The 57,671-nt window shown below is 49.3% G+C and carries 58 protein-coding genes and 1 riboswitch (1 of these 59 running past the window's edge); of the genes, 51 read left to right on the top strand and 7 right to left on the bottom strand.

From position 1 onward, the window contains the following. The 25 genes from GQS10_RS13420 to GQS10_RS13300 all read left to right on the top strand — a co-directional run. Nucleotides 1–722, top strand: the 3' portion of a protein-coding gene (locus GQS10_RS13420; protein WP_166242989.1) for a DUF4184 family protein. Its footprint begins 34 nt before the window's first position; only the last 722 of its 756 coding nucleotides appear in the window; its start codon lies beyond the left edge, outside the window; its stop codon occupies nucleotides 720–722. A gap of 40 nt (nucleotides 723–762) precedes the next feature. Continuing rightward, the gene (locus GQS10_RS13415) at nucleotides 763–1,353 is read left to right on the top strand and encodes an AAA family ATPase (RefSeq protein WP_166242987.1); all 591 of its coding nucleotides are present in this window, start codon (nucleotides 763–765) and stop codon (nucleotides 1,351–1,353) included. Between the two features lie 72 nt (nucleotides 1,354–1,425). Next, nucleotides 1,426–2,172, top strand: coding sequence for a metallophosphoesterase family protein (locus GQS10_RS13410; RefSeq protein WP_166242985.1), 747 nt, complete (start codon nucleotides 1,426–1,428; stop codon nucleotides 2,170–2,172). A gap of 48 nt (nucleotides 2,173–2,220) precedes the next feature. Next, complete coding sequence (locus tag GQS10_RS13405) at nucleotides 2,221–2,556, top strand: GNAT family N-acetyltransferase (protein WP_166242983.1); 336 nt, start codon at nucleotides 2,221–2,223, stop codon at nucleotides 2,554–2,556. 10 nt (nucleotides 2,557–2,566) lie between these two features. Next, nucleotides 2,567–3,181, top strand: coding sequence for a hypothetical protein (locus GQS10_RS13400; protein WP_166242981.1), 615 nt, complete (start codon nucleotides 2,567–2,569; stop codon nucleotides 3,179–3,181). Next, nucleotides 3,178–3,480 carry a hypothetical protein gene (locus tag GQS10_RS13395; RefSeq protein WP_166242979.1) on the top strand — a complete coding sequence of 101 codons (303 nt, stop codon included), beginning with the start codon at nucleotides 3,178–3,180 and terminating at the stop codon, nucleotides 3,478–3,480. The genes GQS10_RS13400 and GQS10_RS13395 overlap by 4 nt, the downstream gene beginning before the upstream one ends. A gap of 41 nt (nucleotides 3,481–3,521) precedes the next feature. Further along, a complete protein-coding gene (locus GQS10_RS13390; protein ID WP_166242977.1) occupies nucleotides 3,522–3,953 on the top strand; it encodes a GNAT family N-acetyltransferase in 432 nt (143 codons plus the stop codon). Between the two features lie 20 nt (nucleotides 3,954–3,973). Beyond that, nucleotides 3,974–4,435: a GNAT family N-acetyltransferase gene (locus GQS10_RS13385; protein ID WP_341805064.1), complete on the top strand. Its 462-nt coding sequence runs from the start codon at nucleotides 3,974–3,976 to the stop codon at nucleotides 4,433–4,435. An 82-nt stretch (nucleotides 4,436–4,517) separates the two neighbouring features. Further along, nucleotides 4,518–5,204, top strand: a complete 687-nt coding sequence (locus tag GQS10_RS13380; RefSeq protein WP_166242975.1) for an HAD family hydrolase — start codon at nucleotides 4,518–4,520, stop codon at nucleotides 5,202–5,204. Further along, the gene (locus tag GQS10_RS13375; protein WP_207952263.1) at nucleotides 5,201–6,097 is read left to right on the top strand and encodes a glycoside hydrolase family 43 protein; all 897 of its coding nucleotides are present in this window, start codon (nucleotides 5,201–5,203) and stop codon (nucleotides 6,095–6,097) included. Before GQS10_RS13380 ends, GQS10_RS13375 begins: the two co-directional genes overlap by 4 nt. Before the next feature lie 34 nt (nucleotides 6,098–6,131). Next, a complete protein-coding gene (locus GQS10_RS13370) occupies nucleotides 6,132–6,590 on the top strand; it encodes a hypothetical protein (protein WP_166242973.1) in 459 nt (152 codons plus the stop codon). 96 nt (nucleotides 6,591–6,686) lie between these two features. After that, on the top strand, nucleotides 6,687–7,199 hold the full coding sequence (locus GQS10_RS13365; RefSeq protein WP_166242971.1) for a GNAT family N-acetyltransferase: 513 nt from the start codon (nucleotides 6,687–6,689) through the stop codon (nucleotides 7,197–7,199). Nucleotides 7,200–7,215: 16 nt separating this feature from the next. After that, a complete protein-coding gene (locus GQS10_RS13360) occupies nucleotides 7,216–7,659 on the top strand; it encodes an acetyltransferase (RefSeq protein WP_166242969.1) in 444 nt (147 codons plus the stop codon). A 104-nt stretch (nucleotides 7,660–7,763) separates the two neighbouring features. After that, a complete protein-coding gene (locus tag GQS10_RS13355; protein WP_166242967.1) occupies nucleotides 7,764–8,315 on the top strand; it encodes a GrpB family protein in 552 nt (183 codons plus the stop codon). A 251-nt stretch (nucleotides 8,316–8,566) separates the two neighbouring features. After that, the gene (locus GQS10_RS13350) at nucleotides 8,567–9,526 is read left to right on the top strand and encodes a putative periplasmic lipoprotein (RefSeq protein WP_166242966.1); all 960 of its coding nucleotides are present in this window, start codon (nucleotides 8,567–8,569) and stop codon (nucleotides 9,524–9,526) included. Nucleotides 9,527–9,634: 108 nt separating this feature from the next. Continuing rightward, nucleotides 9,635–10,414: an alpha/beta fold hydrolase gene (locus GQS10_RS13345; protein WP_166242964.1), complete on the top strand. Its 780-nt coding sequence runs from the start codon at nucleotides 9,635–9,637 to the stop codon at nucleotides 10,412–10,414. A gap of 220 nt (nucleotides 10,415–10,634) precedes the next feature. Next, entirely contained in the window at nucleotides 10,635–12,575 is a 1,941-nt protein-coding gene (locus tag GQS10_RS13340) for a heavy metal translocating P-type ATPase (RefSeq protein WP_166242962.1), read from the top strand. 623 nt (nucleotides 12,576–13,198) lie between these two features. Beyond that, nucleotides 13,199–13,774, top strand: coding sequence for a TetR family transcriptional regulator (locus GQS10_RS13335; RefSeq protein ID WP_166242960.1), 576 nt, complete (start codon nucleotides 13,199–13,201; stop codon nucleotides 13,772–13,774). 18 nt (nucleotides 13,775–13,792) lie between these two features. Next, nucleotides 13,793–14,494 carry a CPBP family intramembrane glutamic endopeptidase gene (locus GQS10_RS13330; protein WP_166242958.1) on the top strand — a complete coding sequence of 234 codons (702 nt, stop codon included), beginning with the start codon at nucleotides 13,793–13,795 and terminating at the stop codon, nucleotides 14,492–14,494. A 26-nt stretch (nucleotides 14,495–14,520) separates the two neighbouring features. Further along, nucleotides 14,521–14,865, top strand: coding sequence for an MmcQ/YjbR family DNA-binding protein (locus GQS10_RS13325; RefSeq protein ID WP_166242955.1), 345 nt, complete (start codon nucleotides 14,521–14,523; stop codon nucleotides 14,863–14,865). A 263-nt stretch (nucleotides 14,866–15,128) separates the two neighbouring features. Beyond that, nucleotides 15,129–17,303, top strand: coding sequence for a DNA topoisomerase III (locus tag GQS10_RS13320; protein ID WP_166242953.1), 2,175 nt, complete (start codon nucleotides 15,129–15,131; stop codon nucleotides 17,301–17,303). 154 nt (nucleotides 17,304–17,457) lie between these two features. Then, entirely contained in the window at nucleotides 17,458–18,078 is a 621-nt protein-coding gene (locus GQS10_RS13315; RefSeq protein WP_166242951.1) for a TetR/AcrR family transcriptional regulator, read from the top strand. 113 nt (nucleotides 18,079–18,191) lie between these two features. Next, the gene (locus tag GQS10_RS13310) at nucleotides 18,192–18,821 is read left to right on the top strand and encodes an HXXEE domain-containing protein (protein ID WP_166242949.1); all 630 of its coding nucleotides are present in this window, start codon (nucleotides 18,192–18,194) and stop codon (nucleotides 18,819–18,821) included. Nucleotides 18,822–18,937: 116 nt separating this feature from the next. Further along, entirely contained in the window at nucleotides 18,938–20,125 is a 1,188-nt protein-coding gene (locus GQS10_RS13305; protein ID WP_166242947.1) for an MFS transporter, read from the top strand. A 568-nt stretch (nucleotides 20,126–20,693) separates the two neighbouring features. Beyond that, nucleotides 20,694–21,158 carry a hypothetical protein gene (locus GQS10_RS13300; protein WP_243735148.1) on the top strand — a complete coding sequence of 155 codons (465 nt, stop codon included), beginning with the start codon at nucleotides 20,694–20,696 and terminating at the stop codon, nucleotides 21,156–21,158. A gap of 199 nt (nucleotides 21,159–21,357) precedes the next feature. Here GQS10_RS13300 and GQS10_RS13295 read toward each other — a convergent pair whose 3' ends face one another. Further along, nucleotides 21,358–22,188 carry a helix-turn-helix transcriptional regulator gene (locus tag GQS10_RS13295; protein WP_166242945.1) on the bottom strand — a complete coding sequence of 277 codons (831 nt, stop codon included), beginning with the start codon at nucleotides 22,186–22,188 and terminating at the stop codon, nucleotides 21,358–21,360. Nucleotides 22,189–22,303: 115 nt separating this feature from the next. Here GQS10_RS13295 and fabF point away from each other — a divergent pair, with 115 nt between their 5' ends. Further along, a complete protein-coding gene (fabF, locus tag GQS10_RS13290) occupies nucleotides 22,304–23,542 on the top strand; it encodes a beta-ketoacyl-ACP synthase II (protein WP_166242943.1) in 1,239 nt (412 codons plus the stop codon). A gap of 243 nt (nucleotides 23,543–23,785) precedes the next feature. Here the strand turns inward: fabF and GQS10_RS13285 are convergent, their stop codons facing one another. Continuing rightward, the gene (locus GQS10_RS13285) at nucleotides 23,786–25,057 is read right to left on the bottom strand and encodes a copper amine oxidase N-terminal domain-containing protein (protein ID WP_166242941.1); all 1,272 of its coding nucleotides are present in this window, start codon (nucleotides 25,055–25,057) and stop codon (nucleotides 23,786–23,788) included. A 245-nt stretch (nucleotides 25,058–25,302) separates the two neighbouring features. Between GQS10_RS13285 and GQS10_RS13280 the strand changes: the two genes are divergently transcribed. The 4 genes from GQS10_RS13280 to GQS10_RS13265 all read left to right on the top strand — a co-directional run bounded on the left by GQS10_RS13280 (nucleotide 25,303) and on the right by GQS10_RS13265 (nucleotide 29,157). Next, nucleotides 25,303–26,250, top strand: coding sequence for a helix-turn-helix transcriptional regulator (locus tag GQS10_RS13280; protein WP_166242939.1), 948 nt, complete (start codon nucleotides 25,303–25,305; stop codon nucleotides 26,248–26,250). Between the two features lie 67 nt (nucleotides 26,251–26,317). Continuing rightward, nucleotides 26,318–26,857 (top strand): DinB family protein, encoded by a 540-nt coding sequence (locus GQS10_RS13275; protein ID WP_166242937.1) that lies wholly within the window; start codon nucleotides 26,318–26,320, stop codon nucleotides 26,855–26,857. Nucleotides 26,858–27,012: 155 nt separating this feature from the next. After that, nucleotides 27,013–27,348: a VOC family protein gene (locus tag GQS10_RS13270; protein ID WP_166242935.1), complete on the top strand. Its 336-nt coding sequence runs from the start codon at nucleotides 27,013–27,015 to the stop codon at nucleotides 27,346–27,348. Nucleotides 27,349–27,594: 246 nt separating this feature from the next. Continuing rightward, entirely contained in the window at nucleotides 27,595–29,157 is a 1,563-nt protein-coding gene (locus GQS10_RS13265; RefSeq protein WP_166242933.1) for a methyl-accepting chemotaxis protein, read from the top strand. 122 nt (nucleotides 29,158–29,279) lie between these two features. On the opposite strand, the gene GQS10_RS13260 is transcribed toward GQS10_RS13265, so the two are convergent. After that, the gene (locus tag GQS10_RS13260) at nucleotides 29,280–29,705 is read right to left on the bottom strand and encodes a PH domain-containing protein (RefSeq protein WP_166242931.1); all 426 of its coding nucleotides are present in this window, start codon (nucleotides 29,703–29,705) and stop codon (nucleotides 29,280–29,282) included. 233 nt (nucleotides 29,706–29,938) lie between these two features. Here GQS10_RS13260 and GQS10_RS13255 point away from each other — a divergent pair, with 233 nt between their 5' ends. The 9 genes from GQS10_RS13255 to GQS10_RS13215 all read left to right on the top strand — a co-directional run bounded on the left by GQS10_RS13255 (nucleotide 29,939) and on the right by GQS10_RS13215 (nucleotide 39,555). After that, on the top strand, nucleotides 29,939–30,640 hold the full coding sequence (locus GQS10_RS13255; RefSeq protein ID WP_166242929.1) for an HAD family hydrolase: 702 nt from the start codon (nucleotides 29,939–29,941) through the stop codon (nucleotides 30,638–30,640). Beyond that, nucleotides 30,633–31,499, top strand: a complete 867-nt coding sequence (locus GQS10_RS13250; RefSeq protein WP_166242927.1) for a MurR/RpiR family transcriptional regulator — start codon at nucleotides 30,633–30,635, stop codon at nucleotides 31,497–31,499. The genes GQS10_RS13255 and GQS10_RS13250 overlap by 8 nt, the downstream gene beginning before the upstream one ends. Nucleotides 31,500–31,567: 68 nt before the next feature. Further along, the gene (locus tag GQS10_RS13245) at nucleotides 31,568–33,148 is read left to right on the top strand and encodes an ABC transporter substrate-binding protein (RefSeq protein WP_166242925.1); all 1,581 of its coding nucleotides are present in this window, start codon (nucleotides 31,568–31,570) and stop codon (nucleotides 33,146–33,148) included. Between the two features lie 10 nt (nucleotides 33,149–33,158). Next, complete coding sequence (locus tag GQS10_RS13240) at nucleotides 33,159–34,106, top strand: ABC transporter permease (protein ID WP_279538002.1); 948 nt, start codon at nucleotides 33,159–33,161, stop codon at nucleotides 34,104–34,106. Between the two features lie 21 nt (nucleotides 34,107–34,127). Further along, nucleotides 34,128–34,928 carry an ABC transporter permease gene (locus GQS10_RS13235; RefSeq protein WP_166242921.1) on the top strand — a complete coding sequence of 267 codons (801 nt, stop codon included), beginning with the start codon at nucleotides 34,128–34,130 and terminating at the stop codon, nucleotides 34,926–34,928. Beyond that, nucleotides 34,921–35,937, top strand: coding sequence for an ABC transporter ATP-binding protein (locus tag GQS10_RS13230; RefSeq protein ID WP_166242919.1), 1,017 nt, complete (start codon nucleotides 34,921–34,923; stop codon nucleotides 35,935–35,937). The genes GQS10_RS13235 and GQS10_RS13230 overlap by 8 nt, the downstream gene beginning before the upstream one ends. Before the next feature lie 41 nt (nucleotides 35,938–35,978). Continuing rightward, nucleotides 35,979–36,758 (top strand): ABC transporter ATP-binding protein, encoded by a 780-nt coding sequence (locus GQS10_RS13225; RefSeq protein WP_166242917.1) that lies wholly within the window; start codon nucleotides 35,979–35,981, stop codon nucleotides 36,756–36,758. Between the two features lie 18 nt (nucleotides 36,759–36,776). Continuing rightward, on the top strand, nucleotides 36,777–37,508 hold the full coding sequence (locus tag GQS10_RS13220) for an MBL fold metallo-hydrolase (protein WP_166242915.1): 732 nt from the start codon (nucleotides 36,777–36,779) through the stop codon (nucleotides 37,506–37,508). 34 nt (nucleotides 37,509–37,542) lie between these two features. Next, a complete protein-coding gene (locus GQS10_RS13215) occupies nucleotides 37,543–39,555 on the top strand; it encodes a 5'-nucleotidase C-terminal domain-containing protein (RefSeq protein WP_166242913.1) in 2,013 nt (670 codons plus the stop codon). Nucleotides 39,556–39,618: 63 nt separating this feature from the next. On the opposite strand, the gene GQS10_RS13210 is transcribed toward GQS10_RS13215, so the two are convergent. Further along, complete coding sequence (locus tag GQS10_RS13210) at nucleotides 39,619–40,008, bottom strand: hypothetical protein (protein ID WP_166242911.1); 390 nt, start codon at nucleotides 40,006–40,008, stop codon at nucleotides 39,619–39,621. 230 nt (nucleotides 40,009–40,238) lie between these two features. Between GQS10_RS13210 and GQS10_RS13205 the strand changes: the two genes are divergently transcribed. Further along, nucleotides 40,239–42,113 carry an ATP-binding protein gene (locus tag GQS10_RS13205; RefSeq protein ID WP_166242909.1) on the top strand — a complete coding sequence of 625 codons (1,875 nt, stop codon included), beginning with the start codon at nucleotides 40,239–40,241 and terminating at the stop codon, nucleotides 42,111–42,113. Between the two features lie 39 nt (nucleotides 42,114–42,152). Here the strand turns inward: GQS10_RS13205 and GQS10_RS13200 are convergent, their stop codons facing one another. Next, entirely contained in the window at nucleotides 42,153–42,797 is a 645-nt protein-coding gene (locus tag GQS10_RS13200) for a response regulator (protein WP_166242907.1), read from the bottom strand. A gap of 208 nt (nucleotides 42,798–43,005) precedes the next feature. Between GQS10_RS13200 and GQS10_RS13195 the strand changes: the two genes are divergently transcribed. The 4 genes from GQS10_RS13195 (at nucleotide 43,006) to htpG (ending at nucleotide 48,026) form a co-directional block, all read left to right on the top strand. Next, entirely contained in the window at nucleotides 43,006–44,145 is a 1,140-nt protein-coding gene (locus GQS10_RS13195) for an acyltransferase family protein (RefSeq protein WP_166242905.1), read from the top strand. A 312-nt stretch (nucleotides 44,146–44,457) separates the two neighbouring features. Beyond that, a complete protein-coding gene (locus tag GQS10_RS13190; protein WP_166242903.1) occupies nucleotides 44,458–44,898 on the top strand; it encodes a hypothetical protein in 441 nt (146 codons plus the stop codon). 2 nt (nucleotides 44,899–44,900) lie between these two features. Further along, nucleotides 44,901–45,698, top strand: a complete 798-nt coding sequence (locus tag GQS10_RS13185; protein WP_166242902.1) for a DUF817 domain-containing protein — start codon at nucleotides 44,901–44,903, stop codon at nucleotides 45,696–45,698. A 450-nt stretch (nucleotides 45,699–46,148) separates the two neighbouring features. Next, entirely contained in the window at nucleotides 46,149–48,026 is a 1,878-nt protein-coding gene (gene htpG, locus GQS10_RS13180) for a molecular chaperone HtpG (protein WP_166242900.1), read from the top strand. A 161-nt stretch (nucleotides 48,027–48,187) separates the two neighbouring features. On the opposite strand, the gene GQS10_RS13175 is transcribed toward htpG, so the two are convergent. Further along, on the bottom strand, nucleotides 48,188–48,793 hold the full coding sequence (locus GQS10_RS13175; protein ID WP_166242898.1) for a pentapeptide repeat-containing protein: 606 nt from the start codon (nucleotides 48,791–48,793) through the stop codon (nucleotides 48,188–48,190). 30 nt (nucleotides 48,794–48,823) lie between these two features. Beyond that, nucleotides 48,824–49,018, bottom strand: a complete 195-nt coding sequence (gene hfq, locus GQS10_RS23500) for an RNA chaperone Hfq (RefSeq protein ID WP_166242896.1) — start codon at nucleotides 49,016–49,018, stop codon at nucleotides 48,824–48,826. A 270-nt stretch (nucleotides 49,019–49,288) separates the two neighbouring features. After that, nucleotides 49,289–49,487, top strand: a riboswitch (cobalamin riboswitch). A gap of 206 nt (nucleotides 49,488–49,693) precedes the next feature. Between hfq and nrdI the strand changes: the two genes are divergently transcribed. From nrdI to GQS10_RS22935, 7 genes are all read left to right on the top strand, one after another. Further along, nucleotides 49,694–50,053, top strand: a complete 360-nt coding sequence (nrdI, locus tag GQS10_RS13165) for a class Ib ribonucleoside-diphosphate reductase assembly flavoprotein NrdI (protein WP_166242894.1) — start codon at nucleotides 49,694–49,696, stop codon at nucleotides 50,051–50,053. Further along, nucleotides 50,040–52,124, top strand: a complete 2,085-nt coding sequence (gene nrdE, locus GQS10_RS13160; protein ID WP_166242892.1) for a class 1b ribonucleoside-diphosphate reductase subunit alpha — start codon at nucleotides 50,040–50,042, stop codon at nucleotides 52,122–52,124. The genes nrdI and nrdE overlap by 14 nt, the downstream gene beginning before the upstream one ends. 98 nt (nucleotides 52,125–52,222) lie before the next feature. After that, a complete protein-coding gene (gene nrdF / locus GQS10_RS13155) occupies nucleotides 52,223–53,185 on the top strand; it encodes a class 1b ribonucleoside-diphosphate reductase subunit beta (RefSeq protein ID WP_166242890.1) in 963 nt (320 codons plus the stop codon). A 124-nt stretch (nucleotides 53,186–53,309) separates the two neighbouring features. Further along, nucleotides 53,310–53,882 carry a nitroreductase family protein gene (locus GQS10_RS13150; protein ID WP_166242888.1) on the top strand — a complete coding sequence of 191 codons (573 nt, stop codon included), beginning with the start codon at nucleotides 53,310–53,312 and terminating at the stop codon, nucleotides 53,880–53,882. Nucleotides 53,883–54,242: 360 nt separating this feature from the next. Next, nucleotides 54,243–54,572 carry a DUF2500 family protein gene (locus GQS10_RS13145; protein WP_166242886.1) on the top strand — a complete coding sequence of 110 codons (330 nt, stop codon included), beginning with the start codon at nucleotides 54,243–54,245 and terminating at the stop codon, nucleotides 54,570–54,572. A gap of 548 nt (nucleotides 54,573–55,120) precedes the next feature. Further along, nucleotides 55,121–56,860 carry an S-layer homology domain-containing protein gene (locus tag GQS10_RS23155; RefSeq protein WP_243735147.1) on the top strand — a complete coding sequence of 580 codons (1,740 nt, stop codon included), beginning with the start codon at nucleotides 55,121–55,123 and terminating at the stop codon, nucleotides 56,858–56,860. Nucleotides 56,861–56,903: 43 nt separating this feature from the next. Continuing rightward, nucleotides 56,904–57,671 (top strand): phosphatase PAP2 family protein (locus tag GQS10_RS22935; RefSeq protein ID WP_341805063.1); only part of this gene is annotated, 768 nt, incomplete at its 3' end.

The following is a 57,671-nucleotide window of genomic DNA, read 5'->3' as shown; positions in this document are numbered from 1 at the left end:
CACCGGTGAAAAGGCTGTTTCCCCGCTGGATCAGCTTAACAGGAATTATTCTCGGCAGTATGTCGCCGGATTTTGAATATTTCATTGCCTTGGAGCCATACCAAAGCATTGGGCATACGACGAAGGGGCTTTTCCTGCAGGCAATTCCACTTAGTATATTATTTGCTTTTTTATTTCACTACTTTATCAAACGGCCGCTTGCCCGAAACTTGCCCTCCGTGTTTGGTCTTGATCGAAGGGCGTACGCCCTTATCTTACCTTGGAAAATCGGCGGACTCCGTGAAGCACTGGTATTTCTCACCTCGGTAACGCTTGGCTTTTATAGCCATATTGGGATTGACGCGTTTACCCATCAATCGGGCGGCTTTGTAACCCAATTCCCAATCCTGCAGCAAAGAGTGCTTCCCGATCTCCCCGGATATAAACTATTACAATACTCCCTATCCATTGTGGGACTTGCAGCAGAAGCACTGATTCTACTCGTATTTTTATTTAAATCGAAGCAGCCGAACGAACACCTCCATTCACATAGCAGCACGCGGAAATCTTTGTACTGGGCGGTCGTTTTTGCCGTCACTTTTGTAACGGTTTCTATCAAATTTGCGTTCTTTTCGAGCGGAAATCAATTGGGTATGCTCGTGGTGTCTTCCATAAGCGGATGTAGTTTAGGTCTTATAATTGCTGGTCTGATCGACTGCGTACAAGAAAAGAAATCTAGCTAAAAGTAAAAAGGTAGAAACAATCGATTGCGAAGGTGAGACCATGATCATTTGGATTAACGGCGCATTTGGGGCCGGCAAAACGCAAACCGCCTACGAGCTGCACCGGCGGCTGTCCGGTTCCTTCGTCTATGACCCGGAGAATGCGGGATATTTTATCCGCAGCAACCTCCCGCGCAGCATCGTAAAAAAGGATTTTCAGGATTTTCCCATGTGGCGGGAGTGTAATTATTCGATGCTGAGTGCGATCGCCACACAGTTTGAGGGTACCTGTATCGTTCCGATGACGATCGTCAACAAGCAGTACTTCGACGAAATCGTCGGCAGACTGCGAAATGATGGTGTAAACATCTGCCACTTTTCGTTATTGGCAACGAAGGAAGTGCTCCTAAAACGCCTTCGAAGCAGATGGGAGGGACCCCAATCCTGGGCGGCCAAGCAAATCGACCGCTGCCTGGACGGGCTTTCCGATCCTTGCTTTGCGTTTCATCTTGATACGAGTCACCTAACGATCGACGAGGTTGTTGCCCAAATTGCGGAAATGGCAGGAGTAGAGCTGCAGCCGGATTCCAGAGGCGCGCTAAAGAAGAAGGCGGACCGTGTGTTCACTCAGCTCAAGCAGCTGCGAATTTGATTTTGCGTGATGGTAGAGATTGCCGGATCAGGCGCTCCATACGATCTTAAAGATAAGGGAGGGAAAGAGCCGATGCCGCAAAAAATCGCTGTGATTTCTGATATCCATAGCAACCGCTTTGCTTTAGAGGCGGTGCTGAAGAATATTTCCGATCGGGGCATCCAAACCATAGTCAATTTAGGCGACAGTTTATTTGGTCCTATTGACCCTCTAGGAACGGCAAAGCTTTTGATGGAAAATGAAAACATGATCCATATCATGGGAAATTGTGACCAGCTTTTGTTAGAGCGGGAAAACGCTTCGCCTACATATCAGTTCGTAAAGCCGCGGATCCATCGCGAAGTGGAGGATTGGCTCCGTTCATTTCGTAAGAAATGCTCCATAGACAACATCTTGTTCTGCCACGGCACTCCGCATTCCAATGAACAGTACATGCTGGAGGAAGTCGGCGAGAAGGGTGCCCGGTATAAAGAGGCAGATCAATTAACCGAGGAGACAGCGCTTTTATCCGAATCGTATGTGGTCTGCGGACACAGCCATGTGTTTCGAAGCGTTTATTTGCCCAATGGGAAAATGATTGTAAACGCCGGGAGCGTCGGTCTCCCCGCATATTATGATGAATGCCCGTATCCTCATGTGATGGAGTCCGGTTCACCTTACGCTGTTTATCTCATTGCAACAGAAATCGGAGAGCGCTTATGGGGATTCGAGCATGTCATGCTTCCTTATGATTGGAAGCGAGCAAGCGCCGCTGCAAGGGCAAATGGCCGTGAGGATTACGCCTATGCGATTGAAACCGGCAGGGCTATGTTAATCTAGCCATTCCTAGATAAACGGGCTTCTATGCAGATTGGTGGCAGATTACGCTTGAGGAGGAAAGACCACGCGGGCAATATCAGCATTCACGAAATTGATTGGGATGCTAGGCTTAGCTCGATCGGCTATTGGCTGAGCAATAAATACCAGGGAAAAGGGATCGTGACTATATGCTGTAAGGAGCTTTTGCGGCATGCGTTCGATACTCTGGATTTAAACAAAATGGAAATTCGCGCACGCACGGATAACGAAAAAAGCAGGGCGATTCCGCTACGGCTCGGATTCCGGGAGGAAGGCATCCTTCGGAAAGTGGAAAAGAGAGGGAATCAATTTTTCGACCATGTCGTATACGGTCTGCTGAAGGACGAATGGAATCTAGTGGAATGAAGGAGAAGCTATGAAACAAAAAGGCTATATTCTTGCGATCGCTGCGGCATTGCTCATCATCTTTGGCAGCGGCTGCAGTAAGAGCGATGAGACGGGCGCAATTGCAATCCTGTCCAAGGATGAAGATTCGGAGTTGGTTACGTCCTTTACACAGATGTTTGTCGGGGAGCTTTTGCATTATCACCTAACACTACCACAAGCAAATCGCAGCTGGATGACGATTTGGGCTGAGGTATACCAGAAAGGCAGCAAAATAGATTTGGAGTCACCCGTTATGCTTTCTTACGGATTGAGCACGAAGGAGAAGGTGGAAGGCAGCATGGGGATCGCTTTATTCCAAGGCAATAACGACAAAATGTATTTCTCGCTGCATGCGCCGGGGGTTCGGTCAGCGCTTTCCGAGTTTCATCCCAATCCTTACTTCCCTGGTATCGGCCACTGGGAGAACTCGATTGGGGAACAGCCGCTTCAATTTGAGGCTGGGAAAGAGGAGATCATTGGAGGCTTTCGCGGAGATCAAGAGAGTTTGCGAACGTATTCGATGCAAAATCCCGAGCATGTGGCCAATATGATCAAAGAAGACGACCTTGTTATTCTTTTTAAAATGAAGGTGGAATTGAAATGAAAAAAAGCTTTAGATCGGTGGGCCATTGGATGAAGGCCATCATGTTTTCGCTCCTGCTGATGGTCGTTTATACGGCTATTCAAGTGGGGGCGGGGATGTTTCAAACGATAACATATCAGCCGGATATTGCTGCTGCGTACGAGTCTGTCGACTACATGCAGCATAAGGTAAGCTTCGGGGTGATTTATAAGCCGGAGGGGCCATGGATGTTTTTATCTCGGCTGGCTGGTGGTATGGTCCTGTATTGGGTCATTTACTGGCTGTGGACCCGATGGAGACAGAACCGTATGGAGCGTTGAGGAGTAAATCATCGATCGGATACAAAAAATCGGAGAGGGCAATGGCCATGCATACTGAGGATATTGTGATCAGTGACGATAAAAGCTTACTGCAGCTGGATGTGATCTGCGGGTTTTTGGCACGCAGCTATTGGGCCAATAAGCGATCGGAAAGCAAGATCCGCAAGTCCATCGAAAATTCATATTGCTATGGTGTTTATTATCAAGGGAGGCAAATCGGCTTCGCCCGCTTGGTGAGTGATGGAGCGACGATGTACTGGCTGTGCGATGTATTTATCGACGAGGATTTTCGTGGATTTGGGATCGGCAAACGTCTGGTGGAGACGATTACGACATCGGAGCCGTGGAATAATCTTATGGGCGTGTTAGGAACGCTCGATGCGCATGACTTGTACGAGCAGTATGGGTTTTCAAGAGATCCTGAGCGTTATATGCGGAGAATGCCGGACTTTTTGACAAAGAAGAATGAATAGAAGGAAGGAGCGCAGGAACGGTGATTTACCGAGAGATTATGGAGGCAGACAGGGAGCGGATTTTGAAGCTTCGGGGAAACCTCGTCGTATCCCGCGGGATCGGACATTCCCTTCAAGATTTGCCGGGCTATTTAGCGGAAATCGATGGAGAAATTGTTGGGCTTATTTTTTATCGGATTGCAGAGCGAGAATGTGAAATCGTATCCTTGGACAGCTATCGCGAAAACCAAGGCATCGGCAGTGCGATGATCCAGCTCGTAAAGCAGGCAGCCCATGGGGAGAACTGCGCAAGGGTCTGGCTCATTACAACGAACGAAAATATACATGCGATCCGTTTTTATCAGAAACGAGGCTTTGATATGAAGGCTCTGCATCGCTTCGCGGTGGATGAGGCTCGAATCATCAAGCCTTCCATTCCGCTGGTGAATGAGGAAGGGATTCCGATTCGGCACGAGATCGAGTTTGAAATGCTGATAAATTAGGTCCAACATTTATAAAAAATTGCTTGCAGCCATCTGATTGATTGTGCACATTTTCCATTAACATGGAAGAACGGGAGGCTTTATGAGCAACTCCATTCGAGGCATCATGTTTGATATGGACAACACGCTGCTAAAGTCGACGATTGATTTTGCGGCGATGAAGCAGGACACGTACGATTTCCTTAGGAGCAGAAGGCTGCTGCCTGAGGGAGTAGGGCTGGAGGGTCAGACGACGTCCACCCTTATTGAATCGGCTGTGGAAGTCAAGCGAATGAGTGAGGAGCAGCTAGAGCAGGTATGGAATATCGCTGTGGCTCATGAAAAGCGTGGAATGAAGGGTGCGCGGCTTGAGCCTGGGGTGACCTCTTTATTGGAGCAATTGAGAGGTCGATTTCTACTTACCATCGTTACGAATAATTCCGTAACAGCGGCGATGCAGGCGCTGGAGGAAAACCGCATCGCTGCTTATTTCGATTGTGTAGCGGGCCGAGAAACGATGGGACGGCTGAAGCCTTATCCGGACGGCTTTCTATCCATCTTGGGCCAATATCCGGACATACACCGGAACGAGTGGCTGGCAGTCGGCGATTCTTGGATCGACGGGAAAGCTGCGGCTGAAGCGGGAGTGCCTTTTATCGCTTACCGTGCAGACGAAGCCGGATTAAACAGGGCCAACGTGAAGCCGGCGGCGAGCATCAGGCATATGGGCGAGCTGCTGCCAATACTCGGTGTAGAGGTGCAGCCGAAAGAGGAGGACACGAGTTTATGAAGCTGTCAGCGAAGGACATCCAAATTCGCGATCCGTTTGTCGTGCCGATTGAAGCGGAAGGAAACTACTATTTATTCGGCAGCACAGATCGAAATGTGTGGGGCAAAGGCACCGGATTTGATGCCTATGTGAGCAAGGATTTAGAGTCTTGGGAGGGGCCTTTTCCAGTATTTCGTCCAGATGAAACGTTTTTTGCGGAAAATCATTTTTGGGCGCCGGAGGTATATGTCTTCGGGGACAAGTACTATATGTTCGCAACCTTTCGCAGAAAGACGAACAATCGGCTGGGGACAGCAGTGCTTGTATCGGATCATATCCTTGGGCCGTATACGCTTTACAGCGATGGTCCGGTAACACCGCAGGACTGGGACGCGCTGGATGGCACGCTGTATATGGATGAGGAAGGTCAGCCGTGGATGGTGTTTTGCCATGAGTGGCAGCAAATTATCGATGGTGAAATTTGTGCAGTTCGTTTGGCGCCGGATCTACGCTCAACGATGGAAGAGCCTATTACGTTGTTTCGCGCATCGGAAGCTCCTTGGACGACTCCGGTTCACCCGCAACAGGTTGAGGGGGACGTGTATGTTACGGACGGCCCTTTTCTCATGCGTACAGAAAGCGGTGAACTTTTTATGCTGTGGGCAAGCTTTCGGGAGGGCCGCTACGCTCTTGGGATCGCACGAAGTGAATCGGGCAGCGTCAAAGGACCTTGGGTGCACGAGGCGGAGCCGTTTTATCAGGACGACGGCGGGCACGGAATGATCTTCCGCACCTTCGACGGTCGTTTGATGGTTACGATTCATGCTCCGAACAAAACTCCTGAGGAACGTCCGTATTTCTTTGAGGTGACCCTGTCCGGAGGTGCTTTGAAGCGAGCATCATCTGAAGAGTAGTCCATTCATTTTAACCAGTAAAGGAAGTGAAAGGATGCAATTGCGGGAATGCCTGCTGCCTATAACGCGGGATGAAGAATTTAAAGCAAGAGTAAAAACAAATATTGAAGAAATTGAAGCTCTCCTTGACGAAGGAAAAACAGCGGAGAAAGAAATTGCTGCGTTTCAAGAGTTGACTGGAAAACAGTGGGATTCCCATATATTTGCGCATTATTGGAGATCGATCTCACTTGATGGGCTTATCGAAGAGGCCTGTAACCCAGACCCGCAGCGCGTTTCGGATATAACGAAAGAGGAGCTTGTGGAAATCGTGCGCCGTCTACAAGGCGACCTTCCTCATGGAGAAACGGCGTTTTATCTTCAGCTGCTGGAAGCAAATGTACCGATGCCGGGTGTGTCAGACCTTGTGTATTGGGATGAATTGGAGCCAGAGGAAATCGTCGAACGAGCTTTGGCGTATGAGCCGATCATTCTCCCAGAACGAATGGAGTGATGCAGTCAATCAGCAGATCGTTCATGTGCGGTTGATGACAACGATATTTATGGATTATGGATTAAACCGATTTGGCACAATTGAGGAGTGTTGTTCATGGATGAAAAGCGGATTCATTTACGTGCCTTTGAATCGGACGATGTGAAGGACCTGCATCGCTGGACCAATGATCCTGTTTCCCTTGCAACGGTAGGAAGACTTCCACAAACCTACGAGCAGATGGTGAAACAAGTAGAGAAGAAAAGGCAGAACGGTGATCTATTACTAGCTGCGGTGAATAATGAAAACGAGCTTATCGGCTGGGTGTTTCTCAAAGATATCGATTACGAGCACGGCAGAGCCGGCATCGGTATTTTATTGGCTCCGGAAGCAAGGGGAAAAGGGTACGGCGGGATCGTCATGCAGAAGATGCTTGAGATCGGCTTTAAGCGGCTTCGGCTGCATAAGATTTATTTGACGACGAGGGGCTTTAATGAGCAGGCCATCTCTTTATACAAAAAGCTGGGGTTTGTTGTTGAAGGCACGCTGAGACAGCATGCTTACGTAGACGGGCAATATTTTGATACTTATTTTATGGGACTGCTCGAATCGGAGTGGCGGCAGAATTAAGTCTGGAGGGTTATTCATGCACATCGTAATTGACCCTTTTCATGAAAGTAATCATGATAAACTGGTAGATATATGGTACCGGGCTGTTTGTCATACCCATACATTTTTATCGAAGGATGACATTCAGTTCTACCACCAAATTGTACAAAATGGAGCACTAAAAGAAGTTGAGATCTGGGTAGCAAATAACGAAAATAATGAACCGACGGGGTTTATCGGTCTTTACGGAACCAAAATCGAGATGCTTTTCATTGACCCGGCATTCCATAAGAACGGAATTGGCCGTCGTTTAATACAACATGCCGAGAAATTAAAAGGCAGCCACCTCCAAGTTGATGTCAATGAGCAAAACGATGGAGCATACGCGTTCTATATACAGCAAGGTTTTGTGATAGCGGGACGATCGGAACTAGACGGCTCAGGACGCCCGTTCCCTCTGCTTCATCTTATTAAAAAATGAATATGATACAGCAGCACAGAAAGCTTCTCGCCAAAAGAGTCGTTAACCTTATCACATGGGACAGTTTTGTTTACTGCAAATGATTATAACGAAAGGGGATAATCATGGCTGAGGAAATCAAGGTTGTTCAATATAATCCGCAATGGGCAATAGATTTTCTTCAAGAAAAGAACGCTATATCTTCTATCCTTGGTGATGAAGTTATTGTTATCGAACATGTGGGAAGTACATCGATCCCAGGGCAAGAAGCAAAGCCAATCATCGACATTTTTATCGGAGTGTCGCCTTTTCATGAGGCCGTATACTATAAATCTAAATTTAACTCAGAGTCCTATGTTTATGTTCAAACAGACATGAAAGATCGATACTTATTCAATAAATTCACACGTGGAGTCTGGACCCATAATCTGCACATTCTACCTTATGACGATGAGTTCTATTGTAGAAACGAATTGTTGTTCAGGGATTTTTTGAAGGAACACCCCGATTTAATTGAAAAATATGGAGAGCTTAAGAAAAATCTCGCTAACACATTCATAGGTAACCTGGAGGAATACACGCGATCCAAAACGGAGTTTATACAACACGTAATTGACTCAGCAAGAAGAGAAAAAGGACTGCCTTTACAAGATGTATGGACGAACGAGTTAAAGTAATGAAAAGGTATGCACTCGGTGGTCCTTTACAACATCCTGCATGACATTAGCAAATCGGGGGTTTAGCCGGAATAAATGACAGCGGTAGTTTGGACGTATCAACTTCGTCCAAGGCTGCCGCTGTTTCCATTCTTCTGTTCTTCTTTATCGGGTTTTTATGATTTCCAAATCGTGGGCAACCTAATTAGTGTCTGAGACTTGTTTTACCTAGTATTCCGTTAACCCAACATCTTTCATGAGGAGGCCGAACAATGACAATAATTCAACGTTCAATAATGTTCATTCTTGTTTTGCTGCTAGCCGGGTGCAGTTTTAGTAATCCGACGTCGGGAGAAACCGAAAACGGTACCGCGCCACACCATCAAGAAGGTTCCGCTTCCCCGAGCCGATCGGTTCCGCCATCCGAAGCACAGACCGGTTCTACACGTTCGGATCCGATTATCGGCAAACCGTTGAAGGAACAATCCTTCCAGGTCAATTTTGAAAACCTCGGGGATACGGAGTTCATTACCACAATTGAAACCATCAATGGCAAAGACCGGCCGCATTTTTATCTGAAAAAGGGTGATTCCGTTACCGAATTGAAGTATGAGCCGGAATCGCCGGAGTCGTTTTATACGGTCTCAGCTGTGTCGTTCAGGGAAATAAACGGAGTAAAAGACATTATCGTGATTCTGGATTATACAACAGGCTTTGGCCAAATGGGGGCAATTCCAGTATCGCAGCTTCTCATTTTTACCCAGAGCGACTCCGGTTTTGTTGAGCAGAAGGACCTTGAAAAGAGGGTGAGGGCCGGCGTTCCGTATCGAATCTTGACAATTGACGATGTGCTTACCGGCTTACAAACGGACCCGAAAGAGAGCATTTCGAAGGCATGGCAGCGCGTAAAGCCTGGTTTTTACCATTTGGAAGGCTCCAATGAACTAGCTGGATCTATCCTAACGATCGAGAAAACATCTGGAGAAAGTCTTATTTTTTCCATTGATGCTATTTATGCTTCGAGCAAAGAAGCGATGGAGAGCGGCGGGCCCAACATCGGTACGATCCATTCGGGGAAGGCGGTTGCCTCCAACGGGGATATGGTCTACCGCGATGGGGAATTTGAACTCACCATCTCTCTTCTTTCCAATAAGGAGCTTTATGTTCGGGATAACGGAAAGACATACTTTGGGTATAACGTAAACGTAACCGGAAGATATACATTGGAATGACTACCAATTGAATACCGCCGGCAGACCGGCCACTCTGTGATACTCACCTATCTCTCGGTAGGTGAGTATTTTATGGTTGAGGTCATGACATGAAGCGGAGGAATTGGAATGGGATACTACGTAAGTGTAGAGCAGGGTGTTAACCTTTATGTGGAGGAGCTTAACCCTGCCGGCAGGAAGACGATTGTATTTTTGCATGGCTGGCCCTTGAATCATAAGCAATTTGAATACCAGTATACGGCCCTAGCGAAAATGGGTTATCGGTGTATTGGGATTGACTGGAGAGGGTTCGGGAAGTCCGATAAACCAATCCACGGATACAGCTTTGACCGATTAGCGGATGATATTCGCAATATCATTGAGGCGTTTCAGCTTCACAATGCTACACTTGTAGGCCACTCCACTGGCGGAGCGATTGCCGTGCGGTATATGGCGCGCCATCACGGGTTTGGAGTTAACAAGCTCGTCCTTGTTGACGCGGCGGCTCCCCGTGGCTTTACGAAAGAAACGGCAGACCGGCTGTTGACGGAAGCATTACATGACCGTCCTCTAATGATGAAGAATGTGACGGACACCTTTTTCTTTCAATATATAAGCAGTTCGTTCTCCGATTGGTTTTTCCAGCTGGGGCTCGAGGCAGCAGGGTGGTCCACGGCCGCGATCATCGAAACGTTAAGAGATGAAACACTGGATGCTGACCTGCAAAAGATTCATGTACCGACGTTGCTCATACACGGGATTCACGATAAGGTCATTCCGTTTGCACAATCCCAAGAGCTCAGCCATAAGATAAAACACGCTGTGTTGATTCCGTTTCATTACAGTGGACATGGCCCTTTTTGGGAGGAGCGCGAGAGGTTTAACCATGTGTTGACACAATTTGTCTAAGAAATTGCCTCATTTGGAGGAAAGTTTTTACTTTACATTTCCAATGCTCTACATTAAAATTATTATTATAAAGTTGCTATCCACCAAAATAATTGAATACATCAAAAACGAGAATCATTCTCGTTACACATGCTGCTCCTGCTTAGGAGCAGCATGTGTCATTTTAAGGGGATTAAAAATGCAAATCATTCTCAAGTAAGGGTAAAGGAGTGGGGAGAACATGAGAACATCATCATCATTCGGAACTGCCGAGAAAGCAATACCAGAACGGCCGAAATCGAGGGCTAAGAAGCGTGACTATGCATGGCTTGAGCGGTATGGAGAGGGCCTAGCCGCTTTGGTAAGCGGGATTCTCATTGCAGTAGCGTGGAAGTTAGGGGATGTGTCCCATGAATGGTCTATTGGCATTTACCTGCTGGCATTCATTGTCGGTGGTTTTGTCAAAGCGAAAGAGGGGCTTCACACTTTAATGGTGGAGCGGGACCTAGATGTGAATTTGCTTATGCTGGTTGCCGCGATCGGTGCGGCAAGCATTGGTTACTGGGCGGAGGGCGCGATGCTGATCTTCATTTTCTCCGTAAGCGGCGCTTTAGAGAGCTATACGATGGAGCGCAGCCGCCGAGATATTTCCTCCCTAATGGAGCTAAAGCCGGAAACGGCGACGCGTTATCGTAATGGAGCAGAAACCATCGTAGCTGTTGAAGAGATTGAAGTCGGAGATCTTCTTCTCGTAAAGCCCGGCGAACGGATCCCTGCCGATGGCATCGTCACAGAAGGAGCTTCAGCAGTGAATCAGGCTGCGATTACAGGGGAATCCATCCCCGTTGACAAAAAAGTCGGAGACGAAGTGTTCGCCGGCACGCTTAACGGTCAAGGAGCGCTGTTTATCGAAGCTGCAAAAACAAGCGGATCGACGTTGTTTGCAAAGATCATACGTCTTGTTCAAGAGGCGCAGAGCGAAAAGCCTGCAGCCCAAATGTTTATTGAGCGGTTTGAACGGATCTATGCAAGAAGTATCATTTTGGCGACCGTGTTGCTGATCCTTGTTCCGCCGCTGCTCCTCGGCTGGTCATGGAACGATACGCTGTACAAAGCGATGGTTTTCCTGGTTGTCGCTTCCCCGTGCGCTGTCGTTGCGTCGATTATGCCGGCGATGCTTTCCGCCATTTCCAACAGTGCGAGTAAAGGGCTTCTATTTAAGGGAGGGGCGCATCTTCAAAACCTGGCACGCATCAAGGTCGTTGCCTTCGATAAAACAGGAACGCTTACCAACGGCCGGCCTGTCGTTACCGATCTTATTCCTTTACAAGGTTATACGGAAAATGAGCTGCTTCGCGCTGCCGCATCCATCGAAAGCTTGTCGGAGCACCCTCTAGCGCAAGCCATCGTGCAAAAAGCGAAGGAACAGGGGCTTACGCTCGAGCGGCCAACCCAATTTCAAGCGTTAACAGGCTGGGGGGTACAGGCGAAGTGGGGAGGAAAAACGTGGAGAATCGGGAAACCGACTCTATTGGAAGCTGAATTACGAACGGATGAGTTAAAAAGGGTCATTGACCGTCTCGAGCAGCAGGGCAAAACCGTGACCGTGATGCATGATTCCGACCAGGTGATTGGCGTGATTGCCCTTCAGGATACTATTCGGGAACAAGCGAGAAAAACGGTTGAGGATTTGAAAAATCTTGGCGTTCAAGTCGTAATGCTGACTGGGGATCAGACGAAAACAGCCCAAGCGATTGCCAAAGAGGCTGGAATCGATTCGGTGTTTGCCGAGCTGCTTCCAGAAGAAAAGGTTGAACATTTGAAGAGGTTAAAACAAAAGCACGGCCACATCGCAATGGTGGGCGATGGGGTGAATGACACGCCTGCGTTAGCATTGGCAACGGTTGGCATTGCGATGGGTGGAGCGGGAAGCGATGCTGCTCTCGAAACCGCAGATCTCGTTCTCATGAACGACGGGATAGAAAACATTCCAGCTGCCATCGCACTTGGGCGCCGCACGGAAAGGATTGTGAAGCAAAACCTGCTATTTGCTGCAGCGGTGATCGCTTGCTTGATAACGGCTAATTTCTCGACAGGGATCGCGCTTCCGCTGGGCGTGGTCGGTCATGAGGGCAGCACGATACTCGTCATTTTGAATGGATTGCGGCTGCTGCGCGGCTAATAGAACACAGGGAAGGTGCGGCGATGCACTCCTCAAGCTACAACAGGGAATGACCCCTGTTTGAGCTGAAGAGGGGTGCTTTTTGCTGTGAAAAGCTTGGTTCCGCTGTTGAAAATTATCCGATAGCTGGAAAACTATTGACCATCCTTTAACGCGAACGATATAATGAAAATAATTATCATTACCAATTCGGCTGTGTTAGGGGTATGCTCAATGAATGTGTTATTTCCGCTTATTATTTTTGTTTTGGTTGGCGTAAGCGCTCTTTGTATTTTTATAGCCATGGAAAACAACAAGCGAGCACGCCGATTTTTTGCTGAACGAAGATCTGCTGTTCATGGAACTGGGGAACTGGCCACAGGCTCAAGCTGCAAAGGAGCTCTCCAATAACGGTACACATTACATAGCTGCGCATCGACATGAAGGTCATGAAGAAAGTCGGTCTAGGACGAGGTTGGCGTCCAAGGCCGACTTTTTTGGCGTGTGATCGATCATTTACTCGCCATGCTTGATACTTGATAAAAGAGCTTGACGATGTTGGAAATATCTTGTAGCATGAACCTATGCTCAAAAGTGAACGAGTGTTTTCTTTTGGCGTAGGAGTTTGGAGGAGGAAGGGCAGCGTGCAGACGCAGAAACGAGCAGTGAAGCAGGCGATTGAAGCAGCTGCTTTGCAGGAGTTTTTGGAAAAAGGCTTTATGGCAGCTTCGATGAGAAGCATTGCGGCACAGGCGAAGGTGTCGACGGGTAACATATATAAGTATTATGTAAACAAGGAAGCTTTGTTTGAGGAGCTTGTCCTTCCGATGGACAAGGAGATGAAGCAGCTGTTTGCCGCTCCGGCCGAAGGGTTGACGCTGCCTGCTGCGCTTCAAATTCTAGGTGAACAGCTTCCTAAGCTGCTATCGACGTATCGGGAAGCGTTTCTCATTTTGTATGACCGAAGTGAAGGCTCGCCTTATGCACCGGTGAAATCAAGCTGGATGAAGGTTGTCGCAAACTTATTTACTTATTTTTTTGGGGTGTACAATACGAAGCATCCGGAAAAGCCCTTTGATCCGCGCATCGCAACGGCGGCTTCCGCCAGCTTTATGGAAGGGATTGTTCAGCTTGTGAGGGAATACAGAGAAGCGGAAACCATTCATTCTCTTACCTTAGAATACATCCGACACTATTTTTACTGGAGTTTACCGTCCTAACAGGAAGGAATGACATCGATGAATCGTTTGCTGACACGTGAACAAAAGGCGCTTGTACTGCTGGCTCCCATGCTTGTAGCGGTACAAATCATATGCTTTCAATTGTTTGTTCGTCTTTTGGGGGATTCGTGGGGATACCTGCTCGGGTATGTGGTTTATTGGGTCTGCTGGTGTGTCCCGATTATTGCTGTTTACCGAAATGTTCTACATAAGGGAAATGACCGGCGAGTATTTCGCGCGGATACAATAATGGGTGGCTGGAAGCGCAGCGACGGAGCGAGCTTTAGCAGAGCCCGATGGATTGCGCTGCTAGCGGTATTTTTACCGGCGATGGGAACCGGACTCACCGTATTTCCGCCTGCTGCGTATGCGGGCGGCTGGACGGTCGTTGCGCTGGCCGTGTTTTTTGCGCTTATCAACGCACCGCTGGAGGAGCTGCTGTGGCGCAAGGTGTTTCCTGCGGTTTTCCCAGGGAGGGTGCTGCTCGGTTATGTGCTGCCGACCGTATGCTTCGGGGCGTGGCATCTTGCTCCCGCACTCGCCAAGGATTCCGGGATGGACGGCGGAATTGCCGCTTTTGCTGGTGGAGCATTGGGAATGGGCATGCTGTGGGGATGGTATGCTTTTCGTTATCAAACGGTTGTTCCGACGATCATCGCCCATTTTTTAACAAATACATTTGCGTTCACGGCATTTTTATATGTAAACTGGTTTTCATAGAGCTTATTTGATAGGCGGTGGCCGTGATGAAATATGAAGAAATCGTATCGTATTGTATGAAAAAGGCGGGGGCGTGGGAGGATTATCCGTTTGGCCCGGAGCCGCTTGTGTTGAAGGTGTCGACTAAAATGTTTGCGCTGCTTGGTGGCACCGTGGATACACCGCATTTATCGCTGAAATGCAAGCCGGAGACCGCCGATCTGCTCAGGCAGCAGTTTGCATCGGTGAAGCCGGGGTATCATTTGAACAAAGCGCACTGGAATACCGTCGTGGTCGACGGGACTGTGCCTCGTGAGGATCTGGTTTGGATGATCGATCATTCATACGACCTTGTGGTGAAAAGCTTGCCGAAGGCGAAGCGTCCGGTTTGACGCCTTGTTTGTAACGAAATAGAAGGATAACGTTTCAATATTTCAAGAAAACCAACCTCTACACGCGGTCCTTATCATCAAAAAGGCCTCGATAGAGGTTTTCTTGTTTTTGCAGTCGTTTTGACATGCATGCGGCGAGCTAGGATAATGAACAGATGGATTGAAATGCTGCAATAAGCTTGGCATGAGGATGAAAACCGGATTATGGAAAAAAACAGCAGCGGAAAAGGTGAAGCTTCCGCTGTGGATGAGGAGTGTTGTCGTTGAAATCGCTCGTATTAGCCGAAAAACCAAGTGTGGCCAAAGAAATTGCCCGTGTGCTCGGCTGCGGACAAAAGCATAAAAGCTATATGGAAGGGCCGAACTATGTCGTCACTTGGGCGCTCGGTCATTTGGTGACGTTGGCGGAGCCGGAGGATTACGATACCAAATACCGGACATGGAATTTAGAGGAGCTGCCGATTCTGCCGGCGCGCATGAACCTGAAGGTGCTGAAGGAAACGTCGCATCAATTCCGCGCGGTCTCGCAGTTATGTAAACGCGACGATCTTTCCGAGCTTATTATCGCAACCGATGCCGGGCGCGAAGGGGAGCTGGTGGCGCGGTGGATCATGGAGCTGGTGAAATGGCGGAAGCCGTTTAAGCGGCTGTGGATTTCGTCGCAGACGGACAAGGCGATTCGCGAAGGGTTTGCGTCGCTGAAGCCGGGCAAAGCCTACGACAATTTGTATGCTTCGGCGGTATGCCGGGCGGAGGCGGATTGGCTGATCGGGCTGAACGTCACCCGCGCCCTGACGACGAAGTATAACGCGCAGCTGGCGGCCGGCCGGGTGCAGACGCCGACGCTTGCGATGCTGATGGAGCGCGAGCAGGAAATCGCGCAGTTTCAGCCGAAGCCGTACTGGAGCGTCAGCGCGGATTTTGCCGGCTTTCAAGCGCAGTGGCGCGAGAAGGATGGCCACGACGGGCGCGTCTGGGAGCGTGCGGCAGCGGAAGCGGTGGCCGCGCGCGTGAAGGGTCGCGGCGCCAAGGTAGAGAAGCTGCGCACGACGGAAAAGTCGGAGCCGCATCCGCAGGCGTACGACTTGACGGAGCTGCAGCGCGACGCGAACAAGCGGCTCGGCTTCTCGGCGAAGCAGACGTCGAATGTGCTGCAGCGGCTGTACGAGCAGCATAAGCTCGTGACGTACCCGCGCACGGATTCGCGGTATTTATCGTCGGACATGGTGCCGACGCTGAAAAGCAGGCTCGAAAGCATCGCGGTCGGCCCGTATGCGTCGATCGCACGTAAGCTGTTGAAAAGCCAGCTGCCGGTAACAAAGCGTATTGTCGATGACAGTAAGGTGACCGATCATCACGCGATCATTCCGACCGAGCAATTCGTCAATTTGTCGGCGTTATCTGCGGATGAGAGGAAGCTGTACGACTTGATCGTACGCCGCTTCATTGCGTTGTTTTATCCTCCGTATCGGTACGATGAAACGAGCGTGGTCATTACTGTTGGCGGCGACTCCTTCTACGCGAAGGGAAAAATTCGCAAGGATGAAGGCTGGAAAGCCGTCTACGAAGGAGCATTCGGAGGGGGCGGCGGTTCATCCTCCGATCTGGAGGATGACGAGGATGAAACCGGCCGTGACGCGGGTGATCGCGAGCCGGAGCAGCTGCTTCCGGCGCTGACGCAGGGTCAGACGCTGGAGCTGCGCGGCACTCGCGTTCGCGAGGGGAAAACCAAGCCGCCGGCCCGGTATACGGAAGCTTCGCTGCTCGCGAAGATGGAGAAGTACGGGCTTGGCACACCGGCAACCCGCGCCGACATCATTGAGAAGCTGCTTTCAACCGATACGATCGAGCGGGCGCAGAATCGGCTTCTTCCGACTGGCAAAGGCAAGCAGCTGATCGAGCTGGTGGTCGATGAGCTGCGGCGTCCCGAGCTGACGGCGGAGTGGGAGCAGCAGCTGGAAAGCATAGCGAAGGGGAAAGGTGATCCGACGCGCTTCATGGCCGGAATCCGTGAGAAGGCTGTGCACTGGGTTGCTGAAGTGAAGCGGGAGACGAAGGAGTACAAGCCGCACAATATCTCCCATTCGCGTTGTCCGGAATGCGGCAAGCCGATGCTGGATGTGAAGGGCAAACGCGGGAAATCGCTGGTTTGCTCGGACCGCGAATGCGGTTATCGCCGTTCGGCGGAGCCCCCGATGTCCAACCGGCGCTGTCCGCAATGTCATAAGCGAATGGAAATCCATGACGGCAAGGCAGGGAAGTACTTCCAATGCCGTCCGTGCCAATTCGTCGAAAAGCTGGAGGACAGCGGAGCCGGTGGCCGAATGGGACGCAAGCAGCAGCGTAAGCTGGTGGAGCAGTTCAGTGACGATACCTCGCTGTCAAATAGCCTCGGTGATGCGCTCAAGGCTGCGCTGAAGCAACAGGATAAAGAATAAGCAGCTTCGATGCTGGGACAGCTGCCCAAGCAGTGCAAAGGTTTGTACTTTTGCTGCTAGGGCGGCTGTTTTTTCTAGGATTGCGTTTTATAAAGTCTCAAGCTATAATTTGAGTAAATACTCAAGTTTTGCTGAAAGCGAGGATTCTATCGTTTTGTCCAGAAAAGAAGACAAAAATCTTAAGAAAGACCGGATCCTTCAAACAGCGCTGAAGCTGTTTTCCCGGCAGGGCTTTGGGTCGACGACAACGAAGGAAATCGCGGCCGAATGCGGCGTGGCGGAAGGGCTCATTTTTTACTATTTCGGAGATAAACGCAAGCTGCTGCTCGAAATCGTAAGAAAATTCACCTTCCTGCTGCATGTAGAGGATTCGCAGGCCCAGCTGAGTCACCTGTCTCTTGAGGACGCTCTCGTCCAATACGGGTTGAAGTATCTTACCTTTTTAAAAGAGAATTCGGATTACATCCTGCTCATTTGGTCGCCGGAAATGTTCCAGGATGAGATGGTATCTCAGGAGGTGCTGCAGCTGTTGCAGAAAATGGGGGCAGCCGGTGAGGCCTTGCTGAACCGCGGATCGTCAGAGGAACAAGCTAAAGATACCGATACCTACGTGATTGCGTTAACAACCTTTACTTCATCGCTGTTGGTCCATTATATGGTTACATCGCGTTTCGGAGCCCAATTGCAGACGATCGATGACGAAACCTATGTGCGTAAGCTTGTGGATTTGCTGGTGAACGGATTAACGCATTCGCAGGAACGCCGCTTGTCTTAAGGCTGGAATACCCGACCCAGTCTCTTTTTTTACCGCAATTTTGAGTAAATACTCAAATCCATTTTAGCTGGAGGTGCTTTTTCTATGTATTCTATTCAACAAACTTATGGTCCATGGGCCATCGTTACCGGGGCTTCTTCGGGAGTGGGAACACGGGCAGAGAAAGGCAGATCACCATGGATTTCATAAATAATGTGTTAGGGTTACCTCCGATAAGCCTGTATCCTTTGATTTGGCTGCTGCCGGTCGCTTTTGTTATTCATGATGGGGAAGAGATTCTATGTACGAAAAAGTGGTTGAGAAGCAAAGGAGCAGACCTTCGAATCCCTGCTGCACAGCGCAAGCTGCTATCTGAGGAGCACGTGACGTTTCAGCTCACCGTTGCCGTAACACTCATGGCATTGGCCATCCTGATTTTAACCTACAATGCAGCAGAACACTTTGCTGTAAGCGGCGAACTGCTGCCCTTGTACGCTGGTATTGTTGCAGTGATGCTGCTCGACGGGGTAAAGCATGTCGGATTATCGGTCCTTGTACGCAGCTATACTCCCGGGGTTATCACGGCGCTCCTCGTAGAAATTCCCTATGCAGCATTCGCGCTATCTCGCTTTTTTACAGAAGGACACCTTGAGGGTTATCGACTGCTGAGCGGGATGGCGTTAGGGCTGCCGCTTACGCTTCTTATGGTTTGGGGCGGGCTGGAGCTTGGGAAGCTTGTTAGGCAAAAGTATATTCATACGTAAATAATTTTACCAATATATTGCATTAACCCTTGGTTAATTTTATGATGGAGCAGGAGATGGATGAAAAAAGGTAATAGAAGTAGAATTGTACCTCAAGGAAAGAGGATCGTCACCCCATGAATTCTGCAAAACAAGATTTTGGAACGTTTGTATTTATTACACTTATTCTCGTTGTGATCGTGGCTGGGGCGAGCCAAGGGCTTCTGCTGCCGCTGCTGTCCATTTGGCTGGAGCAGCGGGGCGTATCGCCACAAATGAATGCGTTGAATTCTGCGGCACTGTATCTCGGCGTATTTGGAACGATGTTTTTTATTGAACGGCCGGTTAGGCGGTACGGTTTTCAGCCGGTGATCCTTGTTGGCATCGTCCTTGTTATCGCTGCAACGCTCTCATTTTCATTCACGCATACCCTGTGGATTTGGTTTCTGCTGAGACTCCTGGTCGGGATCGGCGATAGTGCTCTTCATTATGCTACTCAGCTTTGGATCGTGTCGAATTCCCCGCCGGAGCGCAGAGGCCGAAACATTTCCCTATACGGCATGGCGTACGGGGTCGGGTTTTCCATTGGACCTTTAGCAATTGGTTTGCAGCACTATGGTGCGGCTGTTCCGCTAGTCAGTATGAATGTGCTTTTTCTAATCGTGCTCTTTATGGTGCTTCGTTTGCGCAATGAAAGCCCGCCCGGAGCAAATGACGCAAAGAGCAGCCTGGTGCGGGAAAATCGTTTTCTCCAAGTGTACCGGCTGGCCTGGTTCCCTCTTATTCCGGCTTTTCTGTACGGGTATATGGAAGCTTCCATGAACGGGAATTTTCCTGTTTATGGACTGCGATTGGGGCTAACTTCCGGTGAAATTTCTTATCTTCTGCCGCTGATTGGGGCGGGTAGTCTCATTCTGCAGCTTCCGTTAGGGATTTGGAGCGATAAAGTGGGCAGAAAGCCGATTTTAATGCTGTCCGGCGTTGTTGGTGCGGCCGCTTTCCTGGCAGTACCGCTGGCTGGAATAAATACATGGATGATTGGTGCACTGTTTTTACTAGCGGGAGGAGCAATTGGATCGTTCTACTCTCTGGGCCTCGCTTACGCCGCAGACCTTTTACCGAAAACGATACTGCCTACAGCGAATGTGATTGCTTCGGTTCATTTTTCCGTTGCCAGCTTGATCGGACCGAATGCGGGGGGATGGCTGCTGCAGCATGTGTCTCTTGCGAGTTTTTTTACCATTATGGGGAGTGTGTATATTGTGTTTGCAGCGGCGGGCTTTCGTTACCGGCCGGCCCCACTGAGCAAGGAACTGCGAGGGTAGGGGATAAAAGCAAATACTTCAGTGATAGAACCTCCAAAACCGTTTCATTTACGGATGAAGAGGTTCTTTATGCATTGTAATGTTCTAAGGAGACGATGATCGGCGGCATTCCAAGTGGGGCAGTTTAGAAATAATTGAACTTTATAAGGAATGGCCCGTTACTGTTTCTTATAATTAGGGGGCAGAGGGCAAGTAACAGCTAATGGAAATACTCAAGTACTGAAAAGCGAGGACGAAAATTTATGACCCAGGAAGAGGTATTAACAGGCGGTAATGTTAATTACATAGTTCGTAGTGGAAACACGGTACTCCGTCCCACGGGGCATTGGAGTCCATGTGTTCATGAGCTTCTTTTACATCTAGAAAAAGAAGGATTTTTGGGTGCGCCAGAGTAGGGGAGAAAATGGATATTGTATTTGCCTTTCTCGGGTTTTTATTTATACTTTTCTTATTGAGCGCTATTCGAGCATTTATGTATAGGGAAGAAAAGAACGGTTCTACATTAACTATTCTAAGTTCAATGACCTTTGCAGCGTTGTGCTTTTTTTATTATTCACAATGAACCATTTTGATTGCAACGATTACAACAATGGAAGGTGTGGGAAATTTACCTAACAAAGGAGGAAATATCATGGGACTGGAAAGGGATGTACTTTTGAAACGCCTTTTAACAATTGTGCTTTCTATATCCATGATAGCGCTTGGTTTTATTGCGCTTCGATTTGGTGGTGCCTTATCGCAAGAGGGAAACCCGCTGCCGATACTTATCTCGATTTCCAAATTGGAATTTACCGGCAGTGATTATGAGCAGTTCTCGGAATCTGATCAAGAAATTAGATATGTTTCAGAAAATAATGGCGGCTCTCGGTACGATATAGTCAAGGGATTTATGAAGGATCGGGGTTGGAATTTTAAGGAGCAAATGGGTTCGGGACTTCTCTTTGAAAAAGATAAGCAGACGACGATTGTAGAAACCCGACAGTTTTCAAAATATTATTTTCTCTGGGACTTTCCAATCGAAGAAGTAAGCTAACGGAATGTTGAATTCAATCACTACGGAACTAGAACGAATGTGAACTGCACCCCGTCAAGTAGACAGTAGATTCTAAAGTCTCCCCAAAAGTACGGTTCATCGTATTTTATAAAATCGGTTTTTCGGGGGAATACGAGTTGTAAGATAAAACAATACCGCAAGAAAACCTTGCCGAAAGTAGGCAAGGTTTTCTTGCGAATTAATACAATGATTTCATCTTGGCTTCCGTATTCGTATCAGGCGCGGGGGTATAAATGCTGCATCGGAGGTCGGTTTCGCCGTGCACCTGAAGCGAAGTGAGATGGAATAACATCTTGCCGGCTTTTGCATGACGAAATTCGAGCAGCATTTCCGGCGCGAAGCTGACGTCACTTCGTTCCCAAATCGTTTGAAACTCGGGATACGTGTTCTTCATTTCGTTTAGAAACACTTCATACCAATCATCGTCAACGTACTGTCCGTAATAAGCGCGAAACATGGCTAGAAATCCGCTCGCGAATTGCTCCCAATTCACGGCGAGCCGTTTAAATTCCCTGCGGGCGAACACAAGCCGGATCATGTTCCGTTGTTCGGGCGGAATTTGCTCGAAATCGATGAACACTTGGGCAGCCGCTTCGTTCCATCCGACGATTTGGCAACGACGGTTCGAGATGATCGCCGGACAACTGCGAAGCTCCTGAATGATTTTGTGCAACGAAGGGCTGACCTGCAGCTCGTCTTCCTTCGGCAACCGGACGACAGGTCCCGACTCAAGCGCAAGAGAGAATACGTATTTCCGTTCGTCCTCCGTCAGCCGTAACGCGGTGGAGATACATTCGAGAACGAAGGCGGATACCTTGATATCCCGGCCTTGTTCAAGCCAAGTGTACCAGGTAGAACTGACGCCCGCGAGTTGCGCGACTTCCTCTCTTCGCAATCCCGGAGTACGCCGGCGCGTTCCTTCGGGCAATCCGACCGAGTCGGGAGCAATCCGTGACCGGGCTTGTTTTAAAAAATCGGATAGAGCTTGGAGTCTTATTTGGCGATTCATTCGCTCACCTCGTAACCTTAAACTGGTACTTATTATACTATGATAAAAAGCAACTTGTAATAGGATGTTGGGTGTGGCAGGATAATCCATATTAAGCAAGTATGGAGGGGATTTAATGGAACGCGTCGTCGTAACGGGAATGGGAGCGGTCACGCCACTTGGCAATACCGTAGATCGAATGTGGGAGCGTCTCGTACACGGGGATTCCGGCGTAACGAAAATCGATGCCTTCGAAACGGAAGGCCAGAAGGTGAAGATCGCGGCTTTGGTTCGCGATTTTGATGGGGCTGAGCTGCTTGGCACGAAAGAAGTGAGACGCATGGACCGATTCTGCCAATACGCCGCTGCCGCCGCGGATCAAGCCGTCCAAGACGCCGAACTTGAGCTGGACGCACTGGACCGTGAGCGCATTGGCGTCTATGTCGGCTCCGGCATAGGAGGTATTCAGACGCTCGTCGATCAGCAGTCGAATTTGCTTGCCCGTGGCCCCGGCAAAGTGAGCCCGACGCTAGTTCCTATGATGATCTCGAATATGGCTGCTGCGACGATCAGCATTCGTCTTGGCCTCTATGGTCCGACCTTATCGCCCGTCACTGCTTGCTCGATAGGGAATACGGCGATCGGGGAAGCGTTCCATCGCATCCAAGCCGGAAGAACGGACGTCATCCTCGCCGGCGGAGCGGAAGCGGCCTTGACTCCCATCTCTCTGGCCAGCTTCGCTAACGCAACGGCGCTGTCGACGCGGAACGATAACCCGGCGGCGGCAAGCCGGCCGTTCGACCGTGATCGCGACGGTTTCGTCATTGGAGAGGGAGCCGGCATTCTTGTCCTGGAGTCGTTGACGCATGCGAAGCGCCGCAAGGCGAGAGTATACGCCGAGATGATCGGTTATGGAGCAAGCTCGGACGCCTATCATGTGGTGGCGACTCATCCGGAAGGGACAGGGGCTTATCGCGCGATGAGAGAGGCTTTAAGGGAGGCTGGAGTTTCTCCGGAAGAAGTGGATATGATCAGCGCTCACGCAACGAGCACTGAACTGGGGGATCGTTCCGAAACGGCGGCGATTAAGCGGCTATTCGGAGAAGCCGCCTATCAAGTGCCGGTGACGGCGAATAAATCGATGCTCGGCCATCTGTTTGGCGCCGCCGGCGGCGTGGAAGCCATCGCGCTTGTGAAAAGCTTGCAGGAAGGTGTCATTCCACCAACGATCAACTTGTCGCACCCCGATCCGGAATGCGATTTGGATTACGTTCCGAACACGGCGCGTAAGGCGGACCTGCGGATTGGCATGTCGAATTCCTTTGGTTTCGGCGGGCACAACGCCGTTATCGTGATGAAGCGATACGGTGAATGACGCGACTTCTTTTGTGTCCGACGACAACAACATAACCCAATTGAAACCCGCCTTGAACGCGGGTTTTTCCTTTGATACGGACAAGTTCCTCTCATAGACGAACGACAAGAACTTGACCCAAGTCTTTTGTCGGCTATTGGTGAAAAATGCTCAAGAAAATTGAACGGCAGCCGGTGCATATCAATGCAATCCTTGGCTGCCGTGTTTTCATTATCTTTGGTTTATTCTCCAAAACGAATGGATTTACTTCGTCTCAATGATGACTGTCTGGGTATTGGCATCCCAGCTGACCTCAGCGCCTAACGCCTCACTCACAAAACGAACCGGCACCATGGTATGCGAATTCACGAGCTGGGCCGCAACGTTCAGAGGCTTCTCCACACCGTTAATCGTTGCATTCATGCTGCCCAGCTTCAAATAAATCGATGTGCTGCCCTTCGTCGCGGTAACGGATTGCTCCTGCGCATTCCAAGTAAGCACTGCTCCAAGCCGTTCAAAGATCGCTCTCATCGGAACAAGAACATTACCCGCCAGATTTACTGGAGGCTGCTCAAAGAATTGCAGCTCGCCATCAATCGTAACCTTGATTTTATCGAAGCTGATTTGCAGCGGCTTTATCTCGAGCTCTCCTCCAAAATGCTTTTTCCGGATGGCCATAATATCTTCAAGCGAACGCGTACGCTGTTTGATCAACTTCTGAATGGTGCTGTCACGGAGCTCCGTTAATTCCTGCACGGTTTCTTGGTGTGTTTTGTTCAACGAGGCTACAGCAGAGTCGCGAATGCTCTGAAGATCTTGTTCGCCCTCCGTCAAAATTTGATTGATTTTCGTCTCCGCTTCTTTCCTTGTCAGCGATCCGAGTCTGTATTCCGACATTGTACTTCCGGAATAGTTCGCGTTGGCTTCGTTGCGAAGCTCCCACATTTTAGCGCCGGAGTAGTTTGGATTCATTTCATTGGTAAACTCCCACATCGTACTGCCGGAATAATTCGGGTTCACTTCATTATTGTAATTCCACATCAAGCTAGAGGTGTAATTTTCATTGATTTGTGTGTCGTAATCCCAATGGGTGCTGGAGGAATAGTTCTCATTTGACGCCGTTGCATATTTCCATAAAGCCCCAGAGGAATAATTCGGATTGATTTCACGTTTATAGCTGCTCAGAGCATCCCGGTATGTACTTCCGGAATATTGTTCCGCTAGCTTTTTATAATCGTCATCCAACAGCTCGGTCAAGTAATCCAAATCATTTTCGAGCAATGTAGTAAGCGTACGGTGATTATCGTGTGTCATATCGTAGAACGCTTCATAATCTCCTGTGATTTTTTTGCGGTCCGCCTCATAGAGGTCATGGTATTTCGTTTCCAGCTGATCGTAGCGATCCGAGACTTGCTTAATGAAGGAAGTGTCGTAGCTGGCAGCGGAAATTTGCTCGGAAAAAGGGTATACTTGCGTGCCCAAAACGGCTGCCGTGAGGGCGAGGGTTAAACGTAACGATGATCGTGTTTTCTTCATTTGGATCCTCCTAGTCATCTCTTGTGCAGAGAAAAACAATTCGTTTTACATCACGGTTTACCTGCTTTTTGCGGATAGATTGGTAGGTTTTTCCTAGGTTTTTTCCATAAAATAGGACGAATATCATGGATTATAATGCGTAGTCCCGGTGAGCAGGCAGTCGTGATTGTTTATGATCTATTCTTAATGTATCGTTTAGTGTGATACAGAAGAACGTTTATGGACGGTAGTGGAGGATCCGAACAATGAACAAAACCGAACGGCAGCTCGCGATTACACTGGAGCTGCAGCGGAACAAGACAATCAGAGCGGAGGATTTATCGGCTCTATTCGAAACGAGCGTGCGGACGATATATCGGGACATTCAAGCGTTGAGTGAAGCGGGGGTACCGATTGTTGGTGCTCCCGGGCAGGGCTATTCCCTTATGGAGGGGTATTTCCTTCCACCGATTGGGTTTTCTTCGGAAGAGGCCGTAGCTCTGCTGATGGGGACTGATTTTATCGAGCAGAGGCTGGACAATCATTATAGCGTCGTAGCGAAGGCGGCTCGGCGAAAAATTGAAGTGGTCCTCCCGGAGAAGGTGCGAAGCGAGGCGGCGCGCGTTCGGGAAACGATGCGCCTTCTTCACGCTGGAGAACCGGCAACCGGCCAGAAGGTAAAGGAATATTTGGCATTTGTGCGGCGCGCGATTATGGATCGGCGAAAGCTTTGCATTACATATTTGAAAAAAATTGCGGAATCCGACGGAAATCGCAAGAATAAGCGGGTAATCGCTCCATACGGACTCGTTCTTGTTCAAGGAAATTGGACTTTGATTGCGCGCTGTGATCTGCGGGAGGACATTCGTCATTTTCGATTATCGCGGATGACGGAGCTTGAGGTGCTTGAGGCTAGCTTTCGTATGCCTCACGATTTTAATCTGAACCATTACCGTCCGGCTGACGTTCGAAAGGAGTGGGTGCGAATTCGGGTAAATCCCCATATTGCTGACAAAATTACGGAAGTTAGTCAATATTATTTGGAAGAGACTGAGGAGCGGACGGACGGTTTGGTTGCCCACTTTCGCGTCCGACAGCCTGAGGAGCTGCTGCCTTATATCCTCGGCTGGGGCGGGGATGTCGAGGTGCTGGAACCGGAATCTCTTCGCCTGCGCATTCGGGAAGAAGCAGAAAAAATGTTAAAACGCTACTGACACACTGTTGTCAGTAGCGTTGTTTTATATTGGGACTAATCCCAACTATGAATAGGAGTTTTAAAACATGATCAGTACAAAGGAAGCTTTGAAGGCATTTGAAGTGACAGTAGGACGATACTTCGTTGAACTGGAAAACCTCGATATGGAGCAGCTGCTTGAAAAAAAGAACGAAGAGGAGTGGTCCATAGGTCAAATGTATATGCATTTGATTCAGTCGGCCCAATTTATGCACCTCAACAATGTCGATCGATGCTTGAGCGAAAGCGAGGGAACCTTGGACTCGAATGGGGAGAAAACGGAGAATGGCAGGAATACTTATGAATCGGGAAGTTTTCCGCCCATCCGGATTCAGGTTCCGGCTTCACCGCAATATACACCCTCGCAGCCGGAGAGCAAAGAGTATATAACAGAAGGACTGCGTGCTGTTGTAGAGAGAATGAAACGTACGGAAGCTGCGGTGAGTCAGGCATCCGAAGGGAAAAAGGTTCTTCATCCCGGATTCGGGGCATTAAATGCCAAAGAGTGGTTTTTGCTGGTCGAAATGCATTACCGGCATCATCTCTTGCAGCTCGACCGTTTAAAGAGCGAGCTAAGCAGGGTGTAATTTAATGTGCATATGAAAGGCAGCTGACCTGACAAGGTCGGCTTTTTTTCTTATTGATGAAAAAAGTAAAGCTCTATAAAGAGGATATTTTTGGAAACTTTAGAATATTTACTTTTAGTTACTTCTAAAATCAACGATAGGAAGAAGGAATGTAAGTGGGGAAGGTTGTCGGTTTTGAGTTAAATAGTCAGGATGCTCAAAAAGCATCGGAGTTTTATTCTCATGTTTTTGGATGGGAGATTAGCGAACCGAATTGGGGGTATCGGTCCGTTACAACTGGCGGGATTTCTGGCGGAATCGCCCAGGGACCACAGGATTATCCTCACGGCACTCGAATCCAAATCGAAGTGAGCTCCATTGATGAATCCGTAATAAAGGCGCAGGAATACGGGGCTTTGATTGTACGGGAAAAAATGGAGTTTGATGATTTCTTTGTTGCCTATTTGGTTGATCCGACTGGCTTAGGGATTGGTCTTATTCAAAGAAAGTGATGGAATAAGGAAAATATTGATTCCGTATAACTTGTGAGGGGGGTGTCCCAAAAGTCATCGTAGATGGCTGAGGGACATCCCCATTTTTGTTTCCAACTACAAGCTCATGTACAAGATGTATTCGCTAAGCGAGGCGCAAATCATAGAAAAATGATGATGTCAATGTCGAAATAAGCGTGTCGATTTATGTTGGAAAAAGTCGTAATCCAAGGTAATCTTATGGCATATTGCAAGGGAGGGTCACAAATGAACCATGAATTAACGAATGTATATTCCCATCGTAACAAACTGTTTATTATCACGCTGTGGGTATTAATAGGGATTAGCGCACTAGCCCTTTCCAGCATGGGAAAGGACGCGCTCCTTGGTCACTTGCTACGAATGTCATTTTTAATTATTCCTCTAGTCATCTTTAGCTATTTGAACTGGAGAAAACAATTCGTATTTCATATGCAATACCCTCTAACGATTGTGTTTATTATCTTTACATGCATTAACATTTCGACCACATCTAGCATTTATATTTTATTTTCCATCGTACTTTCCATTGTCCTGCCTTCGATTTATCCCGGCTTCAAGCTCATTCTTTTATCCGGTATTTCGGCGGTTGGATATACGCTTTATTTGATGGTGTTTAAAACCTCGCTTGTCTTTCTTGGACTACCCCCGGAAAGAATTAAACTTGCCGGTATCGTTGTCGTTGAGAATCTGATATTTATTACGATTGTTTTAGTCGTTATCGCTGCTGTTAACACCAAGCTTCTTAAACGAGCGACGACGGTTGCAGAAGAAAATTTGAAGCAAAAGAATCATATGGAGAGTGTGTTTGCCAACATTAAGCAGTCAATTGACTATTTAACTTCGTTCAGCAGTCAATTAAAAACCGATATTACGCAAGCGGGTAGCAACTCGAAGGAAATGTCGGTAACGTTTCAAGAGATCGCTTCGGGAACGAATGTGCAGGTCGACAACATTAACGACATTAATGAATCGATGGTTGAAATCCAAGAGCATATCCATTCGGTGCATGATGATTCCAACGAAGTGAGGAGCTTGGCTGAAAACACACGCAATGAAACCAAAAATGGCAGTGAGAAGGTTCGTTCCTTGCTTGAAAGTATCCAGACGCTGAATCATTCCACAGACTCTACTGTTGATCTCATGCAAAAATTAAATGACAAAACAGGTGAAATTCAAAAAATTCTCGATGTAATTCGGGAAATCGCGGAACAAACCAATCTACTGTCTTTGAATGCGAGCATTGAAGCGGCTAGGGCAGGGGAGCATGGCAAGGGATTTGCTGTAGTAGCCACCGAAATCCGCAAGCTGGCGGAGCATTCACAGCAATCCGCAGGAGATATTCAGTCCATCATCGTTGATCTTCAAAAGCAATCGGGTTTGGTTACGGAGCAGGTCAATATCGGACGTCAATCGGTGACAAAGAGTATGGAAGCAACGCGAGAGGTTGAAAATAGTTTTGCAGCCATTTCTTCCAATGTAGAAATGGTTACGGATAAAGCGGTCTCCGTCGAAACGAAATCGTTAAAGCTTCAGCAGCTTGGCAATGCTGTTTCAGAGAACACGCTGACCGTTGCAGCGGTTACTGAACAAAATTCGGCGGGCGTCCAGCAAACCCTCGCTTCTACTACGGAACAGAGCAATCAGATTGAAAAGGTCGTTCAGGAGTTTGACAAGCTGGATCAGCTTATTGTTCAGCTTCAGAGCATTACCGATGAAAAGGTCGAGGAGTCGTCAGCAGCTTCTCAATCCGGCCAGAAGCTTACGACGCTGCTAACGAAAAAAGGATAAAATGATCCGAAAGCTTGGTCCGGCACCTTATGGGGTGCCGGTTTTTTTCGTTGATTTAATGAGCTAGGAAGAGATTTTCGATTGGATGGGAGTCAACCGGAATCAAGCCGTCTTGATTTACACTAGCTCATGAGCTTGACGTTCGGACAACGCTTCGAAAGAAGCTCCAAAAATTGATCCCGATTTTGTGGAGAAACGAGCACCGAATCGTAGCGATTGTACGCAATTTCTAATCTTTGGAGAGACAATGCGGGGCTTGAAGACGGGTTCGTCGTGTTTTTAACGGAAACGATGGCGCTTAAGGGGATATTTTTTTTGAACGGACCGTACCGAATAAGCAAATGGCTGTCATCGATGACATAAAAGGTTGTCAGCCACATCCACAGCATAAAGATCGGAAAAACGATCATCAATGGGAACACAACGAAAATTTTACTGAGATGAAACTCTCCTGCAAAAAGTGTAAAGCCGCCAATTCCTATTAGTAACAGCATGGATCCCCACAAGATGAAGGTTAACCACCAGTCTTTTCTCGATTGAAATTTCATTTTATCAACTCCCAGAAAAAGTAAATTCTTCATTCGATACGGTAGTTATTCAAAAAAGTTTCACCACACGTCATAAAGCTTATTCCATCTTCAAAAACTCTTAACCTTGTATTGACACTCCTTTTACGAAACATCACTAGAATCATAGTTGTAGCCGATCCTCAAAACAGTGTCAATATGTAGTTGAGGCTACAAAAAAGCGGAATGCAGCAGGACAGGAGGACAAGGGACGGATGAAAAAAGCGATCGGCTTCGATCTCGGGTATACCTTAGTGTATTTGAAAAGGGAGGAGCTGTACCGAAACGTTCTTCAAAGCTTCGGGATCGATAAAGCGGAGCAGGACATTGAGATTGCGTTCCATCTTGCGGATAAGACGATGATGCGTGAATACCCGGGTGTGTTCGGAAAGGATGCGGAAACGTATTACCCGTGGTACGCCGGTCTAGTCAATTATCATCTGGGTATACGGCTCCCGCTGGCGGAACTGTGGACTGCGATCAAGCAAGCCCGCACGAAAGGCGGCTGGCATGTGTACCCTTGGGTGCACGGCGTGCTGACGGAGCTGTCGAAGAACTATCGGCTGTTCCTGATCTCCAATTGGGATCACTCGGCGAAGGATGTGCTGCGGAGGCTTGAGCTGGACCACTATTTCGAGCGGATACTCATTTCTGCAGAAATTGGAGTAGAAAAACCGGACGAGCGTATTTTCCGCATCGCGCTGGAGGAGCTTCAGCTGGAGCCCGAGCAGGTCGTATATGTCGGCGACAATTATTACGACGATTGCACGGCAACGGCGAAGCTTGGAATGGACACGCTGCTGATTAACCGGTTCGGGCAGCTGGGAATAGAGGAGCTGCGTCATCCGCGAGTGATTCGCGATATTAGGGAAATCCCAACCTATTTCAATACAGGAGTGGAGCATCACGTTGGCTGAGGAACGAAAATCGATTGAAAGCATCATCGACGAGCATTTCCAAGCGTTAAGCCGCAGCATGAAGAAGGCGGCGGAGTATATTGTTCGCGATTCGGCGGGAGTGGCGTTTCTGCCGGCGGCGCAAATCGGCGAGCTGTCCGGCGTCAGCGAAGCGTCGGTGCACCGGCTTGCCGCCGCGCTCGGCTTTAAAGGCTTCGCCGACATGCAGAAGCATATTCAAGCGGGTGTCATTGAAAACCGCACCGTCGTTAGGCTGCGTGCCTCCACGGCCGGCCGCTTAAGCGAAACATTCCGTCCGGAGCGTGTCATGCAGACGGATATGGACAACCTCCGCAGAACGATTGAGCTCGATCAAGGAGAGCAGCTTTGGCAATCGGCCAAGCTGATCGGCGAAGCAGGCCGTATCTTTACGGCAGGCTGGAAAGCAAGCGGCGGCATCAGCAGCTATCTCGCGTACTGCCTCAACTTTATGCTCGGCTGCGCGCAGATGCTTTCGATGGAGGAGATGGCCGAACGTGCGGCCTGCCTAGGAAAAGGCGATGTGCTAATCGCCGCGGGCTTTCCGCGATATTCGGCAGCGACGCTGAAGGTGGCCGAGATGGCGCAGGCGAACGGAGCAAACGTGATCGTCATTACCGATCACCCGATTTCACCGTTTTGCCGGTACGCGGACGTTTCGTTGTTCGCGGCCACGTCGTCGGAGGGCTTTCTCGACTCGTATACCGCGCCGTTTTCCATTGCCAACAGCCTTGTGCAAACTGTCAGTCAGATCCGTAAGGAGCGCGTCATGCAGCAGCTGGAAAAAATGGAACACAGCTTAAAGGCGTTTAAGGACCTGCACCAATCAGGTGAAAGGTAGAAGGTGAGAGGTGAAGGATAACCCCGCGTTACCTTTATCCATATATCCCAAAAGGAGAGATCCAAGCCATGCAGCGTATGATGAAAATTAGTTGGAAGCACACCGTGATTGCCAGTCTCACAGCGGCACTTCTTGGCGGCTGCGCCGGAGGAGTACCGGAGCAGTCGTCACCGACTCAGGCGGAGGCAGCTAAGCCGGCAGCGGAAACCGCCGTACAGACACAAGCTCCCAAGAGTGAAGGCCATCTGAAAATCGCCGTGTCCAATGATGTTGACGGACTGGACCCGCACCGCACGGTCTCCGCATCCACGTTTCAAGTGACGAACAACATTTTCGACACGCTGATCGGTACAGATCCAAGCGGCAACCTGCAGCCAAGGCTGGCTGAAAAATGGACGCCGAGCGCAGATGGCAAAGCATGGACGTTTGCGCTGAAGAAAGGCGTGAAATTCCACAACGGACGCGACATGACCGCCGAAGACGTACAATTTTCGCTCGAGCGTTTGATGGGCGAAGGCAGTCCGCGGGCAAAGGATTACTCTTCTGTGATTGACAAGGTGACGGCCGATTCGCCGGAGCAGCTGACCATAACGCTGAAGCAGGGCTCGGCTTCGTTCTTATCCTCGCTGGCTATGCCATGGGCGGCTGTTGTGCCGAAGGAATCGGTGGAACAGCTGAAGCAAAAGCCGGTTGGCACGGGAGCTTTTCGATTGGTCGAGTGGGTGCCGCAGCAGAAGGTCGTGCTTGAAAAGAATGCCGATTATTATGGCAAAACTGTTTCCCTAGATAAAGTGGAGTTCCTCGTCATTCCGGACTCGGCGACCCAGCTGATCAATTTAAAGAGCGGACAAGTCCATATCGCCGGACTTAGCGGCGAGCAGGCAGAGGAAGTCAAGAAGGATCAAAAGCTTCAGCTCTATACGAAGCCCTCCAATTCCGTTCAGCTGATGGCACTTAATAATAAGGTCGCACCGCTGGACAACATGAAAGTGCGTCAGGCCATTGCGTTAGCTGTGAACAAGGAGCAGGTAATTATCGGCTCGAACTGGGGCTTTGGGGCAAAAATCGGCAGCCATTTGTCGCCGTCGGATACGTATTATAAGGATTTTACGAAAACGCTGGAGCATGATGTAACGAAGGCGAAGGAGCTGTTGAAGGAAGCCGGGCTGGAAAAAGGCTTCGACCTTACGCTTTCGCTTCCACAGCCGTATGCCGTGCACGTGAAGGCAGGCGAGGTTGTGGCGGATCAATTAAAGCAAATCGGCGTTAACGTGAAGCTGGAAACGGTCGATTGGGGCAAATGGGTAAAGGACATTTACACCGGCCGCCAATATGAGGCAACGATAATTGCGCATACCGGGCGCCTCGACCCGGATGCGATGCTGTCGCGTTACGCGACCGACAGCAAGGAAAATTATATGAACTACAGCAATGCCGCAGTGGATGAAGCGTTGAAAAAAGGTACCGTTACGATCGACGCGAAGGAACGAAAAGACATATATGCAAGCGTTCAGGAGACGCTGGCGAGTGAAGTTCCCGCTGTTTACCTCCAAGCGCCGTATACGCTGCTTGGCATGAGCGCCAAGGTAAAGGGCTTTGAAACGTATCCGATCGATATCTACGAGCTCAGCAACGTGAGCTTGCAGTAAGTGTGATCCGATGCTTACTTTCCTATTGAAGAAATTGATAGGTGCCGCAGGGCTGCTGCTCGTCGTATCCTTTCTCACGTTTTTCGTGCTGCATCTCATTCCGGGGGACGCCGCGCAGATTAAGCTAGGGATCGACGGCAGTGCGGAGGCAGTGGAGGCGGTCCAGAAGGAGCTCGGACTGGATCGGCCTTGGCTGCTGCGTTATACCGATTGGCTAGTTCAGCTTCTGCAGGGGAACCTTGGCCAATCGCAAATCTATGGACAGTCGGTCGGCGCGCTGATTGCCGACCGGCTGCCCCTTACGGCCGCATTGATGCTGCTGACTATGGGCATCAGTGTGGCTGTCGCGATCCCGCTAGGCGTGTGGTCGGCCGTGAAGCAGAACGGCTGGACTGATCGGCTCAGCCGCACGGTCATGCAGCTCGGATTGGCCGTACCGCCGTTTTGGGTGGGCATCGTGCTGATTTTTCTGTTCGCCCTGTATATTCCGATTCTGCCGCCGGGAGGGACGGTATCGGTCCAGGAGGGCGGGCTGGCCGTATTTCTAAAAAGCCTGCTGCTTCCCGCATTATCGCTGTCGTTCGTCGAAATCGCCATCCTGCTGCGGATGGTTCGCGTATCGATGCTGCAAACTCTGCAGCAGGACAGCATGCGTTTTGCCCGCAGCAAAGGGCTCACCGCTGCCCGGCTGTACCTTCGTTACGGGCTGCGAAACGCGCTGATCGCACCGGTAACACTGATCGGCATGCAGATTTCCGGCCTGCTGGGCGGAGTCATTGTGATCGAGGAAGTTTTTGCTCTGCCGGGCCTCGGCCGGCTTCTGCTCATTGCAGTACAGCAGCGCGACATTATTTTGCTGGAAGGAATCACGGTATTTATCACCTGTGTTGTTATCATCGTCAATTTATCCGTCGATTTGCTGTATAAAAGGCTGGATCCAAGAATTGAGCTGGTGTAACGGACGGAAGGAGGAGCAAGGATGCGAGGAGCAGGACGCTGGGCGGCGGCTGGGCTGCTGGGGTTCACAGCGCTGTTTGCGGCGGTGGGCATGTTTTATACCCCGTACGATCCGAATGCGATGAGCCTGGTGGAGCGGTTTGCGCTTCCGAATGCCAAGCATTGGCTCGGAACCGATCATTACGGGCGGGACGTGCTGAGCCGGATGATGGATGCGGCCGGCCACGCTTATGTTGTTGCCGTTGGTGCGGTTGGTTTTGGTATGGCCGTAGGAGGCTTGATCGGAAGCACTGCCGGTTACGTGAAAGGCTGGGTTGGAGAGCTTGCCATCCGAATTGTCGACGGCCTGTATGCCTTTCCGTCACTGCTGCTGGCGCTGCTCATTGTGACCGTATTAGGGGCCGGAGAATTTCATGCGCTTTTGGCGATCGGCGTATTCAACGTGCCGGTGTTTGCCCGGCTCGCCTACAGCACGGTGCTGGAAACGAAGCAGGCGGGCTATGTCCGGGCGGCCGTCGTTTATGGGGCAAGCCGCAGCCATATTTTGCTCCGCCATTTGTTCCCGGCAGTACTGCCGAAATTCGCGGTGCAGGCTGCAGCCAGCTTCAGCTTGGCGATTCTAACGGAAGCGTCGCTTTCGTTTCTCGGGCTTGGAGTACAGCTGCCGAATGCAAGCTGGGGAACGATGCTCGAGGAGTCGCGAAAATATATCTCGATCGCGCCGTGGTTTCCCTTTGTGCCGGGGATTGCCATATTGATGACAGCGCTCGGGGCTAATCTGTTGGCGGATTCCTACCGGAAAGGGGGAGGAAGGCATGTGTGAACTGCTGAAGGTGGATCGTCTTACGGTGGAAGTGAAAACCGGCCTCGGATGGCTGCCCGCCGTGAAGGATGTTTCATTTGCCGTCCAAGAAGGAGAAATTGTTGGCATTGTGGGTGAATCCGGATCCGGTAAATCGTTGACCGCGTTGGCGATGGCCCGTCTTCTCGGCAGCTCACTTCGGATTGCTTCCGGTCAGGTTCTATATAAGGGGAAGTCGATTTACGATTGTTCGGAGACGGTGTTCTCCCGAGAGCTTCGCGGTAACGAAATTGCCTATGTTCCGCAGCATCCGATGACATCCTTATCGCCGGTGCTCACGGTCGGAGAGCAGCTCACCGATACATATCGTACCAAGCACCCGAAATCGACGATGCGCGAAGCGAAGGCTGCGGCACTTGGCTGGCTGGAGCGTGTCGGCATGAAGGATCCGGAGCGCGTGCTTCGTGAATATCCACATCGTCTTAGCGGAGGAATGCAGCAGCGCGCAGTTATCGCAGCGTCGATGATGAACGATCCGCAGCTGTTGATCGCGGATGAGCCGACAACGGCGCTCGATATGACGGTACAGGCGCAAATTTTGGACCTGCTCCTTAATCTAAAGAAGCAGTATTCCTTATCTATGGTTTTAATTAGCCATGATTTGAGCGTGATTGGAAAGCTGTGCGACAGGGTGCTCGTACTGTACGGCGGAACGGGCGTGGAGCTTGGCAGCGCAGAGGATGTGTTTGTTCAGCCGGTTCATCCGTATACCCAAGCGCTGCTGCACGCCACACCTTCGATGGCGGACAGCCTGGACCGGCTTGCCGCATTGTCCGGCTCCGTGCCTGCGCTGACGGAGCAGCCGTCGGGCTGCGTGTTTCATCCTCGCTGCAGCTTTGCACAGGAGCGGTGTCATCAGGAAATGCCCGGTCTTACGGTACTTCATCCGGGCCATGGATATGCTTGTCATTATCCTCAGCACTACGGAGCTCCAGAACGAGAGGAGGAGCAGCCATCGATCATTTGTTAGAGCTGCACGCGATCAACAAGCGATTTACGCGAAGGTTATTTATGCAAAAGCCTCAAATCGTCACGGCAGCGGATCAGATTTCTTTCAGCTTACGCAGCGGAATGACGATGGGGCTTATTGGGGAAAGCGGGAGCGGCAAGTCGACGGTCGGGGAGCTGATCGTCGGTCTTCAGCAGCCGGACAGCGGGCGGATATGCTATAAAGGAAAGTGCGTGGCGGATATGACCAAGGCCGAACGGCAGCAGTATCGCTGCGAGGTGCAGCTTATTTTCCAAAATCCGTACGATAGTCTGAACCCGCGAATGTCCATACTGGAAAGTGTATCCGAGCCGATGCGTATTCAAGGGCTTTTTGCTTCCAAAAGTGAAACGAGGCAGGAGGCGCTGCGCTTGCTTTCGGAAGTCGGCTTGTCCGAGCAATATGCCGATCGAAGGCCGTATGAATTAAGCGGGGGCCAGTGTCAGCGGGTCAGTATTGCGCGATCGCTCGGCATTCGTCCCAAGGTGCTGGTATGCGATGAAATTGTATCGGCGCTGGACGTTTCGGTGCAAACCCAGGTGCTGCTTCTGCTGCAGCGGATGAAGCAGACGTACGGGATCTCGTATGTGTTTATTACGCATGATCTCAGCGTGGTACGACTCATTGCCGATGAGCTGCTGGTTATGTCTGGAGGCCGGATCGTCGAGCATGGGAATACGGGAACCCTGTTTCACGATCCACAGCACCCGTATACGAAGCAGCTGATGACGTCCATTCCGAAGCCGCGCTACGGATACAAGGAAACCGAGCCAATGGCTCAGCAATTGGCGGTCTATTCATAAGAAGGGAGAAAACGCACGATGAACATAACGATTTTAGGCTGCTGGGGCGCATACCCTCCGGCTGGAGGAGCAACAGCGGGGCTGCTGCTGCGCACAGGCGATTCAGCCGTGTTGATCGACTGCGGCAGCGGAGTGCTTGCCCAGCTGTTTCACCACAGCGGCATGAAGGAGCTTGACGCGGCGATCTTGAGCCATTACCACAACGACCACATCGCGGATGTCGGCTGCTTGCAATACGCCTCGCTCATTGCGAACCGCACCGGTGAACGCTCGGAGCTGCTGCCGGTATACGGGCACTCCAAGTCGGAGCAGTTCCAAACGCTGACCATGGATAAGGCCACGGTGGGACACGAAATATCGGAAGGGCAGCCGATCGAGCTGTGCGGTATGACCGTTCATTTTTGCTCGACTGAGCATCCTGTTTATTGCTTGGCGATGCGATTTGAGAAGGACGGAACGTCTTTCGGGTATACGGCGGATACTTCCTATACGCCGAAGCTGGCTTCCTTCTTCGAGGGCTGTGATCTGCTGATTGCGGAGTCCAGCTTCTATGAGGGTCAGGATGCAAAGCCTTTTGGACATATGAATGCAGTTGAGGCAGGGCAGCTTGCGCAGGAAGCTAAGGTCAAGCAGCTTGTTTTGACCCATTTCCCACAATTTGGCGAGCTGGAGGAGATGGTCCGGCAAGCATCGACCGTTTTTAACGGTTCGGTGGAGCTCGCAGAAATCGGCAAAACATTTTCACTATAAAGAGAAAATTCATGGGATGAGGTGGAATTAAACGATGAACCGCTTAACCAAACGATACGCAGCAGCAATGGTGTTGGCCATTAGTCTCGTGACCGTTCCGTTGGCTGGACAAGTCAAGGCTGTTGAATCGCCGGCAGCTGCAGGTGCTTCGAATGCCGATGGTCAGCGCGTGTCGATATTGTATTTTAACGATGGACACGAAATTGCTCCGGTTACAGACAAGCTGGGCACCCGTGGCGGTGCAGCCCGCATTAAAACGCTTGTCGATTCCGTCCAAGACGAGAAAATCGTTGCCTTCGGCGGAGACCTTGGCGGCGGAACGCTGTTCGGCGGCGTGTTCAAAGGCTTCCCGATGGTAGAGGCGTTTCATCATATTCCGGTGGATGTGGCCAACTTCGGACAGCATGATTTTGACGCGGGGGTGGACAATGCTCTTGACTTGATCCAAGCCTCCCGTTTCCAGTGGATTTCTTCTAATCTCGTCGGCAGCGACGGTAAGCCGTTCGGGCAGGTGCCGGACCATGTGGTGATTGAAAAGCAGGGGATCCGAGTGGGAATCATTGGGCTGACCAGTGCGATGGAAACCACCGTCAGGGATGAGCGCGTAAAGCAGCTTCCGGTCATTGAAGCGGCGAAGCAGGCGGTACAAAAGCTGGAGTCCCAGCAGCCGGATGTAATTATCGCCTTAACGCAGGAGCCTTCTGCCAAGGATAAAGCACTGTTGGCCGCCGTACCTGAGATTCACGCGGTATTTACCGAGGAAGAGGCGGAGGAACAGTCGTTTGTACACGAGGTCGATCAAGGACGGCGCTTTGTCTTTTCGCCTCAGGGCAATATGGGCTCGATCATTCGTTTAATCGTGGAAAAGGACGCTGCCGGAGGCATCCGTTTATCCCATGACATCCTCAAGGCGGATGAAACGGTTGCGGAGGATCCGGCGCTTGCCAAGCTCGCTGCGGAATACCAAGCCAAGCTCGATCAAGAGCTGGGCAAAACCGTCGCCACGATGAAGCAGGAGCTGCTGTACGGTGAAAACCATGAATCGCGCTTTAAGGAAACGGCGATTGGCAACTGGATTGCTGACGCGTACCGCGACTATTATGGAACGGACCTCGCGTTCGCCAATGGCGGAGGCATTCGCGCGAGTGCAAAGCAGGGCGAATTTACGCTGAAGGATGCGAAAGCGATTTTGCCGTTTGGCAACAAAATCGTTGTTGCCGAAGTTGACGGGGAAATGGTACTGCAGGCGCTGGAAAACGGCGTTTCCGGGGTGGACCGGATGGCCGGCGCGTTTCTGCAGGTATCCGGCATCTCGTATGTGTACGACGCGGATCAGCCGGTTGGTCAGCGGGTTTCGGATGTGATGGTAGGTGGCGCGCCAATCCGTAAGGATGCCGTGTACACGCTGGCATTATCGAACTTTATGTATACCGGCGGAGATAACTACACGATGTTTACCGATGCGAAAACGAAAGTGGGAGCAGGCGAAGCGCGAACCGATTTTGAGCTGCTGGCGGCGTATGCCTCTAAGCAGAAAACGGTGGATGTTCAGTCCGAAGGACGAATTACCGTGAAAGGCTTTGCGGATGTTGGAGACCGGCATTGGGCCAAGGAAGCGGTGCGCAGGCTTGCGTCTGAGGGCATCATGCAGGGAGTAAGCGAAGGACGCTTTGCTCCGAATGCAGCGGTAACTCCTGCGGAGCTTTACGAAGTAGTCACTGCAGGAATGCCGGAAGCAGCCGATGCGGTATGGTGGACGGAGGTCGGCTTCGACCGTAACGAGAAGAGCGCTTCGGTCACACGGGAGCAGCTTGCTGCTGTGGCGGCGAGGCTGCTTGAGGTGAAGACGGCAAAGCCAGTGCTGAGCGTTGCTGGGGAGACCGGCTTTTCTGATGAAGGGGAGATCAATCCGGCTCTAAAGCCTGCTGTTGCTGGATTGGCAGAGTACGGACTGCTCAAGGGTCGCCCGGGCCGGAATTTTGCACCGAAGGAAGCGGCGACAAGGGCGGAGCTGTCCTATGTGCTTTGGAATATTATGAAGGAATAGAGCTTTTATCAAGACGAAATGCCCCGCGCATATTCTGCAGCGGGGCATTTGCACTTCCAGCTATTATTTACTCTTTTCAATCGAGGTGAGCCATAGCTGAGTTGCCTTTTGCTCTCCTTGCTCGATTTTCTTTTCAAAATATTCAATCCTTACTTTATCGTTGGTCGTAATCTCGGAAAGTGCTTTCTGCAAGCCGGCCTCATGCTGGAAGGCGGTCGGACCGTCTTTCAAAATAATTTCAACCGTGTGGTTATCGACCAAGCCGCTAAAAGTGCCCTCGGCTTTAATTGTTGCCGGTTTTTCCTCCGCAGGGCTGCCGGTTTGACCCGACCCTGTAGTTTGGTTGCTCCCCGGTTGTTCCCCTGTACGAACTTCCTCTTTACCGCCGCATGCGGCAGCAACCAAGACGAGAAATAAGGTTAACAGTAGTACAAGTTGTGATTTCTTTGTCATGTCAGCACCTCCATAGAATCAGACGATGGTTACGCGTAAAAGGTTTCAGCTTTACATGTTACCGTTACTGCATATGACCCTATTATACAGGAATGTGATGAATTCACGAAGGAAGGAGTCACGGTGATTAGCACGGATGGACAATTCGGAATATTTTGCTCGCTCGACAGAACGCTTGTCCCTTATAATGATAGCTTAAGTGAACGTCGAACCGGAGTGAGCGGATACACATGAATAAGGTCAAACGAATTTTATTGCCCGTGTTAGCGGGGATCGCTATTTTACTCTGCAATGGGTTAATCAATCTATTTTTGATGTCGCCGCTGCCCTACGTGGGGGAGGACATAAACCGGCTGCGCTTCCATTTGGACGATGCGGGCTTTGTGCTGCTGTTTTGGGTGTTCAGCTTTTTGTTTGCTGCGATGTTTTTTGTGTTACCGAAGGAGAAAGGCTATTTGTATTTATCGGCTTTTTCGTTTACTTCCGGACTTCAGCTGCTCTCTGAATGGGATGAGAAGGTGATGCTGTTTGGTCCAATCCCTTCAGCGGCTTATCAATCCCTTGCCGTAAAAGCAGGACTAACGTACATTGCGTTTGCTCTTCTTCATCGGCTTATGCCCAAATCACGCGGACCGCTTTTGCGGGGGCTGCTCGGCGTAGTCGCTCTATTGTTTGCGGCCGCAGTACTGTTCACGGCTGCAGGGGCAGATGAGTCCATTGGATTGCTGCTGAACCGCTTACTGTACATTGTTATTTTCATCGGGATTGGGGTTCACCTGTTTGTTTTCCTGCAATTGCTCCGGGAAAAAGAATTGAACCGGGAAATGCGAACGATGGCCGGCGGATTTATGCTGTTTTTTGCACTGCTTCTTCCGGACTTTGCCAAGGATGTTATGGAGGACAGGCTGGGCCGAAGCATCGGGTATCAGCCGATTTTCTGGCAGCAGGCGTTGGAGGATACGTTTCCATGGGCGTTTCTTGTGTTAATCCTATTGTTTGGAACATTGTTTCTAAAACGATTTATTCGCACGCTTCGGGACAACCGAGAGGAAATGGAGACGCGGAAGGCGCTGGACGGTTTATTGACGAAGCTGACGAAAGCTTACCGCTCCGCGGATTTACAGCAGATTTTGCTTCGCGAGGGAGCGAATTACTTTACGCCGCATGCCTTTCGGCTGATCGTAAGGGATCCCCGCACGGAACAGGCTTCTGCTTTGGGCGGAGAGGTGCCTGCCGGCCTACTCGAGCGGATTAAAGACGTTTCCGCTTCCTCATACGTTCGGGTGGCCGATCACACCGCGGTCGTCTATCCGGCTGGCAGGCTGCATGAGCAGGAGCTTTATGCTGCGCTCGTAACGTTCCATGGAGCGTTGCAGCTGGAGGAAGGCGAACGGTTTTCCTTCATGCTTTTTGCAAAATATGCGGCCATCTTTGCCGAACATTTATCCTTGCTCGAACGACGCTTATTGGAATTGGATGATAACCGGCGTCAGCCATGGGCGTCAAAGCTGTTTTTGCAAATCGCAGAGAAGGAGCGTAAACGGCTTGCTTCCGATTTGCATGACGAGGTGCTGCAAGAAATTCTTCACCTCCGCCGGCTGCTGGAGCACTCGCCTGCCCTAGACGAGGTTCGAATGGGTCTGGAAAATACGGAATGGATGATTCGGGAAACGTGTACGGAGCTCATGCCGTCCTTTTTGCTGGAGCATGGTGTCCTGCAAGCCGTTTCTCATTTAGTAGAGAAGACGCGGCTTCGTGCGGACTTTCGATTGGAGTATCAGACGCTTCCCATAGCTGGACATATTGAGGAAGAACGGCAGCTCGCACTATATCGGATTGTTCAAGAGCTGCTTCATAATGCGATGAAGCACTCAAGGGCAGCGGTGGTCAGGCTGAAGACGGGACAAGAAGGGCAGAAGCTATTCGTTCGCTATGAGGATGATGGGGTAGGACTTCAGGTTAATCCAGAGGAACGGTCGGCGGCGGGGGAGCAGCTTGGCTTGCAGGGAATTCGCGAGCGCGTAAAAATGCTGGATGGTGATGTAGAGCTGCAGAGCGGACCGGGAAAAGGGCTGCGATTGACGTGCTCGATCCCCTGCAGCTGAAATGAAGCTTTAGAGGAAGTGCTGCCATTGCGGCTGCACTTATCCCTCGATTTTAAGCAGCTTCAGCTCGATGCCTTTGGCTACGGCCTCTTGTCTGGATTGGACCTGCAATTTATCAAACACATGCGAAATATGATATTCGACATTGCGCTGGCTCATAAAAAGCCGTTCCGCAATGTCTTTATTTTTGAGCCCATGTGCGATCAGCTTTAGCACCGAAAGTTCTTTATTGGTGAGCGGGGAGCGGGAGCCGGTGCCGGTGCTAACGTCTTCAAGCAGTGTTTTGGTACGCAGTTTTCGGGCTAGTGGAAGGGGCAGGGCAATAAACCCTTTCGCGGCCAGACGCAGAGAAGCAATCCATTCCAGCTCGCCAACCGATTTTTCCAGTATGCCGCAAACGCCGAGCTCGATGAGCCGATCATAATGCTCACTTATATCTTCCCCGGTTAAAATGACGATTTTTGCGTTTGTATCTATTTGCAGTGTGCGCTCCGTAAGCTCAAAGCCGTTCATTTCGGGGAACTTAAGGTCATACAAGTACAAATCAAATGGCTCTTCGGATTGTATTCGCTTCAGCGCTTCCTGTCCTGAGGAAGCCGTCTGGGTCGAGAAGCCGTGCTTTTGCAGGATGAGAGCCGAGCCTGCTAAAAAGGTATGGTGGTCATCCACGAGTAAAATCCGCATCGTCAGTCGTTCCTTTCAAGGCTGTACCTACTTCTTTTCACTATACCATAGGACTTGGAGTGTTTCACCGAATGCCCGCTGGAGAAAACCGAAATCGTGCTTTCGGTGTCGTTGTCAAAATTTTGCGGGGGAGGCTTTCGTTTTTTCGGTGATCGCTGCGCGTTCGCCATGGTAAGGTGAACCATATCGAAGATGACGAGGTGCGATGATGGAGAAACCGAATCGACTTATCTATTTAGATCGGATAAAAGTTCTGATGACGGCGCTGGTTGTGCTGCATCACACGGCAATTATGTATGGCGGGAGCGGCAGCTGGTACTATTACGAAAATCAAAACTTTGGAGCGTCGGCCATTTTGCTGACCTTATTTACGGTCACCAATCAATCGTTCTTTATGGGGCTTTTCTTTTTCATTTCAGGCTATGTTACACCAGCTTCTTTCGACCGCAAGGGTGAGCTTCGCTTCATGAAGGACCGGATTCTTCGCTTTGGAGTGCCGATGCTCTTTTATATGATGATCATTACGCCGCTGCTGCAGTACGTTTCTTTAGGAGCAAAGGAATCGTTCGGGGACTATATGTGGGGGGATTTTCTTCGGCAGGCAGGCCTTGGACTATCGGGCTTTGAAATCGGCCCGCTTTGGTTTTTGTTTGCTCTCCTGTTGTTCAATGGAGCTTACGCTGCTTATCGGAGAGTGGACCGTGTCGCCGGACAAGACCACTCGGCACTCGGCGCTCCGAAGCTTACGGCTCGCAAGCTTCTCGTGTATCTCGCTCTTGTCGGACTCGGCAATTTCGTGATCCGATTGTGGATGCCGATCGGCGAGGAGCTGCTATCGCTGCAGCTCGGATATTTTCCGGCTTATATCGGGTTGTTTGCAGGCGGGATTGCTGCGTATCGCGGACAGTGGCTGCATAAGCTTACCGTCCCCTCTGCGCGTAGGTGGGGAACTGCCGCTATTCTTGCATTTATCGCTCTTCCAGTGGCCATGATTTTTGGCGGCGCGTTAGAGGGAGATACTTCCGCCTTCGAAGGCGGGATGACTTGGCAGTCGGCTTTTTATTCTATCGTAGATCCAATTTTGGGGCTTGGTATTTCGATGGTGCTGCTTGTCTGGTACCGCAAACGGAAAGATATAGGGGAGAAAAGGACGGCGTGGTGGTCAACTCATGCCTTTGGTGCTTATATTTTCCACCCACTTGCTGTGACGTATATTGCGTTTGCTCTTCAAGGCTTGGAGATTTTTCCATTATTGAAATTTATTCTTGTGGGAGGGATTGCCGTACCAATCAGCTTTGCCGCTGCTTCATTGGTGCGGAAAATTCCGCGTGCCGCTCGTATCCTTTAATACATGAAACATTATTCGCACTTCTGCCGTTTATTAATGGAGTAGAATGAGGGAGAAGAGTGGTCGGTATGAATGTACAAGTATTGTTCTCCATAATAGTTTGTGGCTTTGGTTTCATTGTGGGATTGTTCGCACTTCTGCTGCCGCAGCGTTTTTGGAAATGGTTTTATCTTGGGATTAAGCCTTACCGTAAAAAGGGGCCGTTACGATGGTACTGGCGGCTTATCGTTCAAGGAGTTGGTCTGTTTCTTGTGGTTATAAGCATCATAAGGCTGGTTAAGCTATAGTTCCTGCTGAAAGGAGCAAACATGGATGAAGCGAAACTATCGAGTGTGGATATTTCTCGTTGTGCTATTGTTGGCCGGCTGCAGTGTGACACACTCTGTATCAACGGCAGGGACACGAGAGCTTACGCAGCAGTTGAAGAAGCAGTACCCAGTGGAGAGCATCCAAATTACGTTTATGCGGCCTTCGGTTACGTGTACGATCAGACTAAAGGATTCAGCCTCGAAGCAGGAAGTAGAAGGAATCATTAGTGCGGTCAAAGCTTTTGTAACGGTGGACTCGATGGAAAGCATTGCGGAGAAGGTCGATTGGGATCTTGAAATTTCTACCTTTTACTTAAACGTATATCCTGCGGAAGGTGGAGAGCCGATGCGTTATGCTACCAATTATTTTAAAACGGCGGATGCAAGCAATCATTCCGAAGAAAACTTGGATCGGTACCAAACATGGTTCGAGGTTGGACCCTAGCCATGGGAGCACTAAAACAGCTCGTACGCTTTGGCTGGCAGCAAGCGCTATCGTGCGTGTTCCCTGTCGTTATTTTTGCATCGCTTGCCTTGACTCAGCTTATTCCGCTGCCATGGCTTCCGCGGTATGACTGGCTTCTGCTGATTTGCTTGATCATGCAGCTATGGATGCTCAAATCCGGTCTGGAAACGAAGGATGAGCTCAAGGTGATCACCGTGTTTCATTTCATTGGCTTAGCTTTGGAATGGTTTAAAGTACATATGGGCTCATGGTCTTACCCCGAGGACGCATATACGAAGATATTCAATGTTCCTCTTTACAGCGGCTTCATGTACGCGAGTGTAGCCAGTTATCTTTGCCAAGCGTGGCGCCGTTTACGGGTCGAGCTGATTCGCTGGCCTTCAGCTCCGATCGTCATTCCTTTAACCACAGCGATATACCTGAATTTTTTTACACATCATTACTGGTTTGATGTACGGTGGATTCTATCTATACTTGTGATTGTCGTATTTTGGCGGGCAGCGGTTTCGTACGAGGTGGGAGGCGTTCGGTATCGAATGCCGCTTGCGCTTTCTTTTGTTTTAATCGGATTTTTTATTTGGATTGCGGAAAATATTGCAACGTATTTCGGGGCATGGGAGTATCCGAATCAATCGGATACGTGGCGACTCGTTCATTTTGGCAAGGCGCATTCCTGGCTTCTGCTGGTCATTGTCAGCTTCTTGATTGTGGCTACCTTGAAAAGAGTGAAGGGACGAAGTAACGCGAGAGAACATTCAAATGTAAATCGAATGCTGTAACCATTGTGATCGGGCTGCCGGTAAAAGCTGAGAGAAGCTTATATGGCAGTCCTTTCTTTTTGTATAATAGTTAATGAAGTGAAATATAAAGGTCATTTACTATAATTTGCCCGCTATTATTCGATAAATTTCGAGTCGAACGAAAAGCTTATTCTCTTTATGCATATGTTAATCTCATTAAATATAATGGTGTCGAGATTTGTTTTGCTATTCGAGCTTTCCGTATAGAAGCTTAGAGAGTCTCGTCGTATTTCCGCATCGTACCATGAAATGGTAAAATGAACGTTGGACATCCCGCTGCTGTTGCTGTTGACATCGAAAAATGGGATATGTTATATAAAAAGCAGGGACTAGCACTCTTGCCTAACGAGTGCTAAAGAAGGCGAAACAGAGGCGGACCGCCTCCTTCGAAGTGTAATAATTAAGCGACGATGAAAGGAAGATTGTCTAATGGAGAAAAAACAGTTTCAAGCCGAATCCAAGCGCCTGCTGGAAATGATGATCAATTCGATCTATACGCAGCGTGAAATTTTCTTGCGCGAGCTGATTTCCAACGCAAGTGATGCGATCGATAAAATTTACTACAAGGCCTTATCTGACTCGCAGCTGGTTTTTAATAAAGACGATTACTTTATTAAAATTACTGCTGATAAAGGGAATCGCACGCTGACGATTGCCGACACCGGCATCGGCATGACGCAGGAGGACCTTGAAAACAACCTGGGAGTAATCGCGAAGAGCGGCTCCCTCGCATTTAAGAAAGAGAATGAAGTTAAAGACGGTCATAATATCATCGGCCAGTTCGGTGTAGGGTTCTATTCCGCCTTCATGGTGGCTGACGTCGTTACGGTAATTTCGAAGGCGTTGGGGAGCGATCAAGCCTACAAATGGGAATCCGCCGGTGCCGATGGGTATACCATTGTTCCAGCAGAGAAGGATACGGTCGGAACAGAAATTATTTTGAAAATAAAAGAAAACACGGAAGACGACAGCTACGACGAGTATTTAGAGGAATACCGTTTGCGTTCCATCATTAAGAAGTATTCGGATTTCATTCGTTACCCGATTAAGATGGATGTGAAGTCGCAACGGCTGAAGGAAGGCAGCGAGAACGAATTTGAGGAGTACCAGGAAGAGCAGACGATCAACAGCATGGTGCCGATTTGGCGCAAAAATAAAAACGAGCTGACCGCAGAGGATTACGAGCGTTTTTATAATGAGAAGCGTTATGGCTTCGATAAGCCGCTGAAGCATATTCATATCAGCGCGGACGGCGCGGTTGTTTACAATGCGATCCTATACATTCCGGAGCATACGCCTTTTGATTATTACACGAAGGAATATGAGAAGGGGCTGGAGCTGTACTCCAACGGCGTGCTTATTATGGATAAATGCGCCGATCTGCTGCCGGATTATTTCAGCTTCGTTAAAGGGATGGTTGACTCTGAGGACTTGTCGCTCAATATCTCCCGCGAGCTGCTGCAGAATGACCGCCAGCTGAAGCTGATTGCGAAAAACATCAAAAACCGCATTAAGAAAGAGCTGCAAACGCTGCTGAAGGAAGAGCGCGAGAAGTACGAAAAGTTTTACAAGTCGTTCGGCAAACAGCTGAAATTCGGCGCTTACAGCGATTTCGGCGCGCATAAGGACGATTTACAGGATCTGCTGCTGTTTTACTCCTCCAAGGAGAAGAAGCTGGTTACCCTTGACGAGTATGTCGAGCGCATGCCTGAGGATCAGAAGTACATTTATTACGCTTCAGGCGAGTCGGTAGAGCGCATCGAAAAGCTGCCGCAAACCGAGCTGGTTGCCGATAAAGGCTACGAAATTCTCTTTTTCACGGATGAAATTGATGAATTTGCTATTAAAATGCTGCGCAGCTACAAGGAGAAGGAGTTTAAATCGGTATCGAGCGGCGACCTTGGCATCGAAGCTGATGAGAAGGAGAAGCAGCAGGAGAACGAGACGGAGAACAAAGAGCTGTTCGAGCAGATGAAGACGATTCTTGCGGACAAGGTAAAAGAGGTAAAAGCGTCCAAGCGCTTGAAGACGCATCCAGTGTGCTTGTCCACCGAGGGTGAAATCACCATCGAAATGGAGAAGGTTTTGAAGGCGATGCCGGACAGCCGTGATGTGAAGGCGGACAAGGTGCTGGAAATCAACGTTAACCACGACGTATTCAAGTCGCTGAAGGAAGCGGCAGATGGTGACCAGGAGAAGCTGAAGCTGTACACGAATCTTCTATACAATCAGGCATTGCTGATTGAAGGGCTGCCGGTTGAAGACCCGGTGCAATTTACGAACGACATGTGCAAAATTATGAAGTAAATGAACAGGGGAGTGACAGGCAAAATCGGTCGGGACTCCCTCATGATAGTGTTAATTCAAATAACCTGCTGGGCGTATTTATTTTGACCATTAATGTAAACGGCAGCCTGTCGTTGGCTGCCGTTTACATTAAGTCAAGGGGATTACGAGCAGCCGGTGATCTATTCTACTTTCGCTCCATAAGACAGAGCTACCAAAATACATTGTTCCCGATCCATTTTCATACCGGTAATGGTAAAAGTTTTGAAATCTATCCCTTCCATAACAGCGCCTCTTGCATCAGCCCCCCTTACGTTAGCTTTTGCCAGTATCGCCATAGACAAATCACTATTTCTTAAATCTGCCTTTTCTAAATTGGCTCCTGATAAGTCAGCCTCAAAAAACTTAATACCCCGTAAATCCTGCTTAGCTAACCCGGTATTCCTCAAGTTTGTGTAAGACCAGTCGCCTCGAACTATAGAAATGCCGTCCAAATTTGTGTTGGAAAACTCAGACCCCATCATTTTACAATCCTCGAATTTCGAAACAAAGAGGTTCGCTCCGTTAAAGTTGCAATTCTCAAACGCAGTTTCTTGATGAATTGAGCCAATCAATAAAGCACCACGGAAATCGCATTCAACAAACCGACAGTTTGTAGAATTTATCTCCTCTAGTGATCCATTAGCAAATGAGCAGCGATAAAAAGTACAATTCATGAGCTCGCCGTACCTCAAATCCTGGCTGCCGAAATCTAAATCCTGATAGTTTTGATTGATATGTTGGAACATTTGGCTCCTCCTGAATCATGGACCTTTATTTTAACCAATTATTGTCGATAGAGCATGTTTATAGATCATACTCTGTTTGCCTGAGGGTGATTGCAGCAATATGATGTACTTATCGAAAAATTCAATGGTTCCCTTAATGGGTACTCCATTAGTTGTAATGATCGTGCATACTTGGCGATTTTTAAGGAATTGGTGCAGCTGATGATCTTGATTTGGTTCTCCCATATCGACTATCCTTCTTTCTATTAAGAATTTCATAAATATCGTTTTTACTATAGCACACGGGTGTCAAGTACCTGCATAATCCATCCAAATAGTCAATACTTTTTTTGAAACTTCATGGGTTCGCCGGGTGAAATGAATCTCGTGGGGCAGATGTAATCAATGGTTTTCTCTTCATGCCGCCGGCTCCGTTCTGCGGTTTATGACTCTAGCATCATTATCCAATTATTTCATTGACAAATACAATATATTGATATAAATTAAACTTCGCTGACTATATATTGTTGTACGGGTGTCTTTCTTTTCGAAATAGGGAAGAAGACTTAATAGGGAAGTCCGGTGCAATGCCGGCGCGGTCCCGCCACTGTAAGGATGGAGTGCTGCTCCGAGAACGCCACTGGTTATGTTTGCCGGGAAGGCGGGGCGCATGCTGACTCCGAGCCAGGAGACCTGCCTGTACATGACACAATCCCTACGATGGATAGGAAGGTGTCCGAAGCTGCTTTGCTGCGAAGTTCAGGCGAAATTTGTCATTGACTGTCGTTAAAGCGCATTCGGCACTAACATTACTCCGCCGGGTGTGCTTTTTTGTGTCTTTAACGGATGAAGTCAGTATGCAAACGTAAAGCTGAACAGCCTCTTAAGCCTCACCGCTTAGAGTAAAGGAGACATGCTGCTATGCTGATTTTGTTTGATTCCAAGACAGGCAACGTAAAGCGGTTTATTCAAAAGCTGAATTTACCCTCGCAGCAGATTCATGAGGATCTCGTTGTGGACGAGCCGTATGTTTTGGTTACGTATACGACCGGTTTCGGTCAAGTTCCCGAGAAGGTGTCGGGTTTTCTAAAGCGGAATCATTCCTTTCTATGCGGGGTAGCCGCGAGCGGGAACCGCAATTGGGGCGAAGGCTTTGCCAAAAGCGCGGATCGAATTTCCGCCGAGTACAAAATCCCGGTTGTGACGAAGTTTGAGCTGTCGGGGACAAAACGGGATGTTGAATCTTTTTTGACTGGAGTGAGTGCGCTTGCGGCACATTGAGTTGAATAACCTGCTGATGCAGCGGGACCAGGATGGATTTTTCCAGCTTTCGAAGGATCAGGAAGCGGTACAGGAGTTTATGCAGGAGGTGCAGCGCAAAAGCCTGACCTTCAACACAACGACCGAAAAGGTTCGTTATATGATTGACAACGACTACTATGAGAACGTATATGAGAAGTATTCGGAGGCTGAGGTCGAAGAAATTTATGCGATTACACACGGATACAACTTTGAGTTCCCTTCTTATATGGCGGCAAGCAAGTTTTACACGGATTATGCGGTAAAAAGCAATGACCGCTCCGTTTATCTCGAGCATTATCCGGATCGTGTAGCCATTGTGGCTCTTCATTTGGCACGGGGCAGCATGGATACGGCACGCGCGCTAGCCGCTTCGATGATGGAGCAGCGGGTGCAGCCGGCGACGCCGACGTTCCTCAATGCAGCGAAAAGCCGCCGCGGCGAGATGGTGTCCTGCTTCCTGCTGGAAATGGACGACTCACTTAATTCGATCAACTACGTGCTGTCCACCTGCATGCAGCTGTCGAAAATCGGCGGCGGCGTCGCGGTAAATTTGTCGAAGCTGCGCGGACGCGGCGAGACGATCAAAGGCGTGGAAGGCGCGGCGAAGGGCATTATGCCGGTGCTGAAGCTGATGGAGGACGCCTTTTCGTACGCCGATCAGATGGGACAGCGCAAGGGCTCGGGTGCAGCGTACTATAACATTTTCGGCTGGGACATCATGGAGTTTTTAGACAGCAAGAAAATTAACGCCGACGAGAAGACTCGCCTGAAGACGTTGTCGATCGGCCTCATCGTGCCGAACCGCTTCTACAAGCTGGCGGAGGACAATGAGCCGCTGCATGTATTCGCTCCTTATACGGTGTATAAAGCATACGGCAAGCATCTGGATGACATGGATTTGGACGAAATGTACGACAAGCTGCTGGCCGACGACCGCGTCAAGAAGAAAGTAATCATGAGCGCCCGCGACATGCTGGTGAAAATTGCGATGGTGCAGCTGGAATCCGGTTACCCTTACATCATGAATAAGTCGAATGCGAACCGTTTCCACGCGCTGAAAGGAATCGGCTCGATCAAAATGTCCAACCTATGCACGGAGATTTTCCAGCTGCAGGAGACATCTGAGATCGGCGACTACGGACAAGCTGATCTTATTCGCCGCGACATTAGCTGCAACCTCGCTTCGCTGAATATTGTGAATGTGATGGAGCGGAAAAAAATCCGCGAATCCGTATACGAGGGCATGCTTGCGCTGACGGCGGTTAGCGACATGACCAGCATTTCGAACGCACCGGGGGTAGCAAAGGCGAACCGCGAGCTGCATTCCGTCGGTCTGGGAGCTATGAATCTTCACGGCTTCCTGGCGAAAAACAAGATTGCCTATGAAAGCGAAGAAGCGAAGGATTTTGCCCGCACCTTCTTTATGACGATGAACTTTTACTCCATTGAGAAGAGCATGCATATTGCGCGGGATACCGGAGTGACATTCGACGGGTTTGAGCGTTCGGATTACGCGAGCGGCGAATATTTCACCCGTTATCTCGAAACGGATTACCGTCCGCGTACAGAGAAGGGGAAGCAGCTGTTCGAGGGCTTTGACATCCCGTCGCCGGATGACTGGCGCAGGCTGAGTCAAGAAGTGCAGCAGCACGGGCTGTATCATGCGTACCGGCTCGCGATTGCTCCGACGCAGAGCATTTCCTATATTCAAAACGCGACGTCCAGCGTCATGCCGGTCGTTGAGCTGATCGAAACGCGCACCTACGCGAACTCGACGACATATTATCCGATGCCATATCTAAGCCGCGATAATTTGTTCTTCTATAAATCGGCGTATCAGATGAACCAGTTCAAGGTGCTGGATCTGATCGCAGAAATTCAGGCGCATGTTGACCAGGGCATTTCGACGGTGCTCCATGTGAACAGCGACGTAACGACACGCCAGCTGGCGCGGTACTACATCTATGCGGCACACAAGGGCTTGAAATCGTTGTACTACACGCGTACGAACCGCTTGACAGTAGAAGAGTGCTTAAGCTGCTCGGTGTAAAGCAAACAACGAAGTTATCGGGAACCGGATCACAGAAAATCGGATGCACCCGTTTATTGCAACGAAACGATTACTATTAATTAGTTAGGGGATTTCTCATGAGCGCAATTCAAGCAGTCAACTGGAATCGCCCGGATGACGACTTTACAATAACCTTTTGGAATCAAAATATTATGCAGTTTTGGACCGACGATGAAATCCCGCTTTCCGACGATAAAATGTCATGGATCGCTTTGAGTGAGCAGGAGCAGGAATTATATATGAAGGTGCTTGGCGGCTTGACGCTGCTGGATACCGTGCAGGGCGGCGTCGGTATGCCTAAGCTGACCGAGCATGTGTCCGGTTTACAGCGCAAAGCGGTGCTCGGGTTTATGGGGATGATGGAGCAGATTCATGCGAAGTCATACAGCAGCATCTTTACGACGCTTGCGACGACGGAGGAAATTGACGCTATTTTCCGCTGGGTCGAAAAACAGCCGCAGCTTCAGCTGAAGGCGAAGACGATCTCGGGCTACTATAACCAGATCACGAACCTGAAGGAGCTGTACCTGGCGATGGCGTCCTCAGTGCTGCTGGAAAGCTACTTGTTCTACAGCGGATTCTTCTATCCGCTTTATTTGGCCGGTCAGGGTAAAATGACGAGCAGCGGTGAAATCATCGACTTGATCCTGCGCGATGAGAGCGTACATGGATTGTATGTCGGCGTGCTGGCTCAGGAGGTTTACGCGGATCTGAGCGAAGACGAGCAGCGCGAGGCGCTGGAGACGCTGCATGGGCTGCTGCATTTTCTGCATGAAAATGAAGAGACCTACACGGAGGAGCTTTACGGAGCTGTTGGACTTGTTGACGAGGTCAAAGCATATCTTCGATATAACGCGAATAAAGCAATGATGAACCTTGGCCAGGAGCCGTTGTTCCCGGAAGAGGACATCAACCCGATCGTACTGAACGGCATCAGCACCCATACGAAGCAGCACGACTTTTTCTCGAAAAAGGGGAATGGCTACGTGCGCGCGATTAACATGGAGCCGCTGACCGACGACGATTTCAAGTTTGAGTAGGAAGAACAGCTGCACTTGGGCGGGGCCATTAGAACGGTTAGCGAGGGCATCTTGCTGATGCGCCTAATGGCTCTTTTCTTGCATTGGCTGCCGAAAGTGATTTAGTAGCAGAGGGGGAATAATAATGACGGTTATCGAGCTGTTAAAGCAGCGCAGAGCGGTACGGAATTATGTGCAGAAGCCGGTCGAGGACGAAAAAATCGTGAAGCTGCTGGAGGCGGCGGTCCTGGCGCCGAATGACCGGCTGCGCGAGCCGTGGCATTTTTACGTGCTGCGGGGCGAGGCGATTGAGCGGTACAAGGAAGCGGCGCGGCAGTTTTTGGAGGAGCGTTTCCCGACAAAGCCGCATCTCGTTAAGGATTCGCTGGCGGTGCTGGAAACGACGCCGCTGATTATCGTCGTGACCTCCGACATCGTTGAGGGAGACGAGGCGTCCTCCGAGGACAACGAGTATGCGTGTGCCTGCGCGATTCATTCGATGTGGCTGACCGCGGCCGAGCTCGGCCTTGGCATGGTATGGCGCACACGCGGCGTAGGTCTTGTGCGAGACCGCAGGAGCTACGATTTGATCGGCGTGCCGGAGAATCGTAAGATCGTTGGCTCGCTGTTTATCGGGTACCCGGCAGACGAGGTTCCGGCCACAGCCCGCAAGCCGCTGGAGCAGAAGGTGACTTGGCTCAATGAACTAAAAGCTTGAGAAATCAAGCTTTTTTTTGCATTTATAATCGACATAAAATAATTCGTTGAGTTTGGGTATTGATATTACTATAGTCTAAAAGCAGGCAGTGGAAATAGCTGGTTGATGAGCCGAAGACTCTGACTTACCACTAAAAAACCTATTCGGGGCACAGTAGCATTGGTTGGCCCTATCAATCCGCACGTTTCATACGTGAGGAAGAAACAGATAAAGCCGGTACTATCGGTGACGGATCGGTAAGCCTTGTAGCGGAGACCGGATCAGGGAACATCATGTTGAGGCAGCGATAGTTCACGTATACCCTCGAAAAGAAGTATGGTTGAGCGTGAAGTAGTGTATACCATTTCAGGAAGGTGAAATATGTTTAAAACAATCATGATTGCTTCGATACCTTTTATATTTTTAGTGATTTTATATTTCTTTATTAACAAGAGGTTAAATGCGATTATACAAAAAAATAAACGAGTAGCTTTTTGTGAACTAGTAAGAAAAGAAAAGGAAACACTTAGAGTGGGTATGACTTCTCCTAACTTTAAAACTTATATTTTTCATTTTAGAGATATGTACGGGAATCGTATAAAAGTACAGACAAATGATACCGATTACTACAACACGATTAATCAAGGTGATAGAGGAAATTTAACTTACTCAGGAGAATTATTTATACAGTTTTTAAAAGCAGATGACTAGAGTTTATGGTGTACTCACAAATATTAGGAAACTTTGTCCCAGTTACTAATTTACATTATTAGGAATGGAGAATTGAATGCAGATGGAGAAACTATCTTATCGAGAAAATGAATGAAGGTGACGAAGGGAATTTTGAAGTAAGAGGTATTTTTTTAAGGAATTTTGTAAAAAACGAAACCAATTTTAAATAAACGAAACTAGTAATTCACATGAAGCAGCAATAGGTAACCCCCGTATTCTAAACACTCCACCTGCATCAAAGCTACCAGAAAACTCCAAAAAAACTTCTTCTATGTGTGTAGTACAAGAAACGTTTCCTAATATATTCCATTAAAGTTTCGTTCTACCTAATAAATAAGCCAGAACGTACGATTTTGATATAAAGAGGAAATCGTTCTATAGATAGAGGAACACTTCAAATGCTAAAGTAACGGCGTACCGGACAGGATGATGGAGCGCAGCTTGGCGTTGGAGTGTTCAAACCCAATTTGAGTCTGCCTCATCATTTTCTGGTGCAGTAGAAAAACCAAAAATATGAGGAGAGGATCATGTTGTTGAGAGTTTTCAGAAGACGATTAAAAAGGGCGTTGGTATTACTTGTCATGCTTTCTATGGTAATCCCAACGTTTTCCGGTCAGAGTTTCGCTGTGGATCAGGATGGTCAGTTCTCCGACATCAAGGGACACTGGGCAGAAGGAAAAATTCAAGTATGGATTGACAAAGGTTTGATCAAAGGTTACACGGACGGCTCATTCAAACCTGACAATTTCATCACTAGAGCGGAATTTATGAGTTTGGTTAATCATGTTTTTGGATACAAAGTTGAAACGGGAATCAGCTTTACAGACGTTGCTAAGGATGCCTGGTTTTACCGAGCAGTATCCATAGCGAAAGCAGCGGGGTATATGGATGGGTACACGGATCAGACGATGAAGCCGGAGCATCCAATAACTCGTCAAGAAGCAGCAAAGATTATCGCGACAATTAAAGATTTAGCAGAGGATCAGGAAACTGCGAATTCTTTTCGTGATTCATCCTCTATTGCAGCTTGGAGCAAAGGTTTTGTAGGTGCCGTTGCAGCTGCCAATATTATGGTCGGATATTCAGACCAAAGTTTTAAACCCCTGAATCAAATTACTCGTGCGGAAGCAGTTGCTGCATTGCATAATGCTTTAGGAATGGACCGTTTGACCGACGTAATTTATGACAAAGCGGGTACCTATGAAGGTCAAACGATTAAAGGAAATGTGTTGATTGCTGCAACAGGTGTTGTTCTGAAAAACATGAACATTTCAGGAGACCTCACCGTAACCGAAAAAGTAGGAGAAGGGGAAGCATCGCTTGAGAATGTTGCTGTAGAAGGGACAACCTTTGTCTTCGGCGGCGGAGAAAACAGTGTGTATTTTATCGATTCAGTATTGCCTGAAGTAAGGGTAAATAAAAAAGGCGGAAACGTTCGAATTGTTGCAAAAGGAAGCACGAAGGTCAATAACGTAATGCTTGAATCCGGAGCTAAATTAGAAGAAGATTTGGATTCAGGTGCAGAAGGATTTAGCAGCGTCGTAGTTGGAGGAGAAATTTCTGAGGACGACGTCGTTGTGTTTGACGGTTCTTTTACGGAAGTGAATGTAAGAGCAAAAGTGAAAATCACTGTTGAACAAGGTGCTGCTATTGAGATCGTGAAAGTAGGGGCACAGGCAGGCGGAACGAATATATCTGGTAGCGGAACCGTGAAAAAAACGGAAATCGATCCTGATGCCAAAAATGTGAATGTATCTACTCCACAAGCTAACACAAGTGGCGGAGGCAGCGGCGGGGGTGGTGGGTCCTCATCTAATGATGACGATGATGATGATGTGGTATCGAAGCCATCGAAGCCAGTGGGAACGACGAACGAACTGAATGTACCTGTACCAACTGTAGAGTATCCTTTACCCGTTGTAAAAAATGGAGAAAATGCCGCTGATGGCACATTAAAAAATATTCCTGCCACGAATCCGTTCATTAAGATTTTAGATGGCTTTGATAAGGTATGGTCCTTGAACCAACCGAATTGGAGAGACGGAACGGCATTAGTGGAGCCTGGAGCAAACGGAAAAGCTGCGAAGTATGGGGATGGACCTGAGGTTTATTTTGACGGCTACAAAAACAATGCAGCAGCAGTCGTTGCGGAGAAGAAAACCTACAAGAACGTAGAAATTAGAGATCCGGCGACTTGGGTTGCCAATATCAAATATGTTGAAGATGTGACTCAAAACCGTACTNACCTACGACAACGTAGAAATTAGAGATCCGAATACTTGGGTTGCCAATATCAAGTACGTTGAAGATGTGACTCAAAACCGCACCGATGAAGAGGCGTTGGCAGCCTATTATGACGACCAGCGCGACAAGATCTACAGTATGATGGAAGCTTTCGGTCCACTGGCGAATAAGTACGTCGATATTGTTAAGCCGACGACGAGTGTGACACGAAACGTATATGAAATGAACTTGGTACTGGAAGAAGAAACCGTAGAAGATCAGAGCCAAGGCATGGGGAATTGGGAAAATTCCGAGCTTTCCGAAATGTTGGATTTGGTGAGCTTGATTCGCTTTAGAACTCCGGCCTCCTCCAATCCTTCGAAATATTTCTACTCCTCGCCAAGACCGTGGAGAATGAATTCGAACGGAGAGGTTGTAGAGGTAGTCGATGAGAATGGCTTAGCTGTTTGGGAAACGCTCGGCAGCGGCCAAGGAACTTCTGAAGCTTTACCGTCCGGCGGAAAGAAATCAACGGGAGAAAGACACTTCCAGCAATATGAATCGAACGTAAAGGTCATTCCTGCATTGCAGTATATAAGAAGAAAAGCGGAAGACGGAATGGGGAAAGACGGAGCATTCCCAAGCGGACATACGAGTGCATCGTACTTGACGGTATTAGGGTTCGCATATGCAACGCCTGAAAGATACGCTGAATTTTTAACAAGGGCCGCTCAAATGGGTGAAAATAGAATCGTAACCGGCATGCATTCCCCGCTTGATGTCATTGGTGCAAGAATACAAGCTACAGCCATGGTTGCCTATGCATTGAATAAGGAAGAGAACAAAGAAGTCATC

Source organism: Paenibacillus turpanensis (assembly GCF_011421635.1).
GTDB lineage: Bacteria > Bacillota > Bacilli > Paenibacillales > YIM-B00363 > Paenibacillus_AK > Paenibacillus_AK turpanensis.
Note: the sequence above shows the minus strand (reverse complement) of the source record. Positions and strands in the feature narration are given on the sequence as shown.

Coding starts and splice junctions, on each gene's coding strand:
- GQS10_RS13415 (WP_166242987.1), top strand. CDS start 763: ATGATCATTTGGATTAACGGCGCATTTGGGGCCGGCAAAACGCAAACC.
- GQS10_RS13330 (WP_166242958.1), top strand. CDS start 13,793: ATGAATCGTTTGCTGACACGTGAACAAAAGGCGCTTGTACTGCTGGCT.
- GQS10_RS13295 (WP_166242945.1), bottom strand. CDS start 22,188: ATGAATCGCCAAATAAGACTCCAAGCTCTATCCGATTTTTTAAAACAA.
- GQS10_RS13145 (WP_166242886.1), top strand. CDS start 54,243: ATGTTTAAAACAATCATGATTGCTTCGATACCTTTTATATTTTTAGTG.
- GQS10_RS13265 (WP_166242933.1), top strand. CDS start 27,595: ATGAACCATGAATTAACGAATGTATATTCCCATCGTAACAAACTGTTT.
- GQS10_RS13235 (WP_166242921.1), top strand. CDS start 34,128: ATGCGAGGAGCAGGACGCTGGGCGGCGGCTGGGCTGCTGGGGTTCACA.
- GQS10_RS13215 (WP_166242913.1), top strand. CDS start 37,543: ATGAACCGCTTAACCAAACGATACGCAGCAGCAATGGTGTTGGCCATT.
- GQS10_RS13220 (WP_166242915.1), top strand. CDS start 36,777: ATGAACATAACGATTTTAGGCTGCTGGGGCGCATACCCTCCGGCTGGA.
- nrdI (WP_166242894.1), top strand. CDS start 49,694: ATGCTGATTTTGTTTGATTCCAAGACAGGCAACGTAAAGCGGTTTATT.
- GQS10_RS13345 (WP_166242964.1), top strand. CDS start 9,635: ATGGGATACTACGTAAGTGTAGAGCAGGGTGTTAACCTTTATGTGGAG.
- GQS10_RS13200 (WP_166242907.1), bottom strand. CDS start 42,797: ATGCGGATTTTACTCGTGGATGACCACCATACCTTTTTAGCAGGCTCG.
- GQS10_RS13195 (WP_166242905.1), top strand. CDS start 43,006: ATGGAGAAACCGAATCGACTTATCTATTTAGATCGGATAAAAGTTCTG.
- GQS10_RS13305 (WP_166242947.1), top strand. CDS start 18,938: ATGAATTCTGCAAAACAAGATTTTGGAACGTTTGTATTTATTACACTT.
- hfq (WP_166242896.1), bottom strand. CDS start 49,018: ATGGGAGAACCAAATCAAGATCATCAGCTGCACCAATTCCTTAAAAAT.
- htpG (WP_166242900.1), top strand. CDS start 46,149: ATGGAGAAAAAACAGTTTCAAGCCGAATCCAAGCGCCTGCTGGAAATG.
- GQS10_RS13230 (WP_166242919.1), top strand. CDS start 34,921: ATGTGTGAACTGCTGAAGGTGGATCGTCTTACGGTGGAAGTGAAAACC.
- GQS10_RS13390 (WP_166242977.1), top strand. CDS start 3,522: ATGGCCATGCATACTGAGGATATTGTGATCAGTGACGATAAAAGCTTA.
- GQS10_RS13400 (WP_166242981.1), top strand. CDS start 2,567: ATGAAACAAAAAGGCTATATTCTTGCGATCGCTGCGGCATTGCTCATC.
- GQS10_RS13410 (WP_166242985.1), top strand. CDS start 1,426: ATGCCGCAAAAAATCGCTGTGATTTCTGATATCCATAGCAACCGCTTT.
- GQS10_RS13240 (WP_279538002.1), top strand. CDS start 33,159: ATGCTTACTTTCCTATTGAAGAAATTGATAGGTGCCGCAGGGCTGCTG.
- GQS10_RS13365 (WP_166242971.1), top strand. CDS start 6,687: ATGGATGAAAAGCGGATTCATTTACGTGCCTTTGAATCGGACGATGTG.
- GQS10_RS13380 (WP_166242975.1), top strand. CDS start 4,518: ATGAGCAACTCCATTCGAGGCATCATGTTTGATATGGACAACACGCTG.
- GQS10_RS13375 (WP_207952263.1), top strand. CDS start 5,201: ATGAAGCTGTCAGCGAAGGACATCCAAATTCGCGATCCGTTTGTCGTG.
- GQS10_RS13360 (WP_166242969.1), top strand. CDS start 7,216: ATGCACATCGTAATTGACCCTTTTCATGAAAGTAATCATGATAAACTG.
- GQS10_RS13350 (WP_166242966.1), top strand. CDS start 8,567: ATGACAATAATTCAACGTTCAATAATGTTCATTCTTGTTTTGCTGCTA.
- GQS10_RS13275 (WP_166242937.1), top strand. CDS start 26,318: ATGATCAGTACAAAGGAAGCTTTGAAGGCATTTGAAGTGACAGTAGGA.
- GQS10_RS13185 (WP_166242902.1), top strand. CDS start 44,901: ATGGGAGCACTAAAACAGCTCGTACGCTTTGGCTGGCAGCAAGCGCTA.
- GQS10_RS13280 (WP_166242939.1), top strand. CDS start 25,303: ATGAACAAAACCGAACGGCAGCTCGCGATTACACTGGAGCTGCAGCGG.
- GQS10_RS13150 (WP_166242888.1), top strand. CDS start 53,310: ATGACGGTTATCGAGCTGTTAAAGCAGCGCAGAGCGGTACGGAATTAT.
- GQS10_RS13210 (WP_166242911.1), bottom strand. CDS start 40,008: ATGACAAAGAAATCACAACTTGTACTACTGTTAACCTTATTTCTCGTC.
- GQS10_RS13340 (WP_166242962.1), top strand. CDS start 10,635: ATGAGAACATCATCATCATTCGGAACTGCCGAGAAAGCAATACCAGAA.
- GQS10_RS13175 (WP_166242898.1), bottom strand. CDS start 48,793: ATGTTCCAACATATCAATCAAAACTATCAGGATTTAGATTTCGGCAGC.
- GQS10_RS13310 (WP_166242949.1), top strand. CDS start 18,192: ATGGGCCATCGTTACCGGGGCTTCTTCGGGAGTGGGAACACGGGCAGA.
- GQS10_RS13260 (WP_166242931.1), bottom strand. CDS start 29,705: ATGAAATTTCAATCGAGAAAAGACTGGTGGTTAACCTTCATCTTGTGG.
- GQS10_RS13245 (WP_166242925.1), top strand. CDS start 31,568: ATGCAGCGTATGATGAAAATTAGTTGGAAGCACACCGTGATTGCCAGT.
- GQS10_RS13325 (WP_166242955.1), top strand. CDS start 14,521: ATGAAATATGAAGAAATCGTATCGTATTGTATGAAAAAGGCGGGGGCG.
- GQS10_RS13205 (WP_166242909.1), top strand. CDS start 40,239: ATGAATAAGGTCAAACGAATTTTATTGCCCGTGTTAGCGGGGATCGCT.
- nrdF (WP_166242890.1), top strand. CDS start 52,223: ATGAGCGCAATTCAAGCAGTCAACTGGAATCGCCCGGATGACGACTTT.
- GQS10_RS13190 (WP_166242903.1), top strand. CDS start 44,458: ATGAAGCGAAACTATCGAGTGTGGATATTTCTCGTTGTGCTATTGTTG.
- GQS10_RS13370 (WP_166242973.1), top strand. CDS start 6,132: ATGCAATTGCGGGAATGCCTGCTGCCTATAACGCGGGATGAAGAATTT.
- GQS10_RS13255 (WP_166242929.1), top strand. CDS start 29,939: ATGAAAAAAGCGATCGGCTTCGATCTCGGGTATACCTTAGTGTATTTG.
- GQS10_RS13285 (WP_166242941.1), bottom strand. CDS start 25,057: ATGAAGAAAACACGATCATCGTTACGTTTAACCCTCGCCCTCACGGCA.
- fabF (WP_166242943.1), top strand. CDS start 22,304: ATGGAACGCGTCGTCGTAACGGGAATGGGAGCGGTCACGCCACTTGGC.
- GQS10_RS13225 (WP_166242917.1), top strand. CDS start 35,979: ATGCAAAAGCCTCAAATCGTCACGGCAGCGGATCAGATTTCTTTCAGC.
- GQS10_RS13395 (WP_166242979.1), top strand. CDS start 3,178: ATGAAAAAAAGCTTTAGATCGGTGGGCCATTGGATGAAGGCCATCATG.
- GQS10_RS13355 (WP_166242967.1), top strand. CDS start 7,764: ATGGCTGAGGAAATCAAGGTTGTTCAATATAATCCGCAATGGGCAATA.